Raw genomic sequence first — 57671 nt, 5'->3', positions numbered from 1 at the left:
GCCGGCGAGGGCGAGCTGACCGACGCGGAGCTGTGGATCGACCCGGGCGAGTGGCAGGCGATCCGGCAGCACGCCCGGGAGCTGGGCGAGGAGCTGCACGCCGCGGCCCGTCCTCCGCACACGCCCGGCGCGGTGCGGGTGAGCGCGACGGTGGTGCTTTTCGAGATGACGCGCGACGGCGGCAGCGGCGAAGCCGGGAACAGCGAGGGCGGGGAAGGCGGCCGCAGCGACGGCGGGCAGCCGTAACGGGCGGCCGTAGCGGGGTCCCCTCGTGCCGTCCGGCGCCATGCCATGCCGCTGCCGCTGCCGTCCGTCACGCGCCCCGGCCGCTCGTGGTTCCCCGCGCGCCGTCCGCCGGAGCCCGCTCCCCGCTCCACTCCACCGTGACGATCGCGGCGTCGTCCTCCAACTCGCCGCCCGTGTGCCGACCGACCTCCCGCAGCAGTTCGTCGGGCAGCGCGGCGGTCCGCACCCTCAGCAGGTCGTTCGCACACGGCTGGAGCGGAAAGAACTCCCCGTCGCTGTTGCGGGCCTCGGTGATGCCGTCCGTGTAGAGCAGCAGCCGGTCGCCCCGCCGCCACTGCTGCGTGTGCACGGAGAAGTCGTCGGGGAACAGGTCGGCAAGGCCCAGCGGCGGCAGTGGTTCTTTGACCTCGACATATTCGGCGGTGCGGTCCGTCAGCAGCAGCGGCGGCGGGTGACCGAGATTGACCATACGCAGCACCGGCCCGTCGAACTCGACGAGGATCGCGGTGACGAACAGCTCCACCGCGTCCGGAACCGCCTGTCCCACCATGGCGCCCCACTCGGCCCAGGGTCCGTCGGCGTCAGCGAAATCTTCGGCGTCTTCGCCGCCCACCTCGGGGCTTTTCGCTCTGGCCCCTTCCTCACGCCGTGCCTCTTCCTCGATGCTGCTTCGCACCAGCAGGCTGACTGCTTGTGAGCAGCGCACGGCGATGCGGGTGAGCTCTCGTTCGTAGCGTGCCGCCTCGCGGAAGGCTCCGAGCACGGCCCCCGCCGTCAGCACGGCGGGCAGCCCTTTGCCTCGGACGTCTCCGATGATCAGCCGGGTGCCGTGCGGGCCCTCGCCCGCCTCGTACAGGTCTCCTCCGATCCGGGCCTCGGACTCGGCGGCGAGATAGCGCGCGGCCATCCGCAGCTCGCCCACCCGGCGGGGCATCGGCCGCAGCAGTGCGAGCTGGGCGGCCTCGGCCACCCGCCGTACCTGGCTCAGCTGTGCAGCGCTGCGCGCCCGTCCGACGCTGGCCCACATGCTCACGACGCTCATGAGCATCACCGCCCCGAGCGCGGTGAGACGATGGTCCATGTCGCTGCCGGAGTCGACCTCCAGATTGCCCAGCGCGACAACGAAGGCCGCGATCGACACGGCGAGCACCGACCGGGGGCGGCCTCTGATCGCGGCGGTGGCGGGCGCGGCGACGAGCAGCGAGATCACCCGGATCTCGTCGACCTCCAGGGAGCGGCGGATCACCTCGACAACCGGGATCGCGGCGATCAGCAGCCAGGGGACCGCCGCCCAGAGGCGTTCATGTTGCCGCACGATTGCCCTTCGCCCCTTCTTGCCCCTTTTGTCATACATCATGAAAGACGTTATCGCAGCGATTCCCGCGACGCAGATCACCGTGGGTTCGGGTACAGCGCCGCTGCGATAGTGGGTAGTCTCGTACGAGCCCATTAAGTTACCGCTTAGTAAATAAAGCTTCGCCCCGCAGGTCCGAGGAGCCCTCATGCAACTCGCGGCGATCGTCGTTTCCCTGGTGCTGCCCGCCATCGGCGTCGCGCTGTTCGCGCGCGCCGTCCTCCAGATCTATCGCACGATGGCCTTGGGAGCGCCGGTTCCCGCCGGCACGCGCACCGACGAACCGGCACAGCGCACCCTCACCCTGGCCCGGGAGTTCCTCGGCCACACCCGGATGAACCGGTGGGGCATCATCGGGATCGCACACTGGTTCGTCGCGATCGGCTTCTACACGCTCCTGCTCACCATCGTGAACGCCTTCGGGCAGCTCTTCCAGGCGGACTGGGTCCTGCCGGTCATCGGCACCTGGCTGCCGTACGAGATGTTCGTCGAGTTCGTGGGCGCCATGACGGCGGTGGGCATCCTCACGCTGATCGTGATCCGGCAGCTGAGCAGGCCCTCCGGTGCGGGCCGCAAATCCCGCTTCACCGGCTCCAAGACGGGCCAGGCGTACTTCGTCGAGATCGTGATCCTCATCGTCGGTCTGGCGATCTTCACCCTGCGCGGCCTGGAGGGGGCGCTGCACCACGTCGAGGGGTACGACGCGGCGTACTTCCTCTCGTACCCGCTGGTGGCCGCCTTCGACGGGCTGAGCGAGAGCACGCTGCAGAACATCGTCTACGTGACCGCCGCGATCAAGATCAGCACCTCGTTCATCTGGATGATCGTCGTCAGCCTCAACACGAACATGGGCGTGGCCTGGCACCGCTTCCTCGGCTTCCCCAACATCTGGTTCAAGCGCGAGGCGCGGGGCGGCAACGCGCTGGGCGCGCTCCAGCCGATGACCTCCGGCGGCAAGGCCATCGACTTCGAGACGGTGTTCGACGAGGAGGGCGGCGAGGAGACCCACTTCGGCGTCTCCCAGGTCGAGCACTTCTCCTGGAAGGGCCTGCTGGACTTCTCCACCTGTACGGAGTGCGGGCGCTGCCAGTCGCAGTGCCCCGCATGGAACACCGGCAAGCCGCTCTCGCCCAAGCTGCTGGTCATGTCGCTGCGCGACCACGCGCACGCGAAGGCCCCCTATCTGCTGGCCGGGGGCGGCAAGGACGCGGAGGGCGTGGAGAAGGCGACGGCCGAGCAGCTGGCCGACGTACCGGCGAGCGCGCTGGCGGAGGCCGAGCGTCCGCTGATCGGCACGTACGAGGAGAACGGCGTCATCGACCCGGACGTGCTGTGGTCCTGCACCACCTGCGGCGCGTGCGTCGAGCAGTGCCCAGTCGACATCGAGCACGTCGACCACATCCTCGACATGCGGCGCTACCAGGTGATGATCGAGAGCGCGTTCCCGAGCGAGGCCGGGACGATGCTCAAGAACCTGGAGAAGAAGGGCAACCCCTGGGGCCTGGCCAAGAAGCAGCGGCTGGAGTGGACGAAGGAGGTCGACTTCGAGGTGCCGATCGTCGGCAAGACGGTCGAGGACCTCACCGAGGTCGAGTACCTGTACTGGGTCGGCTGCGCGGGCGCGCTCGAGGACCGGGCGAAGAAGACGACGAAGGCCTTCGCGGAGCTGCTGCACATCGCGGGCGTCTCGTTCGCCATCATGGGCGGCGACGAGAAGTGCACGGGCGACTCGGCACGGCGGCTGGGCAACGAGTTCCTCTTCCAGCAGCTGGGCGAGGAGAACGTCGCCAACCTCAACGCCGCCTTCGGCGAGGACGAGGGGGACGACGAGCACGGGGCCACGAAGAAGCCCGCGTCCAAGAAGAAGATCGTGGCGACCTGCCCGCACTGCTTCAACACGATCGCGAACGAATACCCGCAGCTGGGCGGCCACTTCGAGGTCATCCACCACACCCAGCTGCTCCAGCACCTGATCGACGAGGGCAAGCTGGTGCCGGTCACCCCGGTCGAGGGCCTCATCACCTACCACGACCCCTGCTACCTGGGCCGCCACAACAAGGTCTACACACCGCCGCGCGAGATCATCGGCCGGGTGCCGGGCCTGCGCAACGAGGAGATGCACCGCCACAAGGAGCGCGGCTTCTGCTGCGGCGCGGGCGGTGCGCGAATGTGGATGGAGGAGCGGATCGGCAAGCGCGTCAACAACGAGCGCGTGGACGAGGCGCTGTCACTCAATCCCGACATCATCTCCACTGCCTGCCCGTTCTGCCTCGTGATGCTGACGGACTCGGTGAACGGCAAGAAGGCGCCCGAGGGCAGCACCGCCACGGAGGGGCAGGCAAAGGCGAACCTGCAGGTCGTGGACGTCGCTCAGCTGCTGCTGGAATCCGTCCGCACCCCCGCCGACCCCTCGGCGGGCGTCTCGGAGGCGACGGACGCCCCGGAGCCGGAGCCCGCCCAGTAGCCCGACGGCGCGAAGCGTCCCCAGCGGCCCCGTTCTCATCCCTTGGGTGAGAACGGGGCCGCACTTCGTCATGAGCACGGGACGGTGCGAAAAAATCGTTTGGTAAAGTAACTATTGAAGCTTACTTGACCAATCATTGACTTCCCCTCACGTGCCCGGAGGAGTGACCGCTTGCTGCCGCGCCCCCGTCCCCATTCCCCTCCCCCTCGCCCTCGCCCTTTCCCTGCCCGCCCGTCCGCGCCGCCGACGCCCCCGCGCAGGGGCGGGTGACCGCGGGTGGGACACGCTGACACGCTCATCGCCATGGGCGGGGCCTTCCTCGCCGCCGCCGTCCTCGCCCGGCTGGGCCGCAGCATCGGCCTGCCGACCATTCCGCTCTTCATCCTCGCCGGGATGCTGCTCGGCCCGCACACCCCCGGCTTCGTCCTCGTCGACGACCCGCACCAGCTGGAGATGCTCACCGCCCTCGGCCTGGTGCTGCTGCTCTTCTACCTCGGCCTCGAATTCCACCTGGACGATCTCAAGACCGGTGGCCGGAAGATGGCCCTCGCCGGCAGCGTCTATCTGGCGCTGAACGTCAGCGCGGGCTTCGGTTTCGGCCTCGTACTCGGCTGGGGCTTCTCGGAGGCCCTGGTCCTCGCGGGCGTGCTGGGCATCTCGTCCTCCGCCATCGTCACCAAGATCCTTGTCGACCTCGGCCGGATCGGGAATCCGGAGTCCAAGCCGATCCTCGGCATCATCGTCGTCGAGGACATCTTCCTGGCCCTCTACCTCGCCGCGCTCCAGCCGGTCATCGCCGGCGCCGACAGCGTGGGCTCGGCCGTGTTCCAGGCGGGCAAGGCGTTCGCGTTCCTGCTGCTGCTGGCGGTGGCGGCCCGCTGGGGCAGCAAGCTCATCGGGCGGCTGATCGCCACCAAGGACGACGAGCTGCTCGTGATCTCCTTCCTCGGTGCGGTGGTGCTGGTCGCCGGGATCTCGGAGGAATTCGGAGTCGCGGACGCCATCGGGGCGTTCATGGTCGGCCTGATGCTGGGAAACACCACCTCCGGCGACCGCATCAGGGAGCTCGTCCACCCGCTGCGGGACGCGTTCGGGGCCATCTTCTTCTTCGGCTTCGGCCTGTCCATCGACCCGGGTGACCTGGCGAGCGTCGTATGGCCGGTGCTGATCGCGGCGGTGCTCACCGTGGGGATGAACGTGGCCGCCGGACTGTTCGCCGCCCGGATCTACGGCTTCGGCGCCCGGCCCGCCGCGAACATCGCGACGACGCTGCTGGCCAGAGGTGAGTTCGCCCTCATCCTCGCCACGATGGCGGCCAATGCCGGGCTGGACGCCCGCCTCGGGCCGTTCATCGCCGGGTACGTGCTGATCCTGGCCGTACTCGCACCCCTGGCGGCGGGGCGCTCCGGATGGCTCGCCCGCGCCCTGCCGGCAGCCACCCTCACCCGCACCTGACGGGGGCCGGGCAGGGCACCCCGCCGAATTTCCGCAGCCGGTCGACGGAATGGTCACGTTCAGCGTGGAATCGTGGTCATTCCGTCGACTGATCGGAAGCCCGCTTGCGGCGCAGCCGGTCCATCTCGCGCCACTCCGGCCTCAGCCCGGTGAGATTCGTCGTCAGGAAGTACACGACCCCGCCCACCACCAGGGCCGGTGCCAGCCCGAAGGAGGCGACCACCGCACCGGCGAGCAGACCGCCGAAGGGGATACCCGCCCAGGCCATGGAGTCGCCGAGCGCCTGTACCCGGCCCAGCAGGTGGCGCGGCACCCGTTCGAAGACGATCGCGCCCAGAATCGGATTGAGGAAGCCGGCGCCGAACCCATCGAGGGCGAACACCGCCAGCACCGCCCACATCGGCGCGTCGGTGGCCAGAATCAGGAACCGCGGCGCCCCGGCGAGCAGGAAGCCGGTGAAGAACACCACCCGCCGGCGCATCCGGTGCGCCACCCAAGCGGCGATCAGGCTCGCCACCACGGCCATGATTCCCGACACGCCTGCGGCCAGCCCGACCGCCGACGGCCCCCGTCCGGACTCCCGCGCCCACACCGGCAGCAGCACCGTCGTGAACCCGGCCGCCAGCATGTTGGTGACGCCGATCATCACGGCGAGGGCGAACAGCAGCGGGTCGCCGCGCAGGAAGGCGAAGCCCTCGCCGAGGCGCCGCCAGTAGCCGGGGCCGGCGGCGCCCTCACCGGGCGAAGCTCCCTTGCCGGAGCCGGGCTTGCGGAACTTGCCGGGCTTGCCGGGTTCCGCCGGTCCGCCCATGCCGTGCGGCAGCACCACCGCGATGATCAGCGAGCCCAGCGCGAAGCACACGGCGTTGACGACGAGTCCCGTCATCGGACCGAGCAGCGCCACCAGCGCACCACCCGCCGCAGGACCAGCCGTCGCCCCGAGCCGCTCGGTCGTCCCGGACAGCCCGGCCGCCCGCTCAAGACCCACGCGGCTGCGTTCGGCGGCCTCCGGGATCATCACCTCCTTCGCCAGGTCGCCGGGCCCGCGCGCCGTACCCACCACCGCGACGAGCACGAGCAGCAGCCAGAACGACAGCAGGTCCAGCGCGTGCAGCAGCGGAACGAGGGCGGCGGCGCACGCGCTCACCAGGTCGGTGCTCCAGGAGAAGACCCGGGGACCAGTCCAGTCCACCAGAGGCCCGATGAACGCCTTGGCCAGCACATAGGGCGCCATCTCGCAGAAGGCCACCGCCCCTGTCTGTGTGGTGCTGCCCGTGGTGACCAGGACGAACCACGGCAGCGCGATCGCCGAGACGCGAGTGCCCGTCACGGCGACGCCCAGGGCCGCGAGCAGCCCGGCCAACGGCCGCAGGCTCCGCTTCTGCGGTGTCGTCACGAGGTGTGGGGCGGCGGCTCTATACCCGGTTCGGGCATCACGTGCAGATTCACCGTGACGCGCTCGGCGTACTCGGGGGCCGCTCCGGCAGCTGCGGCATGTGCGGTGTCCGCGCCCTCCGCGGCGGCGTTCTCCGGGGCATCGGGCCGGTAGCGGCGGACGACCGCGGTCAGCTCCGCCCCCAGCGCCTCCGCCTCCTCGGGGGTGAGCCGCAGCGAGTAGCTGCTGAGGTCCACGACCTGCTGCCAGGCGTGGGGCATCGTCGCGAACTCGCCCAGCACCCGCTGCGTCTGCATCGTGTCCATGGCCACGATGGACTGGAAGTACGTCATCGCGGCTTCGGGCTCCTCCCGTGCCAGTTCGTTGCGGAACCACGTCGTCCGGTGCCGGGAGCGCCACCAGCGCTCCCGAGCGTTCCCGCGCTCCGTGTCCTCCTCGACGAACTCCGCCGCGCCGAGCTGCCGCAGGTGGTAGCTGGCGGTACCGGAGTTGACGCCGAGCCGCTCGGCGAGCCGGGTGGCGGTCGACGGCCCGTGCTTCCGCAGCAGACCCAGCAGCTGTACGCGCACCGGGTGCGCCAGAGCCCGGAGTCCCCTGGCGTCCAGCACCACATCGGTCTCGGGGTCCGGCCGCCCCTTGGGCCCGGTCGGTTCAGCTGGTTCAGCTGGTTCAGCTGGCGCGACTTGGCCAGGCTGGCCCGCCTGGTCAGTGGGCTCGATCGGTTCACTCATGCACGCACCCTAAACCGCAAAGAACTCTTTGCGAAGGCCCCTTCGCGAAGAACTCTTGGTGGTCCCGCCGTCCAGCCTTCTCCTCCGTCCGGTACGACCCACGCCCGCCGTGCGTCCGCGGCATACGCTGACCCGATGATGTTCACCACCCGCACGGCCGGCACGCGCAGCGCACGGACCGGCGTACTCGCCGCGGCCCTGGTCACGCTGCTCCTGGCCGGGTGCGGCGGCGAATCCGCAGAGGGGAGCGGGGAGGGCGGCGACGGGAAGGGCGGCAACGACGGCGACGCGTCCGAGCAGCCTGTGAAGCCCGCGCCGGTCGTCACCCCCGGCCCCACCAGCTCCCCCGTGCCGGAGGGCAAGGGCAGCGCGCTGGCCGATGACATGAATGGCGACGGCTACCCCGACCTGCACATACAAGTGCCGGAGTTCCGCACGGCGTACATCCTGGGCTCGAAGGAGGGCCTCGACCCGGACACCCGGATCGTCACCGACGCAGGGACGGCCAACAGCCAGTCCCCCGGCGAGACCGCCGATCTGGACAGTGACGGCTACCCCGAGACCCTCAGCATCATCCCGGACGACACCGAGGTGAAAGGTCCGGACGGCATCATCCGCGCCAGCCGCACCCTGGCGTACCTCCACTGGGGTGCCGCCCAGGGGCCGCGCACGGAGGCCGGGCCGACCCTGTTGCAGTTGCCGCCGGGCCACGGGCCCCTGGGCCTCAGCGACACACGCCCCGCCGTCGGCGACTTCGACGGCGACGGCAACCCCGATGTGGCGGCCGTGGGGCTCGGCGGCGAGGAACTGCTCCTGATGTACGGCCCCTTCAGCCGCGACGGCGCGCCGGCCCGCACCGGCACCCGTACGGTGGAAACCGGCGGCTGGGGAGACCTGATCACCGACGGCATCGACGCCGAGGCCAAGCGGCCGACCGGCCTGCTGATCCGGCGCGGTGACGACGGCGAGCAGGCGGGCAACACGCTGTTCGCCGCCGGTCCCGGCGGGCTTCCGGAGAAGGGCCGGGAGGTACGCCGGGGCAGCGCGTCCGCATTCGGCGACTTCGACGGCGACGGCACGCGGGACGTGGCCATCGGCGACAACGGCAGCCGCAACAACGAGCCGGGCTACGAGACGGAGGCGCCGGACGTCGATCAGTCCCTCACCGTCTACTACGGCGGCACCTCCGGCACCTCGCGCAACACGCAGCACATCAAGATCCCGCACCTCGCCGGCGAGCTGGTCGCCGCCGACACCGACGGTGACGGCCGCTCGGAACTGGCCGTCAACCAGAGCGCGTCCGAAGACGGCACGCCCAGCGGCAGCGAACTGCTCACCGTCAGCCGCTCGAAGATCGAGAAGCGCGTCAGCCTCACCCGGAGCGTCCCCGCGCGCGTCGACGGCGAGAAGGTCACCAAGAGCAGTCGCGTCGCCCAGTTGTTCGATGCTGCCGACTTCAACGGCGACGGCAAGGAGGAGCTCGTCCTGAAATGGCGGGCGAGAGCCTCCTCCAACGGGCCAGACGACAAGCACGAGGGCCGCTGGTGGATCACCAACGGCACACAGGACCTGGTCGTCTTCTCCAGCAGGCCTTACGCCGGCGCCGGAGACGGCCCGCAACCCACCACCCCACCGCCGTCCTCGTAACGCACCCCGCAACGCACGCCCAGAGACGATCGCCCCAGCGGCGATCGGCCAGCCGCAATCCGGCTGGCCACACCCCCATGGTGGTGCGGGCACCACCGGGGCCCCTTAGGGGATGTCACAGGTCAGCGGCGATGCCAGGCCATTCTTGACGGCCGCCGCACCGAAGCCCGCCGGACGCGGTACGTTCGATGAGTGGCTGGATTCAGGATCGGACGCGGACGGGACTCCCGGAACGCGCGGCAGCATGGGCAGCGCCCCCCGCAGGGCGCTCCGCCCGGACCTCCGCAGGGGCAGGGGCCCGGGCAGGGGCCGTACGGGCGAGGGCCGGGACCAGGCCCCGGGCAGGGGCCCGGACCGGGCAGAGGACCGGGGCCGGGCCCAGGACCGTACGGCCCGGGGCAACCGCAGCCCCAGCCGCCGTACGGCCAGCAGGGCTGGCCCCCCGCGGGCAACGGGCCGGGCGGCCCAGGCGGCGGCCAGTACGACGAACCGGAGTACTTCGGCGATCCGTACGCCCCCCAGGGCGGCGGCAGGGCGGACCCGTACTCCAACAACGCGGGCCATACCCAGGCGTTCAGCATCCACGATCCGTACGCGCCCCAGGGCGACGGTTACGGGGACGGCTACTCCGACGGCGCCGTGTACACCACAGGCGACGGCCCCGGCCCGCCCCCGGGCCCCCGGCTGCACTGGAAGGACCTGCTGCGCGGCATAGTCCTGCGCCCCAACCCCACCTTCCTGCAGATGCGCGACTACCCCGTCTGGGGCCCGGCGCTCGTCACCACCTTCCTCTACGGGCTGCTCGCGGTCTTCGGGCTCGACGACTCCCGCGAAACCGTCCTCGACGCCACCCTCACCAGCGCCCTCCAGTACGTCATCGCCGCAGGCATCGCGATCACGGTGATGGGCGTCATCCTCGGAGCGGTCACCCACACGCTGGCGCGGCAGTTCGGCGGAAACGGCCTGTGGGCGCCGACGATCGGCCTCTCGATGCTGATCATGTCCCTCAGCGACACCCCCCGCCTGATCTTCGCGATGTTCCTGGGCGGCACGGCCCCGCTGGTGCAGGTGCTGGGCTGGATGACCTGGCTCGGTGCGGGCGCGCTGTTCACGCTCATGGTCAGCCGCTCGCACGAGCTGCCGTGGCAGAAGGCGCTGGGTGCCTCGGCGATCCAGCTGCTCGCGCTGCTCTTCCTGGTCAAGCTGGGCACGCTGTAGCGCGCACGCGGTCACGCAGTCGGCACACGTCCGGGCCCCGCTGTCAGTCACGGCGGGGCCCGGACGCGTCAGTGCTGCCCTCGCGCGGCGTTCACCCGATCTGGCGAACCACCGCCCTCCGGTGTCAGGTGAACCGCTGACTCTTCGACCCGTCACACGTCTGGAGCCGCAGCGGCTCCCGCGCACCGGCCAGAGTCAGGCACAGTCCGCTCGCCTCGGCCGGGCGCAGCGTGTCGCCGTCCCGTGCGAAGCGCTGGTTCGCCGCCCCGTGGCAGTCCCACAGCACCAGCTCGGCGCCCGCCTCGTACGCGCCCTCCGGCACGTCGACACACCGGTCGTGCGTCAGCTCCGAGTAGATCTGGCCGCTCTGCGTGTCGTGCCACCAGCCCTGATTCCGCTCACCGTGGCACTCCCAGCCGCGCAGGGCGGTGCCGTTGCGGCTGCTCGCGCCGTCCGCGTCCACGCAGCTGCCGGTCGCGGCGTTGCGCAAGGGGGCGAAGACGTCATCCCACGCGAGCTCGTACAGCTGCGGTGCCCCCTTGCCCGCCGGGTCGGCGCAGGACGCCTCGCGCGCGTCCGACTCGTAGATCCGGGTCAGGCATTCGGCGAAGGCGCCATGGCCCCGCACATTGGGGTGGAAGGACTGCCGGACCGAGTTCTCGTCCGGCGGGAAGGGGTTGGTGAGGTCGACGTACAGCCCCCGCGCAAAGGTGTTCTCCATGCACACCTCATGGCCGTGGAAGAGGCGGGAGGCGTCCAGGTAGGTCACGCCCGTGCGCTGCGCGACCGTACGCATGCCGCTCTCGAACGTGGGCACGGCCGAGTCGCGCGCCCAGCCCGCGTCGCTGGTGTAGCCGGTGCAGCCGCCGAGGAGCTTCCCGGGGTAGCGCGGGTTGTCCTCGACATCGGGCCCGAGCGGGCTCGGATAGCTCATGACGGTCAGCTCGTAGTCGCCGTCGGCGTAACCGGCGTCGCGCATCACGGTCTTGAGGTCCCGCACCGTCTGCTCGACCTTGGGGACCAGACCGTCGATGCGGTCCTGCCAGCCCGGCTGGTACTTGGGCTCGCAGGCTCCCTGGAGGGTGAACCACCGGACCACACAGTCCGTGATCACCGGCCCGAACTGCAGGTCGTCATTCGCCCCGGCGACCAGCACGATCTGCTTCAGCCGGGTGTTCCGCGCCTGGATCGCCAGGCTGTCGCTCTGCACCAGCTCATCGGCGTACTGCGGGGTGCCGCCGATCCGGATGTTCTGCGTGGAGGCCCCGGAACAGGCGACGTTGACCGTCAGATCGGCGTCGATGCCCGTACGGTGGATCGCCGCGTCGGGCGAACGGTGACACCAGTTGTCGGGCCCGTCCGTGCCGGGCTCGTAGGTGCCGACACCCTCGCCGGAGATCTCGCTGTCCCCGAGGGAGATGAGCGAGGTCTTGCGCTCGGCCGCCGGACGCTGCGCGGCGTCCCCGTACAACTCGACCGCCTGCTCCGCGCGCAGCTTCTCCAACTCGGGCGACAGCGGCTGCACGGCACGCACCGGCGCCTTCCCCTTCGCTCCCTGCTCCGCCGGGTCGGGGGCAGCGACTGCTCCGGGTGCGCTGAGCAGTCCACCTCCGCCCAGTGCCAACACCAGCGCCGTCAACGTCGCTGTCACAGGTCTCGCACGTGCCATGAGTGACTCCCTCGGGGCGGACAGTTACCGTTACCCGCGGTTCTACTCAGAAGTAGGGGCAGTGGGAAGCCCCCAGAAGGGTGTCTGTCCGCCGGAGAGTGCACACGCCGTGGCCCGAACGGGCAGCCTCACCCGCTCGCCAGGCAACCAGTACGCCAAGCGGCACGTACCCCCGCGCTCGAGCCCTGGCTCAACTCAAGGGCCGGCCTCAGCCGACCTCGACATACTCCGCCCGCCACTGCGGCGACGGCTCCGAACCCATACTCGTCCAGTACTCCCGCCCGCTCACCACCACGCCACCACGCACCGTCCAGAACGCGGCGGCGCGGAACACACCGAAGTCGACGTGCGGCACCTCGACTTCGGAGACGACGTTCTCGCCGTCCGCGAGGATCCTGAGCACCCGGATCGACCAGCCCTGCGGATACTCGCTGTTCACCGCGACGAAATTCGCCCGGCCGGATATCCGCTCGGCGGAGATGGGCCACTCGACGACGACATCCGCCGCCATCAGCTCCCCGACACCCGCCCAGTCACGCGCCTCGATCCGTGCCCACAACGCCTCTATTACTTCCTTCGGCTCCATGCCGCACAGCGTGCCATGCGCCACTGACAACGGGGACCCGCGCGGACCCTGCCTCAGGCGTCCAGAACCTGCCCGGCACGACGGACCACGGGCGGCGCGACGGACCACGGGAAGTTGATCCACTGGTCGGTACGCTTCCACACGTACTCGCAGTTGACCTCCGAGTGCGGCTTCTCGTATATCACCGCACTGCGGACCTCGGCGACATGCTCGGCGCAGAAGTCGTGCACCAGCTTGAGCGTCCTGCCGGTGTCCGCCACATCGTCGGCGACCAGGACCTTCTTACGGCTGAGATCCACCACGTTGGGCACCGGCGGGAGCATGACCGGCATCTCCAGCGTCGCGCCCACACCGGTGTAGAACTCGACGTTCATCACATGAAGGTTCTTCACATCGAGCGCGTAGCCGAGCCCGCCCGCGACGAACAGGCCGCCGCGCGCGATCGAGAGGATGATGTCCGGCTCGAAGCCATCGTCCGCGACGGTCTGCGCCAGCTCCCGGACGGCCTGCCCGAAGAGGGGATACGTCAGGTTCTCGCGCTCTTCGCTCATCGCTGCCTCATCACCCTGCACGGGACTCACATCTGCGAACGGTGGAAATTCAGGTACGAGCGCGACGGCGTCGGCCCGCGCTGGCCCTGATAGCGGGAACCGTAGCGGTCCGAGCCGTAGGGGAACTCGGCCGCCGACGACAGCCGGAACAGACACAGCTGGCCGATCTTCATCCCCGGCCACAGCTTCATCGGCAGCGTGGCGACGTTCGACAGTTCGAGCGTCACATGGCCGGAGAAGCCCGGATCGATGAAGCCCGCCGTGGAGTGCGTCAGCAGCCCCAGCCGCCCGAGGCTGGACTTGCCCTCCAGCCGGGACGCCATGTCGTCGGGCAGGCTGATCACCTCGTACGTCGAGGCCAGCACGAACTCCCCGGGATGCAGGATGAACGGCTCGTCCTCACCCTTCGTCTCGATCGGCCGGGTCAGATCCGGCTGCTCGACGGCGGGGTCGATGTGCGGATAGCGGTGGTTCTCGAACACGCGGAAGTAGCGGTCCAGCCGCACATCGATGCTCGACGGCTGCACCATCGCCGGATCGTAGGGGTCGATCCGCACCCGGCCGGAATCGATCTCGGCCCGGATGTCCTTGTCAGAGAGAAGCACGGCCCGAGACTACGCGCAGTGTGCGGGCCCGACCCAATCGGATCGCGCCCGCCTCACCCGCCGCTACTTCTCCGCAGCCCCGCGCTCCCCGCTGCGCCCCGCACCGCGCACCTCCACGGGCACCGGCACCGCCTGCCGCAACCGGGCACACTGCGGACACCGCAGCAACCGGCCGGGGCCGATCCGGTCGGCGCCGAGGTTCTGCATCGGGAACGTCGAGGTGCTGAACTCGTGCCCTTCGGCACACCGGACGACCGTGGTCTCCATCGCTTACCTCTCCCCAAGTACGTGAACGACAAAAGCCACGTTAGGGGATGACTCACCCACCACCGCACCCGGCATCCCGCGCGCCACCGTACGCTCCGCCCCGCTTACCCCGGCACCCGCCCACGCACCCCCCGAACAGCACAAAGACCCCTGCGCCTGTGCGCCAGGGGTCCGCGATGGGGTACAGTGTCCGGCGAAGAGCAGCTACCAGGCGGCTCCTCTCGCGGGCGTAGTTTAATGGTAGAACATGAGCTTCCCAAGCTTATAGCGCGAGTTCGATTCTCGTCGCCCGCTCCACCCCGAACCCCCAGGTCAGCGACCTGGGGGTTGCTTGTTGCCCAGACCTCTCTAGGCCCCGGCGCGGACCATGGTGTCCTTGAGCGTGGCCCGCTCTGGGTGGCGAGGGTGTGTCCGGTGTGACGAAGGGCGTAGGGCCGGAAGCACGATGAACCGCTTCCCCGCGAGCGCGGGGCCCATAGCGTCCGCGAGCGCGTCCATCTGGGCCATGGTGGCGATGGGCCGTTCAAAGGGCGGATTCCTTCCCGGCGCCTCTGCCCGACACGGGTTGCGACGGATCAACTCGTCATCGGCCGCCGTTGGCGAGTTGGTGTGCGCCCGTGGGACTCCGGAGGATTTGCCCCCACGCCTCTGGCATGCTGCGCCCATGACTGGTGACACAGATCAGGACCCTGAGAAGCGCCGTGCCCACCTGATCCGGGTCTTCACGGCTCTGGGCGCGGCGGATCCGGCGGGCTGGGCCGACTCCGAAATGGACGAAGACATTGCGCAGCTGGCCCGTTTCCTGCTCCTGCGCGGCGTCCGGCAGGCGGTGGTGCGGTGGGAACAGCCCAGCGCCGTGGAGCAGTTGCTCGCCGATCCGCAGAGCCCCGATGCGCTGGCACAGTTCGAGGCTGCGGGCATCGAGCCACGGACTTTGGCACTCTTCGCCAGTCGAGTCGCCCATGCCACCGCCTTCGACCTGGCTTATCGGTTGGCGGACTCCAACTTCGTCGACCACGATCCGGAGGATCCCGACGGATACCCGCCCATGGAGCTTCGCGACGAACTTCCCGGCTGGTGCCTGGTGGAGTCCACACCGACTGGTGAACACACCGGCCGCCATGTCGACAGCCTGCACGAGGACATCGGCGGGCACTGGGAGGACTTCACCGCAGAGTTCGAACCGCAGCGGGGCGTGTAGGAGTCCCGAACACGAACGCTCTCAAACCACAGGTCTTGACAATTGCTCGTCTGCGAGCGGTGAGAGCCGCAGCAACCGAACTCATCCAGCATTCGCGTCCGCACGTGCCCATGCCGTGCCCGTAGGGTCGGACAACCACGGTCAACGGCGGGTTGTTGAGATCACCCGCAGCGCGGTGTCAGAGCGCGTTAACGCAGTTCAGGGCACTAACAGCCGCCCCAAGCACCGTGATTCCCAAGCTTATAGCGCGAGTTCGATTCTCGTCGCCCGCTCCACCCGAGGGCCCAGGTCGCAGACCTGGGCCTTGCTCATGGTCTAGACCCCTCACCGATCACCACACCCTCCGAGTCCCCCGACTCGCGGCGGAGAACCGTTGATACAGAGGCTCGTCACCGTTTCGGTCAGCGACAGATCAGGGACGACTCCCGCAATCGAAGTCCTGGTGACGTGATGCCCGTAATACCGGAGGGGTTCAGGCGCCGGTTATGCCTGCAAAGCGGCAAGCCCGTGGGCCGGCACGAATGACACCCGCAATCCGCTGCTCATGTGAGTGGACCGCCGGGCAGCGTCCATGATCCATCGCTCCCTGTCGCGGATGGTCAGGAACGGCCCGGGGCGGCAAGGACGGACTACCGCTTGACGCGTCCGCGGACAGCAAGTGCAGCGAGGCCGAACAGTACGGGCTCAGTCAGGCGGCAAGCCATCTCGGTGTAGATGCCGGTGGTGGTGAGGTCCTGTCCAGAGGACCGAAAGACAACCGAGTTGACCACAATCCGCAGGGACTTCTCCCATCGCTCTGATGTGAGTCGGGTGCGCAGCGGCCCGGAAGGGTTCACCGGGGCGGCGTTGTCGGTCGTTAGTGAGATGTCCTGCTCGGTCAGGTGCCCGGTCGTTGCAGGCTTCGGGACGTCTTTGGGTATGCCCCAGAGCATCATGGCCAGGACGGTGACAGCCATGGCTCCCAGGAGACAGGCCAGGGCGCGGGAGGCACGTAGGCCGTAGCCGGATACGGCCCAGTACAGAGTGAGCAGCGTGCGCTCGGCGCGCGGACGCTCGCCGTCGTGGCGGCGCATTTCCATCTCGCCGTAGTAGAAGTCCGCTGCATCTGGTTCGTTCTTGCCGTCCTCGAAGGACTTACGCAACTGTCGATATACAGGCGCGAGAGCGGATGGCTGTGCTGTCGTGCCGCCGGCCGGCTCGGGTGTCCAGTTGATGGCGCCGGTGGCAGCGCGCCAGTGGTGTTCTTCAGCAAGGGTGCGGCGCGGTGTCCAGCGGACCGGGAAGATGCCGCGCCGGTGCAGCCCGAAGGGGGCGGCAGCGAACGTGCAGCGGCCTTCCAGGCGGAGCTGATCCAGGTGGAACGCACCGGTGAACCGGCAGGCGGACAGGTCGACATCCCTCAGCACCAGATGCGCTGTGTCTATACCGCTCACGGAGGCCACTTGCACGCGCGGGTCACGCTCGGCCAGGGCCGATTCATCGACAGGTCGAAGGACGCCGTCGAAGCCGGTTGCGCGGGCGGCGACGCTGACCGGGTACTCGATGACGGCGTCGCTGAGGTCCACGGTCGTGTAGCGCAGGCGCAGCGCGGCGGTGGATTCCCAGCGAGTCCTGACACACGTACAGTGATCCGTCGCGGCTTCAATCGTCACTGGGGCCCCGAACCGTGCCCCTGACAGATCCAGGTGTCTGCAAACCAGTGGGCCCACTTGGGACGTGATTTCGAAGGTTGCCCCGTCGAATCCGACGTGGGACGACCTCGCGTCGGTAAATTCGGTTTCTGCTCGGAACCTGGCCTCTTTGAACCAGCCGGATTCGGAGAACCTCGCCGAGATGAACTGGGCACTGCCGGAGAACGTCACTCCATGGAAATGAGCGCGTAAGAACGTCACCATGTTGAACTCGGCTTTGTCGGAGAACGTGGCATGCGTGAACTCGGCATGCCCGGTGAACTTCGCTGCACCGAATCCGGCGATCTTGGAGAACGCCACATCCCAAAACCAGGCGGTACTGGAGAAGATCGCAAGCTCGAACGTGACGTAGGAGTGAAATTTCGCCGCCTTGAAGTCTGCGTCTTTGGAGAATTTTGCTGCTTTGAACCAGGCGTGGCCGAAGAAAGCTGCCCCGCCGAAACACACGTAGGCATGAAACTCTGCCAGACCGAAATCAGTGTCGCAGAATGACGCGTCCCGAAAATCAGCGATTCCGATGAATGTCACGCCACGGAATTCGGCGTCTCCATCGAACGTCGCGCCACAAAACCGGGCGTCAGCGTCGAAGGTCGCACCACGGAACCGGGCGTGGCCGATGCGGGGCTGTTCGTCGGCAGGGTCTCGGACGGCGTCGATCAGTTCGCGCAGCAGGTCGCCGGCGAAGAGGGTGCCGCAGTGATCGAGATCTGCTCCGGGGGCCAGGCCGGCCAGGTAGGCTTCGCGGTCGGCGTCCGCCAAGTGGGCCAGGCAGGTGTTGTGCGGGTCGACTGCGCGACCGCGGCAGCCCACCGGGTCGTCAGGGCCAGCTCCCACGGCGCAGTGTGGCCAGTGCGGAGGGACTGAGTCCGGCGAGGTCGAGGTCACCAGGAAAAGAGATCAAGCCGGAGGCCGAGTTGCAAGGGGCCAGTTCAGTCGCCTGCCCGCAATTGCTTCCTCTGGCCCTGCTGGAGTGGGACGCCGGGAACGCGGAGGAGGCACGCGACCTCTTCAAGCAGACCATCGAGACCGGCCAATGGGGCATCGTCCTGGCTGCGTCGTGGAACCTGGCCGTGATCGAGGTGGGGGCCGGGGACCTGGAGGAGGCCCGTAGGCTGCTCCAGCAGGCCGCCGAGGCCGACGGCCCATCCAAGCAGAGGGCCGATGTGCTCATGTACTGGGCCGACGTGGAACGCGATGCCGGAAACCACGAACGAGCCCGCGAGCTCTACGAACAAGTCCTTCATGTCAAGTAACTAGTGGCTCGTGTTCATCCTGAAGGAGCAGGTCACGGGGCTGGCGTGGGTGGGTGATGTCGTGCTCGCGCTGGTGGTCGGCGGCTGTCTGGTGTGAAGATCGTCGGTCAACGGGCGATCTCGCGCTGGTTGAGGATTATCAGCGCTCGCACCAGCCGGGCGGCCCACTTCACGTCGAGCCGGATCCTGGTCCGCACGCGCCAGTTTCTTCAAGTGCGCGAATGCGTCATCACGCCGAGCGTCCTCGTACGCCGGTTGCCCAGAGCCACCGCAGCGTCGATCAACTCCCGGACACAACCGCAACCTTGATCGCCATCGACTCTCCTCCCAGGACCACCACCTGGCGGCACGTCTGTAGCCGTGCTTACAAGGCGTGAAGCATCGATCCAAGAGCGCGAAGCCGCGTTCCACCGCAGTCCCTTGCGGGCGCGAAGTTCGCCGAGGAAGCTGCGGAGAATCTCTCCGAGCGGGCAGCCGGGGCGCTGTGGCAATCGGCCGGGACGTCGTGCCACTACATGCCACTCACAGCGGTAGACCACGGTCATCGGCTGCTGTTCTTCCTACCTCCGAACATGCCGCGGAAAGAGGGTTCCCGCAGATCAGACCCCCTGTGAGTGATCAAGTGCCGCTTGATTCCCAAGCTTATAGCGCGAGTTCGGTTCTCGTCGCCCGCTCCACCCCAAACCCCCAGGTCAGAGACCTGGGGGTTGTTCGTCGCCTAGACCGATTTCAGCGCGCGTGTCATAACACGCCGATCACCGCGCCGAATTGGCGCACACAAGCCCCAAGTCGAGCACGCATCTCCAAGTCGCCTCAAATCCCGAGACGCATTCATTTGTGATCTGCACCACTCATCGCGCGGGGTGGTGCTTCGCACACGTCCGCAAGATGCCTCGGCACCTCGTGGGCAGGCCGGCGCGGCGTGGCACGCCTCCTGGGAGGCGGAGTCGCCGATGGTGTCGCGCGCACGTGGGACGAAGGGGTGGACTGTCGCCGCTCGCCTTCCTCCTGCCCGGCCGCCTTCGCAACCTCCGTGCGCTGGCGGCGCCCATCGGCGTCAATGGCACCGGTGACGCCGTCGGCCCAGGACCACTTCGCCGCCTGGCATAGCCAAGGAGCACTGGACCAGATGACCGGGCGGCTCGACGCACTCGTCACCATGCTGCGCCGCGTACCGTCGGGCCTCGCGGGCATCCCGGGCCCGGAGGCGGCGTCGCGGATGAGGTCCGGCCTGCTCGGTCAGGACGTGTACAGCGACTGCAGTCTGGTCACCTGACCCTCTCCGTCGAAACTCAGGTCGTAGCCGACACCTGAGCGAACCGAGGACGACAGGGCCGTCAGCCGGCTGACGAGCTCGGCCTGGGAGTATGACGCGGCGTGTTTACCGTCGCCGAGCGGGACCGACAGCAGTATCCGGGCGTCTTCGGCCATGGGGACCGTGGTGTAGGAACCCTCGCCCGGGACGACCACCCATGCCTCGTGCGGGTGTGTCATGGCCTCCTTCTGGGCTGGCCGCACCGACAGGTAGGTCTGTCCGTCGCTGGTCCGGGCGTCCTCGATCTGTACGAACTGCTTGGTGCCGGCCCAGGGGGCCTCACTGTTCGACGCCGATGTGTCGTCCGGGTCCGTGTTGGCGCCCGGCGTGGGGGGACGAGAGACCGTCTCGTCGGCCGAAGTGGAAGGCGTCGCCGACGTCTCTGGTGCGGTGGCATCCGCCTGGCCGCCACCCCCGCCGTTGCACCCGGTCAGGACCATGGCGCTGAAGGCGAGGGCGGTGAGGCAGCGCAGGACGGCCCGGCGGCGTGAGACACACATGGTCAACGTTCCTCCTGGGATCAGGTGCGATCTGGATACATGCTCTCTACGCGCCACCCCACCCCTTGGGTTGCATCCCGATCCGGATCGCCGCCTGCCCGCCCCGAAGTTCCCCCTTGAGGTCCTGCACCGGCTTCACGGACGACCGACCCTGACGGCGATCCGGTATTCCCCCTGCTCCGCAGGACTCACTCGGCGAGCCAGTACGCCTCCCGCAGCGACTGCACTCGGCCCTCGCTGTCGTAGTCGATGGCGAACACCCACCGCGGCCCACCGTCCAGCCGGTCCACCAGCTCGCCCAGCTCCACGTCCGCCACGTCCGCCACGTCCGCCGCGTCCGCCGCGTCCCCGCCGGCCGACTGCCGTGCTTCCACCGGTGTCCTCCTCGGCAGGGTCAGCGTGTGCACCACGCCGACGGGTACCAGCGTGCCCTGCGCTGTACGGAGCTGCTTGACGGTGATTTGCACCGTGTCCCCCCTCGCCACCGCGCCGTATACGTACCCCAGTTCGCTCGCGTACTCCTGCCCCGGAGCCGGCGTCGGCGTCACGAACGGCGAAGCGGTCGGTGTCGGAATGACGGCGGGCGGCTCCGGCCCCCGGTCGGCCCGGGCCAGCGACAGACCCCCCGCGACCAGAGCCGCGGCCAGCAGCACGCCGCCGGACGCCAGAGCTGCCCGCCTGCGGCGCAGACGCTGCTCACCGTGCGCCCGGATCCGCTCTGCGGCCAGCGGCACCGCCTGCCGCCGACCCGACTCGGCGAGGTCGGCGAGGTGTCCCTTCAACTGAGTCTCGTCAGCCATGACGCACCTCCGACTGCCGGGTCGTCCGCGGACCCAGCTCGGTATCGGCCAACAGCCGTGCCAGCGCCGCCCGCCCCCGGCTCAGTTGCGATTTGACGGTGCCGACGGGGCAGTCGGTCTCGGCAGCCACCTGTTCGACCGTGAGGTCGCACAGATGGTGGAGCACCACGGCCCGTCGTTGCGCCTCGGGTATCTGCCGCAGCGCCTGAACCAGCAGCACGTGGTGCGGATCCGGTGGCGCTACCGTGGCGGGCGGGCCCTGCCGCCGGGCGAAGGCAAGCGCGGTGCGCATTCGCCGCCACCGGCTGACCGCCAGCCGCCAGGCCACCGTGCGTACCCACGCCTCAGGAGCACCGTCCAGGTCCAGCTCGGTCCGGCGTTGCCAGGCCCGGACGAAGGCTTCCTGAACCACGTCCTGCGCCTCAGCGAGGTCGCCCGTCATCGCATACAGCTGGCCGATAAGCCGGCCGACACTCGCGGTGTAGAAGGCGTCGAACGCGTCCTCGCCCACACCCCGGCCCCGCGGCTTGTCTGGTGGTCGCATACCTCTCCCATCCCGCTGAACGGTGCCACTTGACTCCCTCGCGCCACAAGAAGCCAGCGACTCGCGCGCAACGCCCAGGCCGCACTGTGCCCATAAAGGCCGATTCGCCTCCGCCCCGCCTGCGCCTGCGCCTGTGCCGCAGCAGGCGCGCAGGTCGCAGAGCCGGCCCCGCGGTCGGGCAGTACCAGTGCCGCCGGGGCCCGACGCCGCGCCACCCTCACCAGCAGCACCCCACCCGACTGAACCAGCCCCGCTCAGCCACAGCCCCAGCTCAGCGCAACACCCGCGGCTCCGCCCTGCCCGGAAACGCCCCGAACAGCCTCGGCCAAGCACCGACGACACCGGATGCGCCCGTCTCCCTGTCCGTCAGGGCGGGGTTATGCGGCGAAGGTGGTGGCGAGGCGTTCGCGGAATTCCCGGACGGCGGGACTCTGGGGTTTCTCGCTCATGTCCGCGGCGAGTTCTGACATCACGCCGTCTCCCAGCCGCCTTAACCGGTGGAACCTGTCCTGGACCGACCGCGTCACAGGCACGGGGCAGCCTGCCACGCCATCCTTCCGGGAGGTCACGTGCGGATGAGGTCATCGGGCCCGGTCAGCCTGCTGGCTGCCGTCGCCTTGGCCGCCGTCGGCCTGGGTACCGTCTCCGGTTGCGGCAGCCAGCAGGAAGCCAAGAGCGGCAGCCGACAGGAAACCAGCGGCGATGCGTCGGAGCTGGCGCACCGTGCCCGGGAGGTGGCCGCGGCCTGGGACGGGTCAGTCGCGGCTGCCGAATGGCGCAGCGGCTACCACCCCATGGGCGACGTGGTCCAGCTGCCGCAAGGTGGTCTGCGTGGCAGGGCCGACAGGGAGGCATACCAGGACCGCAGCGTCGTCCTGCGGTCGGAGGTGCCCGCCACCGGGCCGAAGGACGGCCCGGTTGCCTGGGACGGGGGCGAATCGGCAACCCGGCCGCTGGTGTCGGCACAGGAGTCGTACAAGACGCTGGCCGGTACTCGCACACGCGGAAAGCCGCACCTGACGGTGACCGGGGCGAAACTGGGCGAGATGAGCGTGACCACCAGCAGGGGTCCGGCGACGGTCCCCGCCTGGCTGTTCAGCCTGGAAGGCTACGACTCACCCCTCAGGCAGGCCGCTGTCAACCCCTCGAAACTCCCCCGGCCGCCGATCAAGCGGGCCCGTGACGTCCCCGGAAACCCGCTCGACCAGCTGATCCGCATCTCCGCCGACGGGCACTCGGTGACCGTGATCGCCACGCACGGTGCCTGTGACGACGGCCCGGCCGTGGCTCCGCAGGAATCCCACGGCAGCGTGGTGCTGTCGGCTTCCGTCAAGAACCCGAAGACCGAAGGCTTCTGTACCAAACAGGGGAAGTTGCAGCAGGTGACGGTGAAACTCAACCAGCCCGTAGGCGACCGCATTCTGCTCGACGCACTCACCGGCAAACCGATCCCCTACAAGCCACCACACGGACCCTCGCCAAGCTGGACCTGAGCCGCGCACGGACCCCAAGCCATCACAGCATGTTGCACTGTTCGAGCCGTCTGGGCGCCGCCGTGCCCCATCCGTGCCCCTCGGACCGGTCAACAGCGGTCAACAAGGGCGCGGCCAAGGGCCTGCCTTGCACTCCGCATCAGTGAATCTTCGCAGCTCAGCAGCCACTTTCACCCCGTGAGCGCCAGTGATTCCCAAGCTTGTGGCGCGAGTTCGGTTCTCGTCGCCCGCTCCACCACGAACCCCCAGGCCAGCGGCCCGGGGGCTTCTGGTTGTCCGGCCATTCATGGATGGCGTGCCTCCGCGTCCACGAACCGGGGTTGGACGCGGGCCGCTCTGGCCCTGGCGGCACCCAGCGCCGTTGCCACTGTGATCACCGCGCGGAATCCGCTCGCGCGGGCGAGAGCAGCGCAGTGCAGGGTGTCTTCGCCTGAGACCGTGCCCCACCCCGCTCACCTGGGACACGGTCTCAGCACTGCTCCGTCGTCACGCCTGGTCGCCGCCGGTCGTGCGTGCGTAGTGAGCGGCGATCTCGTCGCTTGTGGTCACCCAGACGTCCGGGTGCCCGGTGATGTACGCGAGCGCCTGGTCCAGGTACGGGGCACGGAAGGGCTGGCCGATCACGAAGGGGTGCAGCGCCAGAGCCATCACCCTGCCGGACTCCGCCGAGTCCGCGTACAGCTGGTCGAACTGGTCCTTCACCGTCTGCACGAACGCGGGCCCCGTCATGCCGTGCATCGTGAAGAGACCGAGGTCGTTGAGCTCCACCGAGTACGGGACACTCAGCATGCCGGGGACATTCAGCCGGTACGGCTGGTCGTCGCTGGTCCAGTCGAGCACGTAATTCAGGCCCAGTTCGGCGAGGAGTGCCGGCGTCCGAAAGGTCTCGTTGAGCGCGGGCCCCAGCCAGCCGCGCGGGCGCGTGCCCGTGGACTTCTCGATGGTGGCGACGATGTCGGCCAGCTCGGCGCGCTCCTCCTCCTCCGAAGTGCCTGCGGGCAGCACCGAGTTGGTGCGGCCGTGGGCGAGCCACGCCCAGTCCCGTTCCCGGCCGGCCCGGATGATCTGCGGATAGTGGTGACAGACGTCGGAGTTGAGCAGCACGCTGGCGCGTACGCCGTGCCGGTCCAGGGTCTGCATGACCCGCCAGATGCCCACCCGCGGGCCGTAGTCGCGCCAGCCGTGGTTCAGTGGGTCCGGCACCAGCGCGGCAGTGGCTTCGTTCAGGCTCGTGGACGGGGTGCCGAGGTGGAAGTGTTCGACGTTCAGGCCCACATAGAACGCGACGCGGGCGCCGCCCGGCCAGTACAGCGGTTCGCGCTCGGTGATCGGGCTGTAGTCGTAGAGTGAGTTCTCCATCGCTTACGCTTCCTCTCTCATTGCGCCCGCCGTGGTGAGGCGGACAGGCATCTTGCCGGAGTTGGCGCCGAGGACGCCGGTGAGGACGGGCGGCGCGTTCTCCAGCCCGTCCACGACGGTGTGTTCGGCGTGCAACGTGCCGTCGGCGAGCCGTGTGGGACCGCGGCGGGTCCTCTCGGGGTAAACGTCGGGCGTCAGCATCGTCGGCTCAAGGAGAACCGCCAGACCCAGCCGCTGCCGCGGTCCAGCGTTGGTGGCCGTATCTCGCTGGTCTCGAATGTCCATGCCGGGAATCTATGTCCGCCGGCAAGACGTGCGGGAGGGCCGAACGCGCCGCCAGAGGGACCGTACGCGCCACACCTGGCCCCCGTACCGGAGCGCTCGGCGGGGCACGACGTTGTGCCGGTCGGGGGCCTGCCTTACATTCGTGGCGTGTCCGCATCCGGTCAGGTTCCGACCGGGACCGTTCCCCCGCACGTGACGCGGCTGGTGCTGCGTGCGGGGCAGGCGGCGGGGCTCGACCGAAATCGGCTGGCGGGCGTGGCTGGGCTGGCAAGCCTTCAGGACAACGCCGTACGACTGCCCTCGGCCTCCCTCGTACGGATATGGGAGGAGTGGTCGGCGGAGCTGCGCGACCTCGGCGGCGGCTCGCTGCCCTGGCGGCTGTGGCGCCCCGGCTCGCTCGGTGTCTGGGACTACCTGTTCACCAGCGCCGGCACCCTCGCCGAGGCATTCGAGCACGGCAACAGCCACGCGGCAACGATCACCGATCCGGCGGAGTCGTTCACGCCGGTGCGGGACGGCGCCAGCCTCACCGTCAGCTTCCACTGCCAATTCGCGGACCACCCGGTGTTCCCGATCATCGCCGAGTTCGCCGTCGGCATGATCCTCACGGCGGCGGTCTCGGGCGCCGGCCGGCCGCTGACCCCGGTCCGGGTGACCCTGCCGGGCCCGGCGCCGAACCGGCACGGCGACCTGGCTGAGGCGTACGGCACCCGCAGCGTCGAGTTCTGCGCCGACGTGCCGTCCGTCACCTTCTCCGCCGCCGACGCGGACCGGCCACTGCCGCGAGCAGACCCCGTACTGGCGGCGATCCTGCGCGACCACGCGCGCACCACGCTGGCCGCCTCCCGTGCCGTGCTGTCGTGGCTCGACCGCTTCCGAGGTGAGGTCGGCCTGAGCCTGACCCGCGGTGCACCCGACCTCGCCCGCGTCGCGCACGAACTGGGCATGTCGCCCCGTACGGTGCAGCGCCGACTCCACGAGGAGGGCACCAGCTGGCGCGCGGAGCTGGAGCGCGCCCGGCAGCGACGCGTGGAGCAACTGCTCAAGACGACGCTGACGCTGGAGTCGATCGCGGCCCGCGTCGGCTACGCCGACCCGCGTTCCCTGCGCCGCGCCATCCACCGCTGGTACGGCCACGGCCCCGCCAACCTGCGTCGCGATCGTCCAGATCCGACGCCGCGGGAGGGTCTGTCCACAGCGCCCCACTCATAGGTCACCGTCGCGGCAGCACCGAGGATCTTGGACGTGCGGACTACGTCGTACGCGTCGTGGAGTGAGCACCGGAGCGTCGTCCGTCGGTCGGCCCGGATCCAGTTGCGCAGCGTCTCGGTGCGCACTCCGAGGTCCTCGGCGACCGACTTGATAGTCGCTCCCGGCCGCGATCGGTACAACGCGACCGCGTCCGCTTTGAACTCGGCGGGATAGTGCTTCATAGCCATCTGTGCGGGACTCCGTATCCACCCGGACATCAAGATCCAAGTGTCTCTGGTGTCCAACATCCGGGGTTAACGCCCAAGGCCGGGTAGTTGACGCTTTCGCAGGTCACGCAAGTGAGGCTGGAGCCCACGGTGTTGCGGCACTGAGGCCGGGGCCGAGCTTGTGGATGAGGCCGCTTGCGGCCCACCGATTCAGTTGTCTGCACATGGTCTCCAGGGTGATGTCGCCGAAGTGGGCGGTGATTTCGCGGGGTCGCCAGAGACGCGTGGGGTCTTCCTGGAGCAGGGCCAGGATGCGATGTCGGCGCCGTGCGGCAGGGGCGGCAGGCCGGTCGTCCCGGGAGACCCTGGGCGGCGCGGGCGACTGATCTGCGGGTTCGAGGACGGTGACGTCGAGGCGGGTAACGGTACGACTGGTGTCGGGGTGGCCGTCGTCGCGTCGCTCGCTGTAGCGGACATCGCTGACTTGACCTTGCGGGTGCTGACCCGTTGCCGGCGGGGCGGGAGCAGGCCGGTCAGGATCCGACGGCCGATCGTCCCGAGGAGCGTGTCGGTGTCCGTGGTGGCGATGCCGGTGGCCTGGATCACCTGGTCGCGGGCGGTGTGGAGCGCGATGCTGAAACAGCAGCGGTCCGGGTCGGTGCCGGGGAGGGACTCGGCGGCCTCGACCATCACGGTGCGCTGGGCCTGGTAGAGCGAGAGCAGGGACCACATCTCCTGCTCGATGCCTGCCGGGTCCCCGGAGCGCAGGTCGCGCCCGTTCATGATCGTGTGGCGGAGCGCGTAGTACGCCGATTCGTGTTCCCACCGCTCGTGATAGAGACCCACCAGCACGGTGGCCGGGTAACGGTGGGCGTCGGTCAGGGCGGTGACCAGCCGGTAGGAGTCGGTGAAGGACCTGCCGTCACCGCAGGTTACGGCGATCTGTGCGTCGATGACCCGCACTTTCACGGTGCCTATCACCGACAGGTAGGAGCCGTCGGCGCAGGCCACGCAATGCCTTCGCCGATGGACAGACCACCGGTATCCCGGACCCGCGGTCAGCTTGTCCCAGACGAGGCGATAGCCAACCTCGGGAAACAAACACATCGCCAGCAGGAAGTAGACCCCGACCCGCGACGGAATCACGCAGCCGCCGCCGCACGGTCGTCGTCTCCGCAAGGACCGCGTCCACAAGCTCGAACGGCACGACCGCGGTCAGCTCCCCCAGATGCCCGGGAGCGAACCGGCCCGCGGCCACCGTGACCGTACGGGTGACGGCCGCCAGCGAGGCGACAGGACACAATGACGGGGCAACGGAGCTCCTTCGGGACAAGCTGTCTTGGTCGACTGCCTGTACCAACGAGCTCCGTTGCTCTGCGTCGAGGATCCTTCAACTCCCTTGCGTGACCTGTGAAAACGTTGATCACCCAGCCTTGGGCGAGGTCCCGTAGAAGTCACAGAACAACTAACGATCAACAATTGGTGCAGGAAACTAGCGCACCTTCGGATCGGGCGCGGCTGGTCATTCCGTTCTGGTGACCGGTTCAGGGTCCTTGTCTGTCGAGTGGAGGGTGACCGGTTCGCGAGTCCGGGCACGAGCTCGCGCCGCCCACCAGATGAGCGCGCAGGCCAGGCCCATGACGATCTCCGCCCCGCCACACCAGGCGAGTACGAGCTTCGAACCGACCGATCCGGCGATGACCGCCGCCAGGATCCCCAGGGTCGCGCCGCCGGCTCCGGCCGCGAACTGCATGACCGAGAACACGAAGGGCCGGTGAACAGCATGGACGTGTTCCTGGACGGCTTCCTCGATGAGGACCACGGCGACCGCGCCCATCATCCCCATCAAGGTGAACAACGCACAGGCCACGTACATGTCGTGCACCTGCGTGAAGGTCAGGAAGACGATCCCGTCGAAGACGATCATCAGCGACAGGGACGACTCGGTGAAGACCTTCGGGTACCGCTTGGCCAGGTACGCGCCGACGATTCCGCCGAGCCCGCCGAGCCCCAGCAGGGTGCCGACGAACTGGCCGTCAAGTTGGTAGACCTCCTTGACGAAGGGGAACATCAGCGGCGATTCGACTTCCAGGATCACGACGACGAGGCAATACATCGCGATCATGGAGAGCACGACCGGAACGGTGCGAAGGTGATGCAGCGAAGCGGTCGCTGACGCCGAGGCACCGCTGTCGGCAGTCGCCTTCACCTCCTCGTCCCGGCTCGACAGCGAGCTCATCGCGATCACGATGACCACGTTCGCGACCGCGCCGATGATCAGGCACCAGGTCAGACCCAGCATCGTGATGCCCAAGCCGCCGAGTGCCGGTCCGGCGATCAGGACGAGGTTTCCCAGCATCGTCCTTTTCGCGTTGTACGGTCGGCGCTCCTCCGGCTGGAGGCGCTCGGCGTCAAGTGTCCGCTTCGCGCCCCGTACGGCCTGCTGAATCAGGCTGTTCAGCGCGGTGATCACCAGCAGGCTGGCCATGGTCTCCGGTACGAAGACGGCCACGACGAACGCCACGACCCGCGCGACGGTGAACATCGACACCGTCCTCCGGGCGGAGAACCGCGCCATGAACCTCCCGGCCGTCAGCACGATCAGCAGGGAGGGCAACACCGTCGCGGCGGCGATGATCCCGACATCGGCGGTGCGCCCGGTCAGCTCGAACATGGCCGCGATGAAGACTGTGTAGTAGGCGAACCCCATCAGGCTCACGATGCCGTCGATCACCAGGAGCCGGCGGAGTTCACCCCTCATCAGCGGACACCTCGTACCCCCAGCCGATCGCCGCGCCCTTGGCCAGATTGATCACTGTCGAGTCCGAGCGGCTCCGCACGAGGACACCTGACCACCTGCCCCCGTAGAGGTACAGGCCGAGGATGCTCTCCCGGGAACGGGCCTCGGACTCGCCGACCAGACGGACATCGAACTCGGCCGGAGGGACGAGTCGTTGGGCCACCCATCGCTTCTCTCCGTAGACGATCTTTTCCCGGATGTCCGCCCGGTCGACCTCCCCGCCGTCCATGGTCCCCGCTCCGCCGAAGTCCGTCGCCGTCTTGAAGAAGAACGCTTCCTTCTCCGCCAGCACCTCGTCGACGTTCGCCTCGCTCACGAGGCAGGTCTCCGGAATGGTCCGGTCTACGGCCTCGAGGAGTGGTTTGTCGAGCAGCGCGCGGTATTCGGCATCGTGCAGCAACGCCATCCAGACCTTGCTGCCCATCACCTCTCCGGAGAAGTCGCCCAGCACATGGCCGGCCCGGTCGAAGACAGCGGCGACGAAGTCCAGGTCGAGCAGGGCGTCCTCGCTCATGAAGCACCGGTAGACCAGCGTCTGACCGCCGATCAGGTCCAGGTCCACCTTCTCGGTCGCGTAGAACACCCGGGTCCCGGCCGGAAGGCAGTACTCCAGCGACTTGATCATCCACTCGAAGTTGTACGAGCCGTAGTCGTCCCAGTAGCTCCAGTCCAGGAGACAGATCTCGGTCAGCCCGCGGTCCCGCATGATGCGGGCCAGGAGGGCGGACAGGTCCTCGAACGGCGTGGAGTGGATCACACCGCCCGTCGAGATCTCCTCGAAGCGCCGGAACTGCGCCGTCTCGGCGCCTCCGATACTGGAATCGACGTTCAGCTCGCACATCCAGGCCGAGCCGTCCGGGGACGGAATGAGGTCGACGCGCAAGGTCGGCAGCTCGGCGCCGTCGGGGTCCGCGAAGATCGGTATCCATGGCGCCAACTCCGCTGGGACGCCGAGGAGTCCGAGCACTTCGGCAGGCGCCATCCGGGACAGGAGGTGCTTCAGAATCACCCGCTGCGCCTGGAGGATCCGCGGCACTGCCTTGCGGACCTCCGTCAGGTCATAGCGGAGCGGGACGCTCTCGGCGAACGGTATGACCTTCGGGCCGGCGTACGTGGAGCAGAACTCCCGTACGCGTGCTTCGGTCCAGGCCGCGCCGATGACGCGCGCCGGGCTGGTGGGGTCCACCACGTTTCCTTCTCTCACTGCTGTTCCGGGTTGTGGATTCGGGGTTCTGGCTGTGCTGGGGGATGTGGTCCGTGCCGCCTTCAGGCTCCCTGTGCGGGCGCGGTGGGCGGCTGCGCGATCTCTCCCGAGGCCGTGGCGTCCGTGAGCAGACGGAGCACCAGGTCACCGGTGATCGCCCAGGGCCCGGGCCGGTCCGCGAACGCAGCTCGGGTGTGGGCGTCACCGAAGGGGTTCGCATCCGCCCCGCCCGTACCCGACGACTCCTGTTCGGCTTCGGCGAGCACTCCCAGCAGTGAATAGGCAGGATTCTCGGGGTTCTTGGCGACTTCCTCGGACCATTCGCCGATCGGCAGGACCCTTGTGGTGAAGCCGCTCTCCCGAAGCCAGCGCGCGAGCAGGTGCGAATCGACCATGGTGCCGTCCGTGACGTGGAAGACTTCACCGAACGAGTCGGGCCTCGCGGCGATGGCCCGGACGGCCGCCGTCGCGTACTCGACCGAGATCCAGGGCTCCGCCACCTCACGCTGCGGCAGCGCACCTGCTGCCGCTGCCCCGATCAGCAGTCGGCGAGCCAGGTCCTCCCTCGGCCAGCGACCGCTGACGGTGCTGCCGACGATCCGCCCGAGTCGCATGACCGTGGCGGGTATCCCGGCTCGCTGCGCGGAGTGGATCAGCTGCTCGGCCACCCACTTGGACTGGGCGAAGCCGTACGTCAGACCATCCGGCGTGGGGACGGGCCGCTCGGGCCACGTCCGCCCAGACCCTCCCGGCTGCCCGGGGCGCGCGGACTTCCACGGCATCACCGAAACGGTCGACGAGTAGTGGACGGCCTTGACCGCGCCCATTGTCGCCAAGCGGATGACCTCGCTGGTCGCCGATACGTTGGCAGCCCTGAGGGCGCTGTAGGGGCGGGCGAGATTCTCCACGCATCCCGTGTGGAAGACCGCGTCGACGCTCTCGGCGAGCTCGGCGAAGGTCGTCTCCGGCAGACCGAGGGCGGGCAGCCGCAAGTCAGCCGCGAGCACCGTGACGTCGTCGAGTCCGGTCGGCTCCACACCGTGGACGTGCAGGGCGGCCCGCAGTCGGGTACGTGCTCGCTTCTCCTCGCCGTGGACAAGGCAGGTGATCCTGGCGTCTGCCGCCCGGAGCAACTCCCCCAGCAGATGGGCCCCGAGGAAATCGGTGGCACCGGTGATCAGGACGTGGCCGGGGGACGTCACCCGGGCCAGGTCCGCCTCGGTTGGCGACACCTTTGGGAGGTTCACCTCGGCGTCACGCCGTAGCGTCCGGTGCAACTCGGCGGTGTTCTCCTGGTCTCCGCCACCGGAGCGTTCGCGCTCGACGGACTCGGCCACCGCCTCCACGGTGGGGTTCTGGAAGATCGCCGACAGCGGCAGATCGACCCCGAGCTCCGTACGGATCTGACTGACGGCCGCGATGGCCAGCACGGAATGGCCGCCGAGCGCGAAGAAGTTGTCCCGTAGTCCGATCGGGCTGACGTTCAGCACGGACTGCCAGATGTCCGCGAGACGGCGCTGATCCGGTGTCGAGGGCGGAATCATGGGGACTCCGAGCTCCGGGCGCTCGTCGCCGGGCGCGGGAAGCGCCGCGTGGTCGATCTTGCCGTTCGCGTTGAGCGGGAGGTCGCCCAGGACCACGTAGTGCGTCGGGACCATGTGGCTGGGCAGGACGGATTCCAGATGAGCGCGGAGCGTCGCGCCTGACGGCAGGTCCTCGGGAGATGCGGGCGCGACATAGGCGACCAGGCGCTGTGTCGCCGAGGAGGCGTCCGCGGTCACCGCGGCACGCCGGACCGTCGGGTGGTTCACCAGGGCGGCCTCGATCTCCTCGGGCTCCACCCGGAAGCCCCGCATGCTGAGCTGGCGGTCTGCGCGCCCCTGAAACAGCAGAGCTCCGTCCTCGCGGCACACCCCGAGGTCACCGGTCCGATACATCCGGGGCGAGGCGGCGGTGAACGGATCCGGCAGAAAGCGCTCTGCCGTCAGTTCGGGCTGGTTGCGGTAGCCTCGCGCGATTCCGGCTCCGCCGATGTAGATCTCCCCGACAGTGCCGGTGGGCACCGGTCGCCGCTGCTCGTCGAGCAGGTACACGAACGTGTTCCGGACCGGGAAGCCGATGGGCACCGTCTCCTCCGGGTTGTCGCGGTCACAGCGCCAGATGGTCGAGTCGTTGGTGGTCTCGGTCGGGCCGTAGTGGTTCCGAAGTTCCGCTGTCGGCAGTGTCTGGAAGAACCTGGACACCACCTCGGGGCCCAGTACGTCGCCGCCGGAGACCACCAGGCGCAGCGAACCACACGCCTGGCCCACGCCGGGCACCTCGAGAATCTGGTCCAGGAGCAGCGGGACCGAGTCGATGACAGTGACGGAGTGCTGACGTATCAGGTCCACCAGGCGGACGGGGTCCTTCCGCTCGTCCTCCGCGGCGATCACCAGCCGTGCACCGCTGGTGAGCGGGGCGAACATCTCGATGACCGACGAGTCGAAGTTGAAGGCGTACTTCAGCAGGGCAACGTCGGTGGGCTGGTAGTCGCTGTGCTCGCGGATGACGCTCAGGGTGTTCGCCAGGCTCACGTGTGCGACCTCCACACCCTTGGGCTGACCCGTGGTCCCGGAGGTGTACACGATGTAGGCGGGGTCGGCCAGCCCAGGACTGGTGCGCGTCTGAGCGGCGGGGGGTGTGGGCTGCTCCGCGGTCGTACCACGGTCGGGCATCGCCAGCACCGGGACCGGGAGGTAGCCGAGGTCGTCGGCCAGGTACTCGGGCGCCAGGACGCGTTCGGCGCCCGAGTCCGACACCAGGTACGTGAGCCGCTCACGCGGATATCCGGGATCGAGAGGCACGTATGCCGCGCCGGTCTTCAGCACACCGATGGTGGCGGCCACCATCTCCAGACTCGGCCACGCCGCGATCGCTATCGCCTTCCCCGGCCCCGCGCCGGCCTCACTCAGCTGCCCCGCGAGGGCCGAGGCCCACGAGTTCAGCTCCTGGTAGGTGAGCAGCTCCGTCGCGAACTCCACGGCCGGGGCATCCGGGGATTTCTCGACGTATGTCTCAAAGAGCGCCAGTACCGAGTCGGACGGGCTCAGGTCGAAAGCGTTCATCGGGTCTGCTCCTCATTCCATGCAGGCTGAGCGGCCGGTTCTACAGCCGGCGCCAGCTGGGAGATTTTCTGATCCGGCGCCGTTCCGACGCGTCGGCAGAGCTCTACGAATTCATCGGCCATCCGCACGATGGTGGACCGGTCGAAAAGGTCGGTGGAGTAGATCCATTCCATGGTCACGCCCTCTGCCACATCACCCTCACCGTCGGCGGCCAACTGCTCACCTCGGGGAATAACGATCACGTCCAGATCGTGTTTGGCGCTGTAGTTCTGCGTGTAGTTGATGTCGACCTGCGCATCGCCGAGGGACATTCGCGGGACCCGAGCGTCGTGATAGGAGAACGCCACCTGGTAAAGGGGGTTGTAGGACAGACTCCGTTCCGGATTGAGGTGCTCGACCAGCTTCGAGAACGGATAGTCCTGGTTCCGGTAGATCTCGAGCGCCGCAGCGGCGACGCGCTTCCGCAGTTCGTCGAAGGTCGGATCACCCGTCAGGTCCGCCCGTAGCAGGCCGCCGTTGATCAGCATGCCGATCAGGTGCTCGGTGGCCTCGTACCGCCGGTTCGCCAGGGAAATGGCGACGACGACATCTTCCTTGCCGGTGTACTGGTGCATCAGCATCGTGAAGACCGAGGTCATCACCATGTAGCCGGTGTCACCCGAGACGCCGGCCAGTTGCCGAAGCCGCCCGTAGACGTCACGCGGCAGTGAAACCACGACGGCGTCACCGTGATGACTCTGCACCGCGGGTCTGGGCCGATCGGTCGGCAGCGGTAGCAGGCTCTCCGCCCCCGCCAACTTCTGCTGCCAAAAGTCGAGTTGCTGTTGCGCGGCATCGGTGTTCAGCCAGTCACGCTGCCACACCGCGTAGTCCGCGAACTGGATGGGCAGTTCCGTGAGGTTCGGCTCGTCACCGGCGGAGAAGGCGCGGTAGCACTCCTGAAGTTCCTCCATCAGAATGCCGAACGACCAGCCGTCGTGGATGAAGTGATGCTCCACCAGAAGCAGCTGATGGCGGTCGGACGCGAGCTTGAAGAGCATCCATCGGAACAGGGGAGGGCGGCCGACATCGAAGGGCCGCGAGATGATCTCCTCCATGCGATCGGTTGCCAGGATCTCCCTGATCTCCTCGGGCTCGCCGCTGAGGTCCTCCACCTGGACGCGCATCCGGAACGGCTCCCGTACGACCTGCTGCGGTTTCCCGTCCCGTTCGACGAAGGCCGTCCTCAGCACCTCATGACGGCGGACGACCTCGCTCAGCGCGTCTTCCAGCAGGCTGACGGACAGCGACCCGCGGATGTCGAGGTAGGCCTGAGTCGAGTAGGCGATGCTCTCGGGCGCCAACTTGCCCAGACACCACACCTGTTCCTGGGCGAGCGACAGCGGTACGGGGCCCACCCGGTCGACCGGAACGGGACCCGGGACAGCGGGGCCCGACGACTCGCCTTCCGTGCTCAGCCAGTGGGCCAGTCCTGCCACGGTGGGCTGTTCGAAGACCACGCTGACCGGGACTTCGACCTGGAACTCCTCGCGGAGTTGGGTGGCGACCCTCGTCATGAGGAGCGAATGCGCCCCCAGCTCAATGAAGTTGTCCTGACGGCCGACCTGCTCGACCTTCAGGACGCGCACCACGATCGCCGCTACCGCCTGCTCCTGAACACCGGCCGGCGGTACGTAGGGGGCTGACAGCTCGGGACGCCCGGATGGCGGTTCCGGCAGAGCCTGGTAGTTGACCTTGCCGCTGACCCCGTACGGCAGCTTGTCCATGGCGACGAAGAGGTTCGGCCTCATGTACTCCGGCAGCGTCTCCGCAACGCGTTCACGGAGCTGGGGCACGTCGATCCGGTGGCCGGCTGCAGGGCTGACGTACGCCACCAGTACGGCGTCTTGGGCGCTCGACCGGACCGTCACGGCGGCGGACTGCACGCTGGGGTCGGCGCAGAGCGCGGACTCGATCTCACCAGGCTCGACGCGGAACCCCCGAACGGCCAGCTGCCGGTCCGCCCGGCCGTGGAACTCCAGCGCCCCGTCGGCCCGGAACCTCCCCAGGTCCCCCGTCCGGTACCGCCGCCCTCCAGCCGTCGACAAGTCGGCGACGAAGCGCTCCGCGGTGAGTTCGGGGCGGTTGTGGTAGCCGGCCGCCAGGCCGTCGCCGCCGATCCAGATCTCCCCGAGCTCCCCGTCCGGCACCGGCGCACCGTCCGGATCGAGGAGGTGCACCGATACCCCTCTGATCGGGAATCCGATGGGCACCGACGCGGAGTCCTCGCCGGAGCCGCACGACCAGACCGTCGTCGTCACCGTTCCCTCGGTCGGGCCGTAGTGATTCTGTAGTGCGCAGGAGGGCAGTGCCTTGCGGAACTGCTCCGCCAGGGCAGGCGGCAGTACGTCCGCGCCGGCGACGACGAGTCGCAGCGAGCCACAGCGGTCCGACAGGTCTGGCAGTTCGACGAGTTGGGCCAGCATGGCGGGCACCATGTCCCACACCGTCGTCCCGTGCTGGTCCGCCAGCTGGGCCAGCCGGCCGACATCACGGCGTTCCTCCGCACCCGCCACCACGAGACGGGCTCCGTAGGCCAGTGGAGCAAAGATCTGGAGTACGGCCGCGTCGAAGGTGAAGGAGTAGCTGAACAGCGTCACATCGTCCGGCGTCAGCTTGTAGAAGTCTCCCGCCGCATCCAGCAGATTGGCCACGCTGGAACTCTCTACGCGCACGCCCTTGGGGCGCCCCGTGGAGCCTGAGGTGTAGATGACGTAGAGCAGGTCGTCCGCACCGCGTTCTTCCGGCTTTCCCCCACGAGTGGTGGGCGACCGCTCCAGCTCGACTCCCTCCAGCGGCAGCACCGCGGGCGCTGCCTCGGGGATACGGTCCGCGAACCGCGACTGGACGATGAGCGCGGACGCGTCCGCGTCCTCGATCAGGTAGCTCAGCCGATGAGGCGGGTACTCGGGGTCCAGGGGCAGATAGCCGGCCCGGCTCTTGAGGATGCCCAGCAGCGCGGCGACCATCTCGGAACCAGGGTCGGCGAGCACTCCCACCAGGTCCCCGGGGCGGACGCCCATCGCCGCCAGCCGTTTGCTGTAGGCGCACGCCAGAGCGTCCAGTTCGCCGTAGGTCAGGGTCGTTTCACGGAACACCAGGGCCACCGCGTCAGGCGTCGCCGCGGCGAAATGTTCAAACCGTTGGATCAGTGATGCGGGCATCTGTGGCCATCCGATCTGTCAGAAGCGAGGCGGAATTCTCCGGCCCCGAGGCCGGGAGGACTCAAACAGCGAAACGGGTGTCGCCCACGCGGCCCCCCACGCCGGTCAGCGGCGGAAGGAACGAGATCGCAGACGGCGCCGACGCGTTGTAGCCAGCGGTCCATGCCGTCGAATTCCGCGGGGAACTCTGAACGCGGCTGGACCGCCTGGCGGTTGTTCACGATCAGAAGGTCTCCGGGAGCGAGCCTGACCCACCGGCTGGCCGTGTTGACCGCTGCCCGGAGCGCTGACAACGCCTCCTGGGACCGGTCCGTCTCCCCGACCATCAGGTCGAGGTCGAACGTGATGCACGGGTCGTAAGGATCACTGGAGAGCACCGGGAGGGTTGGCCCGTTCCCCTTCAACCCGTTCGCTCTCTCCGGCTCGTCGCACCTCGATGCGACCAAGCACGCGCAACTCACGCAGAACTTTCGTGCACGTCGTGCCGGCCGACCCCGAGTCGGCCACCAGGCCACGATGGCCGGTGATTTCTTCTGCTACAAGAGATCACGCGGCCCTGCGACTAATGCCGCATGGTCCTACCGCGCACAAGACCGCTCTGTCTCTTAGAAGGGGTCACAGGAAGGCGCGGCGACCTTGTACAGGAACTCGGCGTCAACGAGGTTGAAGAGCGCCTCGCAGGCAGCGTCGAACCGCTTGGGGTCGACCAGCATCAGGCTGTCCATGCTCTCCTTTTCGAAGGCCAGCCCCGCCTTTTCCATCGTCGTCCGCGGGTCCTCCGCGAGGTTCTTCGCGAACTCCTCGTCGTAGGCGAGACGCCCGATGATCGCGTCGATGGACATGCCCGCTCGCATTGCGGACTCAATCGGATTCTGCGTGAGCTGGAGAGTTTGTGCCATACCTGAACACCTCCGTTGGGTAGCTGATTTCGATGAAAGCTAAGGCGGTCCTCAGGGAGCCGTCAACAGCACCTGTTTCAAACAGGGCCGGTTCCCACTGAACATGAGAGAGCCGGGAAGTTTTCTTCAGACAGGTGGACATTACACATACCTGATGTGCCTGCGGTACCGGATGTGCCTTAGGCCGTGTCGAGTGCGTAGGGTCGCGGATATCGGGGAAACGGCAGGCCAAGCCAATGACGGCGATGCCGCTGAGGCCGGAATCCCGCCTCAGCGTCCTGCGTCGCCCACCAGCCTCTCCGTCAGAGTCGCGATCACCATCAGCCGGCCAGGGCGGCCATCCAATGCTCGACCTCGGCGAAAGTCCGCGGCAGGGCGGCAGAGAGGTTGCGGCGGCCGTCCGGGGTGACCAGGATGTCGCCCTCGATCCGGACGCCGATGCCGCGGTACTCCTCGGGCACGGTCAGGTCGTCCGGCTGGAAGTACAGGCCGGGCTCGACGGTCAGCACCATCCCCGGCTCCAACGTGCCCTCCACATAGGCCTCGGCGCGTGCCTGTATACAGTCGTGCACGTCCAGGCCGAGCATGTGACCGGTGCCGTGCAGGGTCCAGCGGCGCTGGAGGCCGGGCTCCGGTACGCGCTCCACCGGACCTTTGACGAGATCCCACGCCACCAGGTGCTCCACGAGCGCCCGCTGCGCAGCTTCGCGGAAGTCGCGGAAGCGGGCGCCCGGCCGGACGGCGGCGATGCCAGTCTCCTGACGGCGTGGACAGCGTTGTAGAGGGTGCGTTGGAGGGTGAGGCTGTTGCGGCGGCCGACCCACAGCTCCCCTTGGGGGTCCTGCCAGAACTTGCCTTTCTCGCGGTTGGAGCGGGGCAGCAGATAGACGGCGGCGTCGTGGCCACCCACAGCGCCCTGCCGCGGCTCCAGCACAAGGGCCGCGCCCCTTTTTTCTGATCTGCCGTCAGGTACGTGTACCCGCTGTACGGGCGGAAGGGATGGTCGGTGTCGTTGGAGCGGACCTTGAGCCGGCCGCGGGGGCCACGAGGCGCTCGCCGGGAAAGCGGGGGGAGACCGCGGCGCGACGCTGGGCGGTGTACGGGGCCTGCTCGATCGGCTGGAGGTCGCGGCGCTCGGCCTCCGCCCAACCGGACCTCATCGAGGCGAGAACCTCGTCGGAGAACCGCCGCGTGGGACGCGTACTTCCGCGCTTCTCGCCGGGCCGCTCGGCGTCCTGCTGCCCGGCCTGTTCTGCCTCCGCCGCAATTGCGGGGCCCTTGGTCACCTGCGGTCGCCTCCTGCCGATTGGCCTTTCTTCTCTGGTGGCCTCGGGTGTTCAGCAGAGCCCGGCAATCTACCGCCGAGATCGAAGGAGGCGCCTCTGAACTGCAAGGATGTGAGCACCTTCTCAGCGAGCGAATGCACCGGGGCGTTCGGCGCTTGTCTGTGCCCGCTCGCGGGAGGAGAGGCGGAGCGGGCGGTGCGAAGCCTCCGCCCGCTGCCCGCCGGGATGATCACGGGACCGCCCGCAGGGAGCCGTTCGTCCGCTCCAACTGCTGCAACTGCTGCAACTCGAGTGCGAACTGCTCCCATGCTCTCGCGTAGTGATGCGCCACCTCGGCGAGTGTCTGGACACAGTGCGGCGGTACGGACGCCATCAGTTGCTCGCTGTCGGCCAGCCACCGGGCCTGGCCGTTGAGCCAGCGCAGCAGGGCGCGACCACTGTCCGTAAAGCGGATCGAGGGATCGTCGGAGAGGCTCTTTAAGGCCCGTGTCCGCATGTCGGCGACATGCGTCGAGGACATCTCCCGCCGGGTCGGGACATTGGCAAGACCTCGCTGGGTCGCCGCGACGACAAGTTCAGTCAGCGGTGAGGAGTCCCCAGACCCGTGGGCAGCCTGCGGAACCGGCTGCTGCGCCTCGGGGTCGGGGACGGCGGTACGGGACCGCAGTTCGTGTCGTAGGCGGTGTGCGGTGCTGACGGAGACGCCGGCCTCCAGGGCCACCTCGCGCAGGGTCACACTCGGCTGCTGGGCCAGCAGCACGAGGGCCCTCTCGCGCCGTTCCCTCATGTCGTCCGGACGCACCCGGCCGTCCCTGCCCGTGCGTCCGGCCGACGGATTCGACTGAGGAGATTCCTCAGTCGAAAGCCTTCTCCGGGCCGCTCCGACAGTCTTCGGCGAGACCCCGGCCACGGTCGCGATGGCCCGGTCCGACCAGTGCGGATGGGTGGCGAGAATGCGTACGACAGCGGCCTTGCGATCCCGGAGGGTCAGGGGGAGGCCGTGGTTGATGTTGGTCTGGACGGACCGGATGAACGTCTCCTCCGGCGCCCCGTCGACATACCAGACGGCGATCTTCCGCTTCCCGCGCAGGATCGAGGCCTGCAGCCGATGCATGCCGTCGACCACGCGCCCTGACTCCCTGTGCACCAGGATCGGCTCGAACTCTCTCTCACTGTCGGCCAGCACTCGCAGATGCTCTTCGTTCAGTCCTTCCAGGCGGGGCGAGTCCGCGGGGAGCAGGTTGTCGACCAGTACGGTATGAATCGGTTGCCGAGCTTCGTCAAACAAACGTCCTGTCCTCTCAACCCGCGGCGTCCGCGCGCCGGTCCATTCCTGTGGAAGGCACGTTGATGGCGCTACGTGCTCCTCCTGCGTCGGTTGTCGGCTTCCCCCTCTGGTCTCCTCTGCCATGTCTCCACCTGGCTCGCGTAGTTGCGTTGTTCGCGCACCTCAGGACGCGTCACAGGTACATCGCTCGGCGTCAACCCCACTCGACGCGGACGGTGCCGGTGCCCGGCGGCCCGCCGACTCCGGAACGGACGGGTGCGTCGCCGACGATCCGATCACGAGCGATGGAGCCCATGACCGCACGTTAGGGAACGGCCGTCACAACCGCGTTCGCCCGCCGTGACACACAGCTGTCACATCCGGTGAATCGGGAGTTTCCAGCCGTACCCGGCAGACTGAGGTTTTGGGCCGAATCCCGCTGAAGTCGCCCACCACACAGGCGGGTTCACCGCCCGAACGGAACGCTTCGTACCGGGACGGCCTAGGCCGGATCGCAAGGCGCAGGAGGGAGCCGACTCGGATCGTCGGCGAGTGACACCCACGCGGCGGGGTGGGTGGCCAGGGCAAGCCCAGCCAGATCCGAACGAGAGACCCTAGACTCGGCGGAGCCGCAACACCGCAGGAGACAGCGATGTCACGGGCACGCAGGAGGGACCGTTCATGGACATCCGGACACTCGGTCAGCTGGAGGTCGTGGGGGACGACGGTGAACTGCTACTGCCGGGTGCCCCGCGACTCCGCGCGGTGGTGGCCGCCCTCGCCCTGAACCCCCGGCATTCGCTGTCGGCCGAGGAGCTGGCGGCGAGCCTGTGGCACCAGCCGCCCGACGGCGCCCGCACCACGGTGCGTACCTATGTGATGCGACTGCGCCGGGTCCTGCCGCCGGACCGGCTCCGGACGGAGCCCGGGTGCTACCGCCTGACACTGGCGGCCGAGGAGAGCGACGCCGAGCGGGTCGACGCCCTGCTGGACCGCGCCCGCCGGTTGACGTCTGAGGATCCGCACCGGGCGGCGCTACTGGACGAAGCGGCGGCCATGTGGCGCGGCGAACCCCTCTCCGACCTGGGCGAGTGCCCGGTGCGGGAGGTCGAGGCGCCCCGCCTGTGGGAGTTGCGGCTGGCCGTGCTGCACGAGCGTTTCGAGACCCACCTGGCGCTCGGCCGGCACCGGAGCGTCGTGGCCGAACTGACCGCCCTGGTACGGGAGCACCCACTGCGGGAGCAGTTCACCCGGCAGTTGATGCTCGCGCTCCACCGCAGTGGCCGCACAGCGGACGCGCTGGAGGTCTTCCGCCGCACCCGGGACACGCTCGTCGCGGAGCTGGGTGTCGAGCCGCAGCCCGAGCTGCGGGAGTTGGAAGCAGCGATCCTGCGTGAGGACCCGCAACTGCTGGCGGTCCCCACCACGCGCCCGGCGCTCGCCGCACCGGCTCCGGCACGGTACTCCGTGGCGCCCGTACGGAAGATGGACCACCCTGCCGCGATGCCGCCGCCCGTCGGCACCTTCGTGGGGCGCCGGGAGGAGCTCGCCCGCGCCCGGGCGGTCCTGCTGCGTCAGGCTCCGGCGCCCACCCGGCTGATGATCGACGGGCCGGGCGGGGTGGGGAAGTCGGCCCTGCTGGTACGGCTGGCACACGAGGTCGCCGACCACTTCCCCGGCGGGGTGCTCTACGTCGACCTGCACGGGGCCGACCCGGCGCGGGCGCCCGCCGGAACTGATGAGGCGCTGTCGGTGCTGCTGCGCGCACTGGAGGTGACGCAGGACCACCCGACCGGCGACCTGGACGAGGCGCTCGCGCGCTACCACCGGCAGCTGCGCACCCGGCGGGTACTGATGCTGCTGGACAACGCGGTGACGGGCCAGCAGATCACACCGCTGCTTCCGGTCTCGCCGGAGTCGGCCGTACTGGTCACCAGCCGGGCACCGCTGCTGGGCATCGAGGGCGCCCAGCATCTGCACGTCGCTCCGATGCCCACCGCCGACGCGGTGGAGCTGGTCCAACTGGTCACCGGGCATGCGGAGTCGGGTGGCGCGACGGACGAGTGGGAGGCACTGGCCGCGCTCTGTGGTGGACTTCCACTGGCCCTCCAGATCATCTCGATGCGGATGGCCGCCCGCCCCCGGTGGCGACTCGCGGACTGGCTGCGGCTGCTCCGCGACGAGCACCGCCGCCTGGACGAGCTGGCCGTGGCCGAACTCGACGTACGCGCCAGCCTGCTGGTCGGCATCGACCAGCTCTCCTCCGGCCACGAACCGGTGGACCGCCAGGCCGCGGAGCTGTTCTCGCTGCTCGGTGTGGCGGCGGTGGGGTCTTTCTGCGCGGCCTCCATGGCGGCGCTCGCGGGCTCGACGCCCGCGCTGTGCGGCCAGGCGCTCGAGCGCCTGGCCGACTCGCAGATCGTGAGCGCACCGCGCCCGGATCTGTACCAGCCCCACGACCTGGTCCGCGCCGTCGCCGCCGAGCAGGGGGCCCTGCTGCCCGCCGCGCGGCTGCATTCCGGCCTGGCTGGGCTGGCCCGCTGGTACCTCGGGGCGCTCTACCGAGTCAACGAGCCGCTGGCGGGCCTGAGCATCCTGGCCGGGCGGTACCTCCGAGGCGGGACCCGCTTCCCGCACAGCCTGTCGTTCGCCACCCCGGGCGAGGCGTTGGACTGGGCCGAGGAGGCGCTCCCGGACGTGGTCTCGCTCGCCGGGCAGTTGGCCGACCCCCGGTACGACGACGTGCCCCTGGACGGTACGGGGGCTCCGCTCTCCGACTTCGCCCTGGAAGCGCTCCGTGCGCTGGAGAACTGCCTCAAGCTCCGGGTGCGCTGGCGGACACAGGAGGCACTGTGCGCGCTGGTCCTGCGGGTGGGCGAGCGCCGGGGCGAGCCCTTCGCCCGTGCGGTGGCGCTCGGTCAGCTCGGCAAGGTCCGCGGCCAGCAGGGCCAGGGAGAGGAGAGCATCTCGATGCTGCGGGAGGCGTGGGCGCTCTTCCGGCAACTCGGCCGGAAGCAGGACGCGATGCTGACCACCATGAACCTGATCGCGGCGCTGGGCGCGGCCGAGCGGTACGAGGAGGGGGTGGCCCACGGTACGCAGGCGCTGGAGTCGCTGGGGTCGGCCGATTTCGGCAGCGCCGCCGCGGCCCTCTCCAACAACATCGGCCTCTGCCACGTCAGGCTGGGCAACCAGACCGAGGCCAGTCGGCTGCTCCTCTTCAGCTACCGCCAGGGGACGACGCCGGGCCTGCGGATGGACGCGGCGAGTTCCCTCGCCGAGTGCCACCGCGATTTCGGCGACCCCGTGCAGGCGGCGCACTGGGCGCGGATCGGAATCGGCCACGCACGGGAGCACCCGTCCCCGGCGGACCGGGTCGCCGAGTTGCACGAGGTGCTGGGCACGGCACTGGAGCTGCTGGGCGACCCGCAGGGCGCGCACGCCGAGTGGGAGCGCGCCCGTACGATCCTGACGTCCGCGCACCGCCACGACGCGGTGATCGGTCGGGGGTCCGGAGACGGCGCTCACGGCGTCCCGGTGAGCTCGTCGTAGAAGTCGACGGTGCTCCGCAGCTCCTCGTAGCCGCCCACCCAGAGGCAGAGGCCAGGCGTGATGAATCCAGGCCGCTCAAACGGGCCGAGCATCGCAACCGGACACCACCCGCACCGGACACCAGCACCCGGCAGGACGGAACTTCAGTCACCGGCGTTGGCCGTAGGGCATGTCCGGCGGATCGTAGTGGGCTGCTCGGGCGACTGAGGACAACGCGGCGAGGCGCGGTGCCGGGCGTCGCGGGCCCGAGAAGATCCACCGGACAGCCCTTAGCGGGACATGCCGAAGAGCTGGGTCCAGTAGGTGCCCGCCCGGCCGCCGGTGGCGTAGCCGATGCCGATGTGGGTGAAGTCGGGCTTGAGGATGTTGGCGCGGTGGCCGGGGCTGTTCATCCATCCGTCGACCACCTCGGCCGCGCTGCGCTGGCCGCAGGCGATGTTCTCGCCGATCCCCCGGTGCGTGCATCCGGCGGCGGCGGCCCGGTCCCATGGTTCGTGCCCCTCCGGGGTGGTGTGGGAGTAGAAGTCGCGGGCGACCATGTCGGCGCTGTGCGCTTGGGCGGCGGTGGTCAGCCGGGTCTCGCCGGTCAGCGGTGCCAGGCGGGCCCGGGCCCGTTCGGCGTTGGTGAGTGCGATGACCTCGGTGGCCGTCCGGGCCAGGCCGTCGGTGGTGAAGGGCTGGGCCCACAGCGCGGTCCAGTAGACGTCGCCGGTGCGGGCGCCGGTGGCCTGGCCGAGCCCCACCTGGGTGAACGTCGCGTCCAGCAGCGGGGAACGGCCCGGCTCCTGGCTCAGGCAGTAGTCCACGAACGCGGCGGGTGTACGGGGCCCGGAGACCAGATCCTCGGCGAGGAAGAGGTAGGCGTACCCGCAGGTGGTGACCTGCTGGAAGACAGACGTCCCGTCCGGGCCCCCGGCGTCGAGCCGATTCTGGGCGGCCATGCTCGCGGCGTGGGTCTGGGCGGCCGTGGCCAGCCGCGCGTCCGGCGCTACCGGCGGGGTGCCGACGCCGGCCCGCTGGGCGTTGACGACGCCGACGAACGCGTGGAAGGGCCCGGCGGGCAGGCCGCCGGGCGCGGTGGCAGCCGGGCTGCCCGGCGTAGCGCCCGCCCCGACACCCGCCCCGACACCCGGCGCGGCTCCGTCGTCGGCGACGTCGATGCCGAAGTCGCGGGCCACCCCCGCCAGGCCGTCGGCGTATCCCTGGCCGAGCGCCCGTATCTTCCATCCGTCGCCACGTCGGTAGATCTCAGCGAGCAGCAGGACGCTCTCGCTTGTCGGGCGCTCCGGTGCGAAGTGGGCGAGCGGGGTGCCGGTGCTCCCCGTGACGCTCATCAGCGGCGCGGGCAGCCTGCCCAGTGGCGTCCCGGTCTCGGCGGGGCTGACGACGACGGTGACCCGGCTCGCCCCGGACCGCAGCCGCCGAGGGTCCACGGTGACCGTGTCGCCGCGCAGCTGGGTACCTGGGGCGGAGGGCTGGTTGAAGAAGACGAAATCGCCGTCCCCCGTCACCTTTCCGCCGTCGCCCGTGATGAGCACCGACAGGTCGAACGGGCCGGGCACCCGAATCGAGAGCACGCCGTCCGGCAGCGCCTGGTTGCCCCCGGGAATCAAGTCACTCATCGGCTACCCCTGTCCGCTGTCCCGCCCCTTGGCCAGGCCCCAGGCCCCAGGCCGCCCATCGGTCCTCGGCCGCCGGCCTGACCTCGTCGGTGATCTGCTCAACGCCCGGGCCCCGGCTGAGGGTTCCCTCACGCTCTGTGACGCCACACGGCCCGTTGCCACGCGATGCGATGCGACACCGGCAACCGAATGGCTACGCCTGCCCCGATCTCACGTGGACGTACGCACGGCGGTGTGGTGACGCTGTCTCGCTGCTCCCGCACCCCGGCCCACCCGGAGCTGCGGGAGCAACAGGTCAGGGATGCCCTGGGACCATGCCGTCTCGGCGGAGACGGCGAACGGTGCGATTCCTCAGGTCTGCTGCTTGATGCGGATGAGGTTGCCGGCGGGATCGCGGAAGGCGCAGTCGCGGACGCCGTAGTCCTGGTCGATGGGTTCTTGGACGACATCGGCACCTGCGGCCTGGAGGCGGTCGAAGAGCCCGTCGAGGTCGTCGGTGGCCAGCGTGATGGCGGTGTAGGCGCCCTTGGTGATGAGTTCCAGGATGGTGCGTCGCTCCTCGTCGGTGACGCCCGGATCGGCGGCAGGCGGGTGCAGCACGATGGAGGTGCCGGGTTGGCCGACCGGTCCGACGGTGATCCAGCGCATGTCTTCGTAGCCGCCGTCGTCGCGGACCTCGAATCCCAGGGTGTCGCGGTAGAAGTCCAGAGCGGCTTCGGGGTCGGTGTGCGGGAGGAAGGTGTGGTGGATGGTGATGTTCATGTGCATCACGCTAAGCAGAGCTACCGGGCGCCGGCTTCTTGATTCCTGACCGGTCTGGTCACCTGCTTGGCCAGACACGGCGGGATCCCCGCGCCGGCTTGGGAGTGTTCGCGGCGGTAGGCGCCGGGCGGCACGCCGACCAGTTCGGTGAACCTCGTACTGAACGAGCCCAGCGATGAGGAGCCCACCGCGAAGCAGACCTCGGTGACGCTGAGGTCTCCGCGGCGCAGCAGCGTCATCGCCCGTTCGATGCGTCGGGTCATCAGGTACGCGTACGGAGACTCACCGTAGACGCGGCGGAACTCCCGGCTCAGGTGCCCTGCCGACATGTGCGCCGCACGGGCCAGTGCTTCGAGGTTCAGCGGCTTGGCGTACTCACGATCGATCCGGTCGCGGACACGACGTATCACGGCGATGTCGCGCAAACGGTGCGTCTCCGCACGCCCATGGCCCATGCGCGCCATCGTTCCATGCATCGATCAGGAATCGAGAAGCGCCAGGTCTCTCAGCACGGCTAGCGTCGTAAGCACTGCACGCCGATCACGACGAGGAGAGTGACAGCAATGAGCGCGAACACCGGCACGAAGGGCGAGAAGAGCACGGACGGGTTCTCCGAGGAAGAACGTGCTGCCATCAAGGAGCGCGCCGCGGAACTGAAGAAGGAGGCGAAGCGTGGTCGTGGCAGCAAAGGAGCCGCCGAGGAACTCGGCGTGCTGTCGAAGATCGCGGAGATGGAGGCGTCGGACCGCGCAGTGGCCGAACGTATCCACGCCATCGTCACCACGAACGCCCCGGAACTGTCGCCGAAGCTGTGGTACGGACAGCCGGCCTACGCCAGGAAAGGGAAGGTGGTGTGTTTCTTCCGTAGCGGGCACGTCGACAAAGAGCGCTACTCAACCTTCGGCTTCACCCCCGAAGCAAACCTCGACGACTCCGGCGGCCTGTGGCCCACGTCCTACGCCGTGACCGAGCTGGGCGACGAAGCCGAGAACACGATCACCACCCTCGTCAAGAAGTCCGTGAGCTGACACCGCGCCGCGTGTGAAGGCCAGGACCAGCCGAGCGGATCGTTGCCGCCGCTCGGCTCCCCCGGTCAGTTCTTCGCCGGTTCCCTTTGGGGCTCCGGTGCTCCCTGGGGCTCCGGTTCCAGGCGGCGGATGCCGAAGTCGCGGGTGAGGGGCGACAGGTAGGCCAGGAGAGCGGAGAAGAGGATGCCGCTCCAGCAGAAGACGGCCCATGGCAGGAAGTCGAAGTTCGCCACGCCCAGCGTCGAGGCGAAGAAGGCGCCGGAGACGGTCCAGGGCATGAGGACTTCGGTGAGGGTGACCGAGTCCTCCATGCTCCGCGAGAGGTTGGTGGGGTGGAGGTTCCGCTTCTTGAAGGCTTCGCCGTAGAGGTCGTTGATGAGGAAGTAGGTGACCAGAGCGTTCGACGTGCCGTTGATGACGGTGAAGCCGGAGAGCAGCGTGGCCGTGATGAGGCTGCCGGTTGACCGCAGCTTGTCGATCAGCTTGTTGAGCAGGAGGCGGAGGACGCCGGAGTTCTCCATCGCCGCGGCGAAGAAGAACGCGCAGAAGACGAAGAACGCCGAGCTGTACATCGAGTACAGGCCACCGCGGTTGAGCAGTTCGGTGAGGGGAGCCGAGACGTCGCTGGACAGCATGTCGGTGGTGAAACCGGAGACGGCGGCGTCGAACGTGTCGGCGATGCTGAAGCCCTGGACGAGCACGGCGAGGACGCCGGCCGTGACCGAGGACACGAAGAGCACGATCAACGGGGGCTTGCGCATGATCGAGCCGACGAGGACCACGGCCGGCGGCAGGAGCAGCACCGGGTTGAGGGTGAAGTGTCCCTGCACCTCGTCGATGGTGCGGTCGATGACGTGGAGGTCGACCGACCCCGCGTCGATCGAGAGCCCGGCGAGGAGGAAGACGACGATCGCGAGGACCGAGGAGGGCAGCGCCGTGTAGAGCATGTGGCGGATGTGCTCATAGATGTTGGCACCGGCCGCCAGGGAGCTCATGTTCGTGGTGTCGGAGAGCGGTGAGAGTTTGTCGCCGAAGTAGGCGCCCGAGACCACGGCACCGGCGGTGATCGCCAGCGAGACGTCCATCGTGGAGGCGACGCCGATGAGCGCGACGCCGATCGTGCCGCCCGCGCCCCAGGACGTCCCGGTGAACGTGGCCACGACGGCGGTGACGATGAAGGACAGGACGTACAGGTACGACGGGTTGATGAGTTCGAGGCCGTAGTTGACCATGAGCGGGACGGTGCCCGCGATCATCCAGGTGCCGATCAGTATCCCGATGCTCAGCAGGATGAGGATGCCCGGCAGGGCCCGCTTGATCTTCTCGCCCATGTCCGTGAGGACCTGGTCCAGGCCGACGCCTTGCCAGGCGGCGAAGACCGTGAAGACGATGGCCGCGAATATGAGCATCAGCTCCGCGGGGAATTCCATGATCCCGATGCCACCGACGAAGATCGCCAGGGTGATGACCACCGGTATGAGCGCCACGGCGAGCCGTGGTGGGGGGAGCGGATGCTTCCCGGCCTGGTCGGCCGACGCCGTGTCCTGTCGAAACTTCACTGTTTCCTCTCAGGCAAGAGCAGTTGGGGCTTGTGCTGGCGTGCGGTTGCCGTCAGCGGGCGAGCGACGTGAAGGCCCGGTCGAGGTCCTCGATCTGGCTCTGCGCGCCCTCGAGTCCCACGGAGAGCCGGATCAGGCCGGGCCACGGGGTCGATGAGGGGTCGTCGGTGGAGCGCGACGGTGACGTCACGAGGCTCTCGTAGCCGCCCCAGCTGGGGCCGATCCGGAAGAGACTCAGGGCGTCGATGAACCGGGACACCCGCGCGAAGGTGCCCTCCCGCAGCTCGAAGCTGAGGAGTCCGGAGAAGCCGCTGAACTGGGAGGTGATCACGTCCTCGTCCGGGCCGTGTTCGGCGTACGGGTGATGGACGGTGATGACCTCGGGGTGCGTGCGCAGATGGTCGATGACGCTGCGTGCGTTGCGCTGGTGCTGCTCCATCCGCACCGGAAGGGTCCGCAGTCCGCGTAGGACGAGGGACGCCTCCATGGCGGACATGACGGCGCCGAAGAGCTGGTAGCCCTGGTAGAAGAGCTCGCGGATCACTTCCCGGGAGCCGATCACCGCGCCGCCGATGACGTCGCTGTGTCCGCCGACGTACTTGGTCAGGGAGTGGACGACGAGGTCCACGCCGGCCGCGAGCGGCTTCTGGTAGAGCGGTGTGGACCAGGTGTTGTCCATGACCGTGCGGATGCCGCGGCGTCGCGCGATCGTGGTCAGCGCCGGGACGTCCACGACCTTCATCAGCATGGTGCCCGGGCTTTCGACGTAGATGAGCGCCGTGTTCTCCCGGATGTGCTCCTCGATGCCGGCGGCCGGGTCGGTGAGGATCGTGTGGTCCACGCCGAAGCGTTCGAGGTGCCGCGCGAGCTCGGTCGTCGGGCCGTAGACGGTGTTGACGAAGAGCACGTGGTCACCGCCGCGGAGCAGGCCGGCGAGGACGGCGCCGATCGCACCCATGCCGGAGGCGAAGCACTTCGCGGCCTCGCCGCCCTCGAGCAGCGCGAGACGCTCCTCGAGGAAGGCGACCGTCGGGTTGGTTCCCCGGCTGTAGACGAAGTTCTCGTGCTCGGCGGCCTGCTGCCGGATGAACTCCTCGAAGGACGGCTTGGTGAAGAGGCTCGTCTGATAGATGGGGGGCGCCACGGCACCGGGTTCCGCCCCCGGGCCGTTCCACGCACCCATACAGATCTGCTGGTCGGTGCTGTTCACCTGCGCCCTCCGTGGCGGACTTGCGTGCGGACGCCGGCGGGCTCCTCTGTGAGCCGCCGATCGGAGGTAGCTTGTAATATAAGCTGCTATGTGGTCAACACTTCCGGCGAACGGATACGATCGGTACCGGTCCGGCATCGGTCCGTACGCACCGCGCAGGCCGCTCAGTAAGCTCAGGTGCGAAGGCCGATCCGACTAAGGGGCGAACGCATTGGGAGACACGGCGGAGGGAGCGTCCACGCGGCAGCCGGCAGGGCGCGGCGGCGCGATGCGCGCCCGGCCACGGTCGCTGACCACCCAGGTCGTGGAGTTCATCGAGGAGCTGTGCGTAGGCCCGGACGTCACACCGGGGGACCAGCTGCCTCCGGAGGGTGAGCTGGCGACGCGGTTCGGGGTCAGCCGGGTGGTGCTCAGGGAGGCGATGAAGACCCTGGAGACGCGCGGCCTGGTGCAGCGCCGCCAGGGCAAACCCGCCGTCGTCGCCTCGCCGAACGCACTGCCGGTGGAGAAGTTCGTCGCGTACGCGTTCCTGCGCGACAAGCGCGCCCTCATGGAGTTCACCGAGATCCGCAAGGCGCTCGAGGTGCACGGCGCCCGACTCGCCGCGCAGCGCATCGCGGGCCCGGAGGAGCCGCAGACCCGGCCCCACATCGCACGGGCCCGCGAGGCGATCGCCGAGCAGCGCGCCGACCCGCTCGACATGCCCACCCGGATACGCACGGACGTCGCCTTCCACCAGGCACTGGTGGCGGCCGCGGGCAACATCAGCCTGACCCAGATCCTGGACGCCCTGGAGCGCTCACTCGCCAAGAGCCGGGAGGAGAGCCACCGTCGCTACCTCGCCACCGGCGCCGATCCCGCCGGCTCGGCCACCGAGCACGAGGAGCTGCTCGACGCCGTGCTGACCGGTGATCCGGCGCAGGCGGTCGCGGCGATGGAGTACCACCTGCACATCACGTTGCAGGAGATCGAGAGCCGCCCCGAGGGGGACGAGGCCGAGTAGTCCGTCGAGTGCTCTCCGCCCCGGACCCGCAGGATTCGACGGCGTGGCTGCGTCCCGTTCCTCATGGACTGGTGTCCCCGGTCAGAATGTGCGGCCTGTGCCGTCGCATGCCGGCATTGCTGCCAGTGGTGCCTCGCGGTAGCGCGACTGGCTCCTCGAGGAACAGGTCGAGGGCCCCGACCTGCGAATGCAGCTCATCGGCGGCGAACGGAGCAGGGCCTGGAGCTGACGGATATCCCGGATATCGGCCGCGTGGTCAACGCAGCACCAGAATGGCTTCACCACACCTTCTCCGAGAACCGCACCCACGGTATCGCCACACGCATCCTGCGTTCCTGGTTCGACCTGTGAGGCAGTAGTTGAGGACATCCGATTACCGTCGCCCGCTTCGCGCCGAACCCCCAGGCCGACGGCCCGGGGGTTGTTTGCTGCCGTCGTCAGCGGGTCTGCGCCCATACCGCCAACAGGCCCACGGCGGCCGTGCCCGTCCCATAACACGCACCGCGGAGGAACTGGTCGGCCGCGATTCGCCGACGCCGTGACAACCACCGCCCGTAACCACGAGCCGTCCTGCCGCAGCGCTCCACCGTGACGGAAAGCCGTCGTCCGACGGCCCCCCATCGGTCCGGGGAGGTCGTCTTCTCCCATGAGCACCCTGAACGGGCGCGCCGTACGTTCATGACGATTGCACCTGCTTCCTTCGCGTGGTGGTCCTCTCCGGGCGTCCAGGCGTGCTTGCCCGGTCCGGCCTGGCCCGAGGGGCCGGGACGGGATGCACAGCCTGTGCGGGGCGGAGCAGTCGGAAGGCGACCCGGCCGTCGTCATCGATGCGGGCGCCGTGAACTGCCGGTTCGGGAAGGCTGTTGTAGTGGAAGGGGGTGGAGAAGTAGTAGGCGCCGGTGTCCGGGAGGACGACGATGTCGCCGGCGTCGAGGAGGGGGAGCATACGGTCGCGTGCCAGCAGGTCACCGGCGAAGCAGCACGGGCCTGCGATGTCCTGCCGCACGGGCCTGCTGCTCTTGGCCCGGCCGCGGGGGTCATGGGCTTCGACCCGCAACGGCCAGGCGTCGGGGGCGAAGACGGTCCGCGTGGCGACCTGCGCGCCGGCGTGGGTGATCGCGATGGGACGGCCGCCGACGGTCTTGGTGTACTCGACGTAGGCGGCGGTGAACCCGTTCTTGGCCAGGACGGAGCGACCGAATTCGGTGACGATCTCGTACTCGCCGGAGAAGAGGGCAGGCGCGTGCTCGCGCAGACGGGCCACATAGGTGTCGAAGCCGGGAGTCGAGGCGTCGCTGTCGAAATTGACCGGTAGCCCTCCCCCGATGTCGATGCCGGTCACCTGTCGACGGCCGAGGTGGTCGTTGACCTCCTCGGCGAACGCCACCGCCTTCGCGATGCCTTGGGCGATCAGCTCCAGTGGGCAGCCCTGCGAGCCGACGTGCGTGTGCACCCAGGTGAGCCAGGGGCGGTCCCGGTACGCCTGGATCAGCCGCTGCCGGTTGTCTCCGTCCTCCAGGGGGACACCGAACTTCGAAGTGGCCGTGGCCGTGCTCATCGCAGTGATCGAGCCGGCGCCGACCTGGGGGTTGATGCGCAGGCCGATCCGCGAGCCGGAACCGCGGGCCGCGAGGATCTCGTCCAGCCTGGAGAGCTCCTGGAAGCTGTCCGCGTTCACCGCGATCCCCAGGCTCAGTGCCTGGACCAGTTCAGCCCGCGTCTTGGCCGGGGAGTCGAACACGATCTGTTCGGGTGCGAAGCCCGCCTCCAGCGCCTGGGCGAGCTCGCCGGCGCTGGCGGCCTCGCAGCCCATGCCGCTGTGACGCAGCTCTTCGAGTACGGGAACCAGGCAGTTCGCTTTGGCAGCGAACGCGTGCCGGACCCGGAGCGAGTCGGGAAACGCGTCCCGCAGGGACGTGACGGTTTCGTTGACGCCGTCGAGGTCGATGAATCCGGCCAGTACGGCTGCCTCGGAATCCAGGAGCCCCTGCTGTACGGCTGCTTCCAGAATCCGCTCACGCCGGTCTGCCTTGTCGGAACCACTCATCGTGCACCTTCCCTGAGCCGAGGTGTCGGCCGCCCACGGATGCTGTCGGGCGGATCACCAGACTCTCGTCGGAGCGGTGCGGGTGTCTTCGGCGTGAGTCCCAGTGTTCCGGTGCGCGGTTCTCACCGTGGAGCGAACTCTCGGGCGTGGCGCCCCTCCTGTTGTGCTCAGGTACGAAGACGCCGCCCTCCCTTCGTGGCGGCGCCCCGAGTGCTCACGCCTCCCGCCTGCCGCGTTCGAGAAGGCGCAGTTGCAGTTGAGCGAGCAGCCGGGCGTCCGGACTGCCGAGGTCGAGCCCGGACACCTCGGTGAGCCGGCTGATCCGGTGCCTCAGGCTGTTCGCGTGCACACCCAGCGTCCGGGCGGTGGCAGGCACGTGACCGAAGTGGTCGAGGTACGCCCGCAGGGTCTCCACCATGGTGCCCCCGCCATGTCCGGCGTCGAAGGCCACCAGGCGTGCCACCGGAGTCTCCGGTGCCAGGGCCAGCCCCGTCAGCTCGTCCATGATCTGGTTCAGCGCGATCGTCTCGGCCACCTCGCTCGCGCTGGCGACGGCGCGGTGCTCGCCCGCCGAGAGCAGGGCCCGCAGCACCAGGTCGGCCGACCGGCGGGACTCGGGCAGGTCCGCCAGGGATTCGACCACCGTGCCCAGACCGATTCTCGCTCCCGGCCCGAACGCATCGTTCACCTGCCGGGCCAGCGACTTGCCCAGGTGGGCGACCTGTTCGACGGCCCGCTGCCTGTCCTGGTGCAGCCCGCCCGGCAGCACCAGGGCCCCCTGGTCGGACGGCAACACCACCGACTTGAAATCGTAGGCGCCGCAGCACACCGCCAGCAGGGCGCACAGCTTTCCGGTTTCGGCGCCCTTCCGGGAGGCTCCGGGGCGCACCGCCAGGACGGCGCAGTGTTCGTGCGTCGGGATCCCGGCGCGTTCGGTCAGCATGCCTGCGGTTCCCCGCCCGTCGAGCAGCGCACGGGCCGCATCCTCGACCAGTCGGGCGTGCGTCCAGTACGACCGGTGGTGGACCAGGTGTGCAGCGGCCACCCTCGCTGCCGACCGCAGCGTGTCGGAAGCCTGTGGCGCGAGGTCGCTGCCCGCGGCCGCCACCCAGATCGATCCCAGGATCTCCCCGCCCGCCCGGACGGCCACCACCAGGCGTTCGGGGTTCTCTCCGTGCGCCGGCCGGTGAACGACGTCCCCCGTGCTCCATAACGCCCGGAAGAATCCGGCCTCCTGCATGGCGGAGACTCGCCACCCCGGCACCCGACGGCCGAGAATGGTCAGCCGGCGCAACTCGTCCACGTCCTCCTGGGTGGACGAGTACGCCAGGACCCGGGACTCCACGTCCTCGATCGTCACCGCGCCGCCGACCAGCACCGCCACCGCGTCGGCCAACCCGTTGAGGTCGCCCAGCGGGGCAGCCGCCACACCCGGATCGGCGGTAACTCCGGACAGGGCAAGGCCCGCCCGGAGGGCGCCGACCAACTCCGTCCAGCCGAACCACGCAGTCCGGAATACCACCGCCGTACCAGCCCCGTCGGCGGCGGCCCGCAACGCCTCAGGGAGCTGCCCTGACTTGCCCCGTCCGAAGACCACCGCCGCCGCTCCGGCGGCATCGCGCACGACATCGACGGCGGCGGCCGACTGCGGATCGACGCCCACCGCCAGCAGCACCTGCCCCCGCGGCGGCCCCGGCTCCAGCGAGTCCAGCACCGTCACTCCCTCGACCACGGCTCCCAGGCCACGTGGAGCCATGCACAGCTCCAGCGCACCGGCCCCCATGACCGAGAGCAGCTTCTCCAGCGTCAGCCCCGATGCGGCGGCGTCCCCCTGCTCGGGTAACCCGTTCAGCGCCATCCGGTCCCCCTCGCGTCAGCGCAGTATGTGACAGTGAGTGTAGGAGGTGTCACGAGAACGAGGCGAGGCGTGCAGGGGGCTCGGCCAACCCCGCTCCGGGCCCCGGAAGTCACCTCACCTGCCGCACGTGGAGAGGGAAGACCGGTATGGACACAGTCACTTCGCGCGGCACCGGAAGCCGCCTGGGCTTCGGCGTCGCGCTGGCCGCCGCCGCCCTCGTCACCGCGGGCTGGGGGCTCGTCGGGCTGGGCACCGAGAACTTCGGGAGCGACTGCCTCTACCACTTCGGCGAGACCGGACCGCGTGCCCAGCACTGTCACGAGGTGAACGACCGGGCGGAGACCTGGTTTCCCCGGCTGGTCTCCCTCGCCTGGATCTGCTCGGTGCTGAGCGTCTTCCGGTCGCGCCGCCTTCCCGCCGGACAGCACGTCGCCGCCGGCATCGCCGTGGCGTGCCTCGCCGTCGCCGTGGTGCTCGGGGTTCATGCCATGACCGTCACTACGCCGTGAAGTGCGCTCCCTCGCCTCGGAGTCAGGTGCCCGGCACCGTGCCAGCGGTCTCCTGGAACGTGGCCCGTATGCACGAGGGTGATGAGCTGACGGCACGCCGCAGGCGTTCCGTGAAGTGACCATGGCTGGCATAGCCGAGGGAGGTCGCCAGTTGGGCAAGGTTCTCGGCGCCGTCGGCGAGGGCCTGCAAGGCTGAGGCCGTGCGCAGCCGTTCCCGGTATGCGTGGAGCGTCACCCCGTGCACGAGACGGAAGGTCCGGGCCAGGTGGTAGGGCGAGCAAGCGGCGGCCCCCGCTGCGGCGTCCAGAAGTCGCGGGATCGGCTCTGCATAGTGCGCGGCGATGAATGCGGCGGCGGCGTGGGCGGCCCGCTGCTGGGAGGGCGGGACCGGATGGGGACGGTGACCCGACGTGCCGTACCGCTCGGTGAGCTCGCCGAGGTGGAGCACGGCGAGTTCGCGGACGGCGTGCGGGTCGTCGTGGAGACGCGCGGCGGCGGTGCGGAACAGCAGGGTGCGCAACACGTCACGAGAATCCAGTACCAGCCGCTCCCCTTCGGCAAAGGGGCGTTCCGTCGCCGTGGCCTCTGCCCAGACCTCCGCTGCCATCGCGACCACCACGCACTCGTCTCCGCCGTCCACGGGATGGCCGAAGCGGTACGGCTCGTCGGGCTCCAGCAGCATGGCGCTGCCTGGCACCAGGACGTACGAGGTCCCACGCCCGGCGCAGGAGAAGACCCCGCGCAACGGCAGGATCAGGCGGCGCAGCCGACCAGCCTCCTGTGCACCGGGGGCGTCCGCGGGGGCGTGGCATATCACCTCGGTGACCCGGACATCCCCGGCGTCGGCCAGCGTCCGGGCCACCAGGGCGGAAGGCTTGAGCCTGGTCACCGGCCTACGGTACCCACGGCTCGCAGTGCGGCCCGGTGTCGCACGGCGCCGTGATGACCAGGCCGTAGTGCCGAGAGTGCTCATCGAACCGTGCCAGCAGCTCGCGGGCCGCCTCGGGTACGACCGAAAGTGCCGGGTCGCCTCCGGTGAAATCGGCGACGGCGCGGAGATCGTCGAAGGACATCACGGTGACGAACTCGACCTCCTCGCCCGCCTGCTGGCGCCACGCCTCCAGCTCACGCAGGCCCGTGACGCCCCGGGCTGCGATGCCGGGGAATATCTGCTCCCGTAGGAGCCGTTCGTAGGCATCCGCGTTCGCCGAGGTCGTCCAGCCATGCCATATCCGCCGAATCATCGTGCCCTCCACCGGCTCGCCGTCCGAACGATGCTCCACCGGCTCCGGCCGCCGCGCTTCCACGATCCTGCGCGCGTCAAGAGGGGACCGGCAGGCGGTCAGCTCTGAGTGATGTCGGCGCTGACGATCACGCCGTTCTCCACCGTGTAGGTGCCCCGGTACACCTGCACCGAGCCGTCGTTCTGGGTTGCGCGAAGGACTGCGCTGACCTCACCGGCGCTGTTGGTGTTCACCGCGCTGAGTTCGATGATCGCCGTGGTGTCGTATCCGTCCACCCACTTCTGGTAAGAGGTGCCGGCGATGTTCTTGCCGCCGAGCTCCCAAGCGCCGGAGTAGTTCTCGTCGTTGATGTCCCCGTAGAAACTCCTCACTACCGCGCTCGCGTCCCGGGAGGACGGCGAGGGCTCCGGCTCGGACGGAGGTTCCTCCTCGGGTGTGGATTCCTCCTCGGGAGAGGACACGTCGCCCGGCGCGACGCTTGTGGGGTCGCCGGCGGGCTCCTCCGGTTCTTCCTTCCCGTCCGAAGAGGAGGAGGCCGACGGGGCGGCGCCCGCCGGGTCTTGCGAGGATCCGGAAGACGAATGCGAGGCCGAATCAGAGGCGGAGTCGGAGGAGGCGACCAGGCCGTAGGCAGTCACGCCGCCCGCAACGAGCAGCACCGCCAGCACCCACAGGAGCCACTGGGGCAGGGCCATGGACCCCACACCGACATAGCCGGGCTCGGCGCCAACGGGCCGGACGGTGCCGAGAGGCATGCCGGGTGGCATGCCAGGCGGCGGACCGGGCGGCAGGCCGGGCTGCGGACCGGATGGCTGAGCAGATGGCATGCGGCCGGGCGGCAGCCCGCAGCCCGGACAAGAGACCGCTGTCGAAGCCTCGCACGGTGCGCCACAGTGCATGCAGAAGTGCATGGTCGTCTCCCCCGATGTCCCACACGTGGGCCCAACTGTAGAGGCAACGACCCGCCCTCCGGCGCCGATCGGCGAGTGCGGCGGCACAAGGTCAGTGCTCTTCGGGTGCGGCCTCCAGGACGAAGACCGGGATCTGGCGGTCTGTCTTCTTCTGGTAGTCGGCATAGTCCGGGTAGGCCGCCACGGCGCGCTCCCACCAGAGAGCCTTCTCGTCGCCGGTGACCTCGCGGGCGATCATGTCCTGGCGGGCGGGGCCGTCCTGGAGTCCGACGCGGGGGTCGGCCACCACGTTGTGATACCAGACCGGGTGCTTGGGCGAGCCGCCGAGTGAGGCGACGGCCGCGTAGGCGCCGTCGTGCTCCACCCGCATCAGCGGGCTCTTGCGGATCCTGCCGCTCTTCGCGCCACGGGTCGTGAGGACGATCACGGGCATCCCGCGCATCGTCGTCCCCTTCGTACCGCCCGAGCTCTCGTACAGCTCGACCTGGTCGCGGACCCACTTCGTGGGGCTCGGCTCGTACTCGCCCTCAAGAGGCATGGTGACCATCCGTCCCG

46 protein-coding genes, 1 tRNA gene and 3 pseudogenes (1 of these 50 running past the window's edge) are annotated in these 57671 nt (G+C 69.0%); 15 read left to right on the top strand and 35 right to left on the bottom strand.

All coding sequences use genetic code 11. The features are described from left to right. A protein-coding gene (locus LHJ74_RS07000; protein WP_260216674.1) for a helix-turn-helix domain-containing protein crosses the window boundary here: on the top strand, positions 1-246 show its final stretch. 348 nt of this gene lie to the left of the window's left edge; 246 of the gene's 594 nt are visible here — the last part of the coding sequence; its start codon lies off the left edge, out of view; its stop codon occupies positions 244-246. A 67-nt stretch (positions 247-313) separates the two neighbouring features. On the opposite strand, the gene LHJ74_RS06995 is transcribed toward LHJ74_RS07000, so the two are convergent. Beyond that, entirely contained in the window at positions 314-1561 is a 1248-nt protein-coding gene (locus LHJ74_RS06995; protein ID WP_260216673.1) for a PP2C family protein-serine/threonine phosphatase, read from the bottom strand. Between the two features lie 187 nt (positions 1562-1748). Between LHJ74_RS06995 and LHJ74_RS06990 the strand changes: the two genes are divergently transcribed. Together LHJ74_RS06990 and LHJ74_RS06985 are read left to right on the top strand one after the other, a co-directional pair. Then, on the top strand, positions 1749-4064 hold the full coding sequence (locus LHJ74_RS06990) for a (Fe-S)-binding protein (RefSeq protein ID WP_260216672.1): 2316 nt from the start codon (positions 1749-1751) through the stop codon (positions 4062-4064). 303 nt (positions 4065-4367) lie between these two features. After that, complete coding sequence (locus tag LHJ74_RS06985) at positions 4368-5519, top strand: cation:proton antiporter (RefSeq protein ID WP_260217355.1); 1152 nt, start codon at positions 4368-4370, stop codon at positions 5517-5519. A gap of 76 nt (positions 5520-5595) precedes the next feature. Here the strand turns inward: LHJ74_RS06985 and LHJ74_RS06980 are convergent, their stop codons facing one another. Further along, a complete protein-coding gene (locus LHJ74_RS06980; RefSeq protein ID WP_260216671.1) occupies positions 5596-6915 on the bottom strand; it encodes an MFS transporter in 1320 nt (439 codons plus the stop codon). Further along, positions 6912-7646 carry an ArsR/SmtB family transcription factor gene (locus tag LHJ74_RS06975; RefSeq protein WP_260216670.1) on the bottom strand — a complete coding sequence of 245 codons (735 nt, stop codon included), beginning with the start codon at positions 7644-7646 and terminating at the stop codon, positions 6912-6914. The genes LHJ74_RS06980 and LHJ74_RS06975 overlap by 4 nt, the downstream gene beginning before the upstream one ends. A 135-nt stretch (positions 7647-7781) precedes the next feature. Here LHJ74_RS06975 and LHJ74_RS06970 point away from each other — a divergent pair, with 135 nt between their 5' ends. Together LHJ74_RS06970 and LHJ74_RS06965 are read left to right on the top strand one after the other, a co-directional pair. Beyond that, on the top strand, positions 7782-9293 hold the full coding sequence (locus tag LHJ74_RS06970; protein ID WP_260216669.1) for an FG-GAP repeat domain-containing protein: 1512 nt from the start codon (positions 7782-7784) through the stop codon (positions 9291-9293). Between the two features lie 192 nt (positions 9294-9485). Next, positions 9486-10511 carry a Yip1 family protein gene (locus LHJ74_RS06965; RefSeq protein ID WP_260216668.1) on the top strand — a complete coding sequence of 342 codons (1026 nt, stop codon included), beginning with the start codon at positions 9486-9488 and terminating at the stop codon, positions 10509-10511. A 124-nt stretch (positions 10512-10635) separates the two neighbouring features. On the opposite strand, the gene LHJ74_RS06960 is transcribed toward LHJ74_RS06965, so the two are convergent. From LHJ74_RS06960 to LHJ74_RS06940, 5 genes are all read right to left on the bottom strand, one after another. Further along, positions 10636-12180: a ricin-type beta-trefoil lectin domain protein gene (locus LHJ74_RS06960; RefSeq protein ID WP_260216667.1), complete on the bottom strand. Its 1545-nt coding sequence runs from the start codon at positions 12178-12180 to the stop codon at positions 10636-10638. A gap of 208 nt (positions 12181-12388) precedes the next feature. Beyond that, positions 12389-12766: a nuclear transport factor 2 family protein gene (locus LHJ74_RS06955; protein ID WP_260216666.1), complete on the bottom strand. Its 378-nt coding sequence runs from the start codon at positions 12764-12766 to the stop codon at positions 12389-12391. 53 nt (positions 12767-12819) lie between these two features. Further along, entirely contained in the window at positions 12820-13317 is a 498-nt protein-coding gene (locus LHJ74_RS06950) for a phosphoribosyltransferase (RefSeq protein ID WP_260216665.1), read from the bottom strand. A 26-nt stretch (positions 13318-13343) separates the two neighbouring features. Then, positions 13344-13922: a dCTP deaminase gene (gene dcd / locus LHJ74_RS06945; RefSeq protein WP_260216664.1), complete on the bottom strand. Its 579-nt coding sequence runs from the start codon at positions 13920-13922 to the stop codon at positions 13344-13346. A 63-nt stretch (positions 13923-13985) separates the two neighbouring features. Beyond that, positions 13986-14189, bottom strand: coding sequence for a hypothetical protein (locus tag LHJ74_RS06940; RefSeq protein ID WP_260216663.1), 204 nt, complete (start codon positions 14187-14189; stop codon positions 13986-13988). A gap of 223 nt (positions 14190-14412) precedes the next feature. On the opposite strand from LHJ74_RS06940, the gene LHJ74_RS06935 reads away from it, so the two are divergent. Beyond that, positions 14413-14486, top strand: a tRNA-Gly gene (locus tag LHJ74_RS06935). 171 nt (positions 14487-14657) lie between these two features. On the opposite strand, the pseudogene LHJ74_RS06930 reads toward LHJ74_RS06935, so the two are convergent. Next, positions 14658-14786 (bottom strand): annotated as a pseudogene (locus LHJ74_RS06930) (tyrosine-type recombinase/integrase); the annotation flags it as partial. A 67-nt stretch (positions 14787-14853) separates the two neighbouring features. On the opposite strand from LHJ74_RS06930, the gene LHJ74_RS06925 reads away from it, so the two are divergent. Next, the gene (locus LHJ74_RS06925; protein ID WP_260216662.1) at positions 14854-15390 is read left to right on the top strand and encodes a hypothetical protein; all 537 of its coding nucleotides are present in this window, start codon (positions 14854-14856) and stop codon (positions 15388-15390) included. A gap of 629 nt (positions 15391-16019) precedes the next feature. Here LHJ74_RS06925 and LHJ74_RS06920 read toward each other — a convergent pair. Beyond that, entirely contained in the window at positions 16020-17840 is a 1821-nt protein-coding gene (locus LHJ74_RS06920; RefSeq protein ID WP_260216661.1) for a pentapeptide repeat-containing protein, read from the bottom strand. A gap of 188 nt (positions 17841-18028) precedes the next feature. Here LHJ74_RS06920 and LHJ74_RS06915 point away from each other — a divergent pair, with 188 nt between their 5' ends. Next, positions 18029-18334 carry a tetratricopeptide repeat protein gene (locus LHJ74_RS06915; RefSeq protein WP_260216660.1) on the top strand — a complete coding sequence of 102 codons (306 nt, stop codon included), beginning with the start codon at positions 18029-18031 and terminating at the stop codon, positions 18332-18334. 1069 nt (positions 18335-19403) lie between these two features. Further along, positions 19404-19610, top strand: coding sequence for a hypothetical protein (locus tag LHJ74_RS06910; RefSeq protein ID WP_260216659.1), 207 nt, complete (start codon positions 19404-19406; stop codon positions 19608-19610). Here LHJ74_RS06910 and LHJ74_RS06905 read toward each other — a convergent pair. The 3 genes from LHJ74_RS06905 to LHJ74_RS06895 all read right to left on the bottom strand — a co-directional run bounded on the left by LHJ74_RS06905 (position 19574) and on the right by LHJ74_RS06895 (position 21493). Next, a complete protein-coding gene (locus tag LHJ74_RS06905; RefSeq protein ID WP_260216658.1) occupies positions 19574-20149 on the bottom strand; it encodes a hypothetical protein in 576 nt (191 codons plus the stop codon). The genes LHJ74_RS06910 and LHJ74_RS06905 overlap by 37 nt on opposite strands. A gap of 188 nt (positions 20150-20337) precedes the next feature. Further along, positions 20338-20949: a hypothetical protein gene (locus LHJ74_RS06900; RefSeq protein ID WP_260216657.1), complete on the bottom strand. Its 612-nt coding sequence runs from the start codon at positions 20947-20949 to the stop codon at positions 20338-20340. Next, the gene (locus LHJ74_RS06895) at positions 20942-21493 is read right to left on the bottom strand and encodes a SigE family RNA polymerase sigma factor (RefSeq protein ID WP_260216656.1); all 552 of its coding nucleotides are present in this window, start codon (positions 21491-21493) and stop codon (positions 20942-20944) included. Before LHJ74_RS06895 ends, LHJ74_RS06900 begins: the two co-directional genes overlap by 8 nt. Before the next feature lie 575 nt (positions 21494-22068). Here LHJ74_RS06895 and LHJ74_RS06890 point away from each other — a divergent pair. Continuing rightward, complete coding sequence (locus tag LHJ74_RS06890) at positions 22069-22986, top strand: hypothetical protein (protein ID WP_260216655.1); 918 nt, start codon at positions 22069-22071, stop codon at positions 22984-22986. 486 nt (positions 22987-23472) lie between these two features. Here the strand turns inward: LHJ74_RS06890 and LHJ74_RS06885 are convergent, their stop codons facing one another. Both LHJ74_RS06885 and LHJ74_RS06880 read right to left on the bottom strand, forming a co-directional pair. Next, positions 23473-24345 (bottom strand): polysaccharide deacetylase family protein, encoded by an 873-nt coding sequence (locus tag LHJ74_RS06885; protein ID WP_260216654.1) that lies wholly within the window; start codon positions 24343-24345, stop codon positions 23473-23475. 3 nt (positions 24346-24348) lie between these two features. Further along, on the bottom strand, positions 24349-24630 hold the full coding sequence (locus LHJ74_RS06880) for a hypothetical protein (RefSeq protein WP_260216653.1): 282 nt from the start codon (positions 24628-24630) through the stop codon (positions 24349-24351). A 147-nt stretch (positions 24631-24777) separates the two neighbouring features. Here LHJ74_RS06880 and LHJ74_RS06875 point away from each other — a divergent pair, with 147 nt between their 5' ends. Next, complete coding sequence (locus LHJ74_RS06875) at positions 24778-25842, top strand: AraC family transcriptional regulator (RefSeq protein WP_260216652.1); 1065 nt, start codon at positions 24778-24780, stop codon at positions 25840-25842. 74 nt (positions 25843-25916) lie between these two features. On the opposite strand, the pseudogene LHJ74_RS06870 reads toward LHJ74_RS06875, so the two are convergent. The 9 genes and pseudogenes from LHJ74_RS06870 to LHJ74_RS06830 all read right to left on the bottom strand — a co-directional run. Then, positions 25917-26069 (bottom strand): annotated as a pseudogene (locus LHJ74_RS06870) (transposase); the annotation flags it as partial. Positions 26070-26258: 189 nt separating this feature from the next. After that, positions 26259-27059 carry a hypothetical protein gene (locus LHJ74_RS06865; RefSeq protein ID WP_260216651.1) on the bottom strand — a complete coding sequence of 267 codons (801 nt, stop codon included), beginning with the start codon at positions 27057-27059 and terminating at the stop codon, positions 26259-26261. A 511-nt stretch (positions 27060-27570) separates the two neighbouring features. Continuing rightward, a complete protein-coding gene (locus tag LHJ74_RS06860) occupies positions 27571-28809 on the bottom strand; it encodes an MFS transporter (protein ID WP_260216650.1) in 1239 nt (412 codons plus the stop codon). After that, a complete protein-coding gene (locus LHJ74_RS06855) occupies positions 28799-30034 on the bottom strand; it encodes a harpin HrpZ family protein (RefSeq protein ID WP_260216649.1) in 1236 nt (411 codons plus the stop codon). Before LHJ74_RS06855 ends, LHJ74_RS06860 begins: the two co-directional genes overlap by 11 nt. Before the next feature lie 80 nt (positions 30035-30114). Continuing rightward, complete coding sequence (locus LHJ74_RS06850; RefSeq protein WP_260216648.1) at positions 30115-33156, bottom strand: non-ribosomal peptide synthetase; 3042 nt, start codon at positions 33154-33156, stop codon at positions 30115-30117. Then, a complete protein-coding gene (locus tag LHJ74_RS06845) occupies positions 33153-36359 on the bottom strand; it encodes a non-ribosomal peptide synthetase (RefSeq protein WP_311203270.1) in 3207 nt (1068 codons plus the stop codon). The genes LHJ74_RS06850 and LHJ74_RS06845 overlap by 4 nt, the downstream gene beginning before the upstream one ends. A 605-nt stretch (positions 36360-36964) precedes the next feature. After that, complete coding sequence (locus LHJ74_RS06840) at positions 36965-37258, bottom strand: Os1348 family NHLP clan protein (RefSeq protein WP_260216646.1); 294 nt, start codon at positions 37256-37258, stop codon at positions 36965-36967. Between the two features lie 320 nt (positions 37259-37578). Beyond that, a pseudogene (locus LHJ74_RS34365) lies at positions 37579-38544 on the bottom strand (aminopeptidase P family protein). 229 nt (positions 38545-38773) lie between these two features. Continuing rightward, a complete protein-coding gene (locus LHJ74_RS06830; protein WP_260216645.1) occupies positions 38774-39832 on the bottom strand; it encodes a ParB/RepB/Spo0J family partition protein in 1059 nt (352 codons plus the stop codon). A 660-nt stretch (positions 39833-40492) separates the two neighbouring features. Here LHJ74_RS06830 and LHJ74_RS06825 point away from each other — a divergent pair. Beyond that, positions 40493-43363: an AfsR/SARP family transcriptional regulator gene (locus LHJ74_RS06825; protein WP_260216644.1), complete on the top strand. Its 2871-nt coding sequence runs from the start codon at positions 40493-40495 to the stop codon at positions 43361-43363. Positions 43364-43632: 269 nt separating this feature from the next. Here LHJ74_RS06825 and LHJ74_RS06820 read toward each other — a convergent pair whose 3' ends face one another. The 3 genes from LHJ74_RS06820 to LHJ74_RS06810 all read right to left on the bottom strand — a co-directional run bounded on the left by LHJ74_RS06820 (position 43633) and on the right by LHJ74_RS06810 (position 46202). Beyond that, on the bottom strand, positions 43633-44985 hold the full coding sequence (locus LHJ74_RS06820) for a CAP domain-containing protein (protein WP_260216643.1): 1353 nt from the start codon (positions 44983-44985) through the stop codon (positions 43633-43635). Positions 44986-45336: 351 nt separating this feature from the next. Next, on the bottom strand, positions 45337-45747 hold the full coding sequence (locus LHJ74_RS06815; protein WP_260216642.1) for a VOC family protein: 411 nt from the start codon (positions 45745-45747) through the stop codon (positions 45337-45339). A 20-nt stretch (positions 45748-45767) separates the two neighbouring features. Next, positions 45768-46202 carry a helix-turn-helix transcriptional regulator gene (locus tag LHJ74_RS06810; RefSeq protein ID WP_260216641.1) on the bottom strand — a complete coding sequence of 145 codons (435 nt, stop codon included), beginning with the start codon at positions 46200-46202 and terminating at the stop codon, positions 45768-45770. 108 nt (positions 46203-46310) lie between these two features. Between LHJ74_RS06810 and LHJ74_RS06805 the strand changes: the two genes are divergently transcribed. Further along, positions 46311-46775 (top strand): DUF1801 domain-containing protein, encoded by a 465-nt coding sequence (locus LHJ74_RS06805; RefSeq protein WP_260216640.1) that lies wholly within the window; start codon positions 46311-46313, stop codon positions 46773-46775. A 65-nt stretch (positions 46776-46840) separates the two neighbouring features. On the opposite strand, the gene nhaC is transcribed toward LHJ74_RS06805, so the two are convergent. Both nhaC and LHJ74_RS06795 read right to left on the bottom strand, forming a co-directional pair. After that, entirely contained in the window at positions 46841-48334 is a 1494-nt protein-coding gene (gene nhaC, locus LHJ74_RS06800; protein WP_260216639.1) for a Na+/H+ antiporter NhaC, read from the bottom strand. A gap of 52 nt (positions 48335-48386) precedes the next feature. After that, complete coding sequence (locus LHJ74_RS06795) at positions 48387-49544, bottom strand: trans-sulfuration enzyme family protein (RefSeq protein WP_260216638.1); 1158 nt, start codon at positions 49542-49544, stop codon at positions 48387-48389. Positions 49545-49755: 211 nt separating this feature from the next. Between LHJ74_RS06795 and LHJ74_RS06790 the strand changes: the two genes are divergently transcribed. Beyond that, on the top strand, positions 49756-50547 hold the full coding sequence (locus tag LHJ74_RS06790) for a FadR/GntR family transcriptional regulator (protein ID WP_260216637.1): 792 nt from the start codon (positions 49756-49758) through the stop codon (positions 50545-50547). 676 nt (positions 50548-51223) lie between these two features. On the opposite strand, the gene LHJ74_RS06785 is transcribed toward LHJ74_RS06790, so the two are convergent. Further along, positions 51224-52594, bottom strand: a complete 1371-nt coding sequence (locus tag LHJ74_RS06785; RefSeq protein ID WP_260216636.1) for a type III PLP-dependent enzyme domain-containing protein — start codon at positions 52592-52594, stop codon at positions 51224-51226. Positions 52595-52808: 214 nt separating this feature from the next. Then, positions 52809-54452: a PucR family transcriptional regulator gene (locus tag LHJ74_RS06780; RefSeq protein ID WP_260216635.1), complete on the bottom strand. Its 1644-nt coding sequence runs from the start codon at positions 54450-54452 to the stop codon at positions 52809-52811. Between the two features lie 146 nt (positions 54453-54598). On the opposite strand from LHJ74_RS06780, the gene LHJ74_RS06775 reads away from it, so the two are divergent. Further along, positions 54599-54961, top strand: a complete 363-nt coding sequence (locus LHJ74_RS06775) for a hypothetical protein (protein WP_260216634.1) — start codon at positions 54599-54601, stop codon at positions 54959-54961. Positions 54962-54983: 22 nt separating this feature from the next. On the opposite strand, the gene LHJ74_RS06770 is transcribed toward LHJ74_RS06775, so the two are convergent. The 4 genes from LHJ74_RS06770 to LHJ74_RS06755 form a co-directional block, all read right to left on the bottom strand. Next, the gene (locus tag LHJ74_RS06770; protein WP_260216633.1) at positions 54984-55850 is read right to left on the bottom strand and encodes a helix-turn-helix domain-containing protein; all 867 of its coding nucleotides are present in this window, start codon (positions 55848-55850) and stop codon (positions 54984-54986) included. Positions 55851-55854: 4 nt separating this feature from the next. Then, positions 55855-56244: an antibiotic biosynthesis monooxygenase gene (locus LHJ74_RS06765; RefSeq protein ID WP_260216632.1), complete on the bottom strand. Its 390-nt coding sequence runs from the start codon at positions 56242-56244 to the stop codon at positions 55855-55857. A gap of 59 nt (positions 56245-56303) precedes the next feature. Beyond that, positions 56304-56960: a hypothetical protein gene (locus tag LHJ74_RS06760; protein WP_260216631.1), complete on the bottom strand. Its 657-nt coding sequence runs from the start codon at positions 56958-56960 to the stop codon at positions 56304-56306. A 247-nt stretch (positions 56961-57207) separates the two neighbouring features. Continuing rightward, positions 57208-57654 carry a nitroreductase family deazaflavin-dependent oxidoreductase gene (locus LHJ74_RS06755; protein WP_260216630.1) on the bottom strand — a complete coding sequence of 149 codons (447 nt, stop codon included), beginning with the start codon at positions 57652-57654 and terminating at the stop codon, positions 57208-57210. Positions 57655-57671 lie beyond the last annotated feature (17 nt).

Origin of the sequence: Streptomyces gossypii (genome assembly GCF_025165795.1) — a bacterium.
In the GTDB taxonomy this organism is placed as follows: Bacteria; Actinomycetota; Actinomycetes; order Streptomycetales; family Streptomycetaceae; genus Streptomyces; species Streptomyces gossypii.
This window is presented reverse-complemented; position numbering and strand designations above follow the sequence as displayed.

Excerpts from the sequence above, each read along its gene's own strand:
- LHJ74_RS06990 (WP_260216672.1), top strand. The coding sequence starts at position 1,749 with ATGCAACTCGCGGCGATCGTCGTTTCCCTGGTGCTGCCCGCCATCGGC.
- LHJ74_RS06890 (WP_260216655.1), top strand. The coding sequence starts at position 22,069 with ATGAGGTCATCGGGCCCGGTCAGCCTGCTGGCTGCCGTCGCCTTGGCC.
- LHJ74_RS06840 (WP_260216646.1), bottom strand. The coding sequence starts at position 37,258 with ATGGCACAAACTCTCCAGCTCACGCAGAATCCGATTGAGTCCGCAATG.
- LHJ74_RS06760 (WP_260216631.1), bottom strand. The coding sequence starts at position 56,960 with ATGCCTCTCGGCACCGTCCGGCCCGTTGGCGCCGAGCCCGGCTATGTC.
- LHJ74_RS06775 (WP_260216634.1), top strand. The coding sequence starts at position 54,599 with ATGGACACAGTCACTTCGCGCGGCACCGGAAGCCGCCTGGGCTTCGGC.
- LHJ74_RS06850 (WP_260216648.1), bottom strand. The coding sequence starts at position 33,156 with ATGAACGCTTTCGACCTGAGCCCGTCCGACTCGGTACTGGCGCTCTTT.
- LHJ74_RS06825 (WP_260216644.1), top strand. The coding sequence starts at position 40,493 with ATGGACATCCGGACACTCGGTCAGCTGGAGGTCGTGGGGGACGACGGT.
- LHJ74_RS06985 (WP_260217355.1), top strand. The coding sequence starts at position 4,368 with ATGGGCGGGGCCTTCCTCGCCGCCGCCGTCCTCGCCCGGCTGGGCCGC.
- LHJ74_RS06880 (WP_260216653.1), bottom strand. The coding sequence starts at position 24,630 with ATGGACATTCGAGACCAGCGAGATACGGCCACCAACGCTGGACCGCGG.
- LHJ74_RS06925 (WP_260216662.1), top strand. The coding sequence starts at position 14,854 with ATGACTGGTGACACAGATCAGGACCCTGAGAAGCGCCGTGCCCACCTG.
- LHJ74_RS06905 (WP_260216658.1), bottom strand. The coding sequence starts at position 20,149 with ATGTGTGTCTCACGCCGCCGGGCCGTCCTGCGCTGCCTCACCGCCCTC.
- LHJ74_RS06960 (WP_260216667.1), bottom strand. The coding sequence starts at position 12,180 with ATGGCACGTGCGAGACCTGTGACAGCGACGTTGACGGCGCTGGTGTTG.
- LHJ74_RS06895 (WP_260216656.1), bottom strand. The coding sequence starts at position 21,493 with ATGCGACCACCAGACAAGCCGCGGGGCCGGGGTGTGGGCGAGGACGCG.
- LHJ74_RS06815 (WP_260216642.1), bottom strand. The coding sequence starts at position 45,747 with ATGAACATCACCATCCACCACACCTTCCTCCCGCACACCGACCCCGAA.
- LHJ74_RS06810 (WP_260216641.1), bottom strand. The coding sequence starts at position 46,202 with ATGGGCCATGGGCGTGCGGAGACGCACCGTTTGCGCGACATCGCCGTG.
- LHJ74_RS06885 (WP_260216654.1), bottom strand. The coding sequence starts at position 24,345 with ATGGAGAACTCACTCTACGACTACAGCCCGATCACCGAGCGCGAACCG.
- LHJ74_RS06955 (WP_260216666.1), bottom strand. The coding sequence starts at position 12,766 with ATGGAGCCGAAGGAAGTAATAGAGGCGTTGTGGGCACGGATCGAGGCG.
- LHJ74_RS06780 (WP_260216635.1), bottom strand. The coding sequence starts at position 54,452 with ATGGCGCTGAACGGGTTACCCGAGCAGGGGGACGCCGCCGCATCGGGG.
- LHJ74_RS06940 (WP_260216663.1), bottom strand. The coding sequence starts at position 14,189 with ATGGAGACCACGGTCGTCCGGTGTGCCGAAGGGCACGAGTTCAGCACC.
- LHJ74_RS06860 (WP_260216650.1), bottom strand. The coding sequence starts at position 28,809 with ATGAGGGGTGAACTCCGCCGGCTCCTGGTGATCGACGGCATCGTGAGC.
- LHJ74_RS06785 (WP_260216636.1), bottom strand. The coding sequence starts at position 52,594 with ATGAGTGGTTCCGACAAGGCAGACCGGCGTGAGCGGATTCTGGAAGCA.
- LHJ74_RS06900 (WP_260216657.1), bottom strand. The coding sequence starts at position 20,949 with ATGGCTGACGAGACTCAGTTGAAGGGACACCTCGCCGACCTCGCCGAG.
- LHJ74_RS06975 (WP_260216670.1), bottom strand. The coding sequence starts at position 7,646 with ATGAGTGAACCGATCGAGCCCACTGACCAGGCGGGCCAGCCTGGCCAA.
- LHJ74_RS06950 (WP_260216665.1), bottom strand. The coding sequence starts at position 13,317 with ATGAGCGAAGAGCGCGAGAACCTGACGTATCCCCTCTTCGGGCAGGCC.
- LHJ74_RS06970 (WP_260216669.1), top strand. The coding sequence starts at position 7,782 with ATGATGTTCACCACCCGCACGGCCGGCACGCGCAGCGCACGGACCGGC.
- LHJ74_RS06845 (WP_311203270.1), bottom strand. The coding sequence starts at position 36,359 with ATGCCCGCATCACTGATCCAACGGTTTGAACATTTCGCCGCGGCGACG.
- LHJ74_RS06755 (WP_260216630.1), bottom strand. The coding sequence starts at position 57,654 with ATGCCTCTTGAGGGCGAGTACGAGCCGAGCCCCACGAAGTGGGTCCGC.
- LHJ74_RS06820 (WP_260216643.1), bottom strand. The coding sequence starts at position 44,985 with ATGAGTGACTTGATTCCCGGGGGCAACCAGGCGCTGCCGGACGGCGTG.
- LHJ74_RS06805 (WP_260216640.1), top strand. The coding sequence starts at position 46,311 with ATGAGCGCGAACACCGGCACGAAGGGCGAGAAGAGCACGGACGGGTTC.